The sequence below is a fragment of the Bacillus cereus genome, from assembly GCF_015071065.1.
Lineage (GTDB): Bacteria > Bacillota > Bacilli > Bacillales > Bacillaceae_G > Bacillus_A > Bacillus_A cereus_BA.
This window is the reverse complement of the sequence record NZ_VOVA01000002.1, coordinates 576,712-634,382: the sequence shown is the minus strand read 5'-3', so window position 1 is coordinate 634,382 and position 57,671 is coordinate 576,712. Positions and strand designations below refer to the sequence as shown.

Genomic DNA, 57,671 nt, shown 5'->3' with positions numbered 1-57,671 from the left:
CCAATTTGAAGTAACGTGTTTTTTAACATGAAATAAAGAAATGGAAATAAATGCAGACTCATAATTAAAACCATACCGCCTAAACTAAAAAACGATGATGAAATCGGCTTTAAAGCCGGAAAAAATTGTTCAAAATAGCCGTTAGGTTGCATGAACAAAATCCATCCCATCGATCCGATATAGGGCGGGGTCATAAATGGAATCATAAAAACAATATCTAACTTACTATACTTTCCTACATCTGTTTTGCTCATAATGAACGCCAATGGAAATGCAAATATGGTAGCTCCTATTACAACGAGTACACCTAGCAGCATCGAATTTAGAAAAATCCCAGCTAATCCACCACTCTGCATGACTTCAAAAGGCTTTAAAAAATTCCAACCGCTATTTTCATATACACTAGAAAATAAAATGAGACAAAGCGGAATGACGATTAACATCGCCACAAGTAACAACGCTACCGTCATTCCAACTTGTCTTACTGATACGAATCGATTTACCATGTAATCACCATCTTATTGAAATACTTTCTTAAATTGTTTTCCTATTTCATCTTGTTCTTTCTCAACTGTTTTCCAATCAATATTTAATACTGGAATCTCTTCTACATTTGGTCTATTTTCAGCTTTTATATCTGTTCTACCTGGCAATAAATACGCTTTAGAAACTTGTTTTTGCACATCATCTGATAATAAATATTCAATAAACTCTTTTGCACCTTCTACATTTTTACTATCCTTCATAATGCCTGCCGCACGTGGACTAATGACTGTTCCGCTTTTTGGATATACGATATCAACCGGTTCACCCTTTGCTTTTGCACTGTACGTCATATAATCAACGCCAGCAAGTACCATATCTTTCGCACCTGTTACTACTGGATCTAAAGCTTCTTGGTTTGCTCCCGCTACTGTAACTTCATTTTTCTTAAGTTGTTCAAATAAATTCCATCCATCTTGTCCATTCTTTTTCACATATCCTGTTACAAAGTCTAAAGCTGAACCTGAAAGTGCTGGATCTGGAAGATTCACTTTCCCTTTCCATTCTCCTTTCGTTATATCGCTCCAATCTTCAGGCGCTGTCTTCACGTTTTTTGTATTGTACACAATTCCTAATGCTGAAGCGCTATATCCGAAATAATGTCCTTTATCATCCGACCATTCAGAACGAAGCTTATCAGCTTGTTTTGCTTCTTTATAAGCTAACGTTTTACCATCGTTCTTTAATCCTTCCATCGCTGGTAATGAAGCGAGTACGACAACGTCAACGACTGGATTTTTCTTTTCAGCTTCCATTCTTGCTAAAATCTTACCTGTTGTTCCTTGAAACATTTCCACTTTTATACCGGTTTTCTTTTCAAAATCCTTTTGAATTTTTTCTGCTAATCCTTTTGGTCCTGCACTATATACAACAATTTTCTTTTCATTAGCGTTTTTATTTTTTGCATCTGCACTGCCTGTCTTTGAGCTACAACCTGTTACTACAGCAGAAAACAGTAAAGTACATACAAATAAAGACTTAAGCGAACTGAATTTCTTCATACGATTCTCCCCCTATATGATGAATACATTTTTTTGGTACATATAACGATACCGGTTTACCAACGCTTAGCTTACTATTGTGATAAGCTGTCCATACACCTAAGGCACCCATGTTTACTTTCACTTCATAACGTTCTCCTACATATGTAATGTGCTGAATTTCACCTGTATACATGTCGCACACGTCATTTTTTGTCCAGCTCACGTGCTCTGGACGAATCATTTGTTTATTCTCTACAAGCCAATTTGCTTTGCCAACAAACTTTGCAACAAATTCATGAGACGGTTTCACATAAATGTCTTCTGGTGTTCCTTTTTGTAATACTTCACCCTGTTTCATGACAATAATTTGGTCTGACATTGACATAGCTTCTGTTTGATCATGTGTTACATACAATGCCGTTAAACCAATTGAATGAACGATGTCCATAAGTTCTAATCGCATTTCTTCTCGCAAAATTGCATCAAGTGCACTTAACGGTTCATCGAACAAAATAAAATGAGGTTTTGTTACAATTGCTCTAGCAAATGCGACACGTTGCTGCTGTCCACCTGAGAGTTCATGCGGATACCTTTTCTCCATACCTTGCAAACGAACTCGCTTTATCGCATCTTCTACCTTTTCTCTTAATTGATTCGTTTGCTTTGTAGCCCTTAAACCAAATGCAACATTTTCAAATACAGTCATATGCGGCCATAAAGCAAAATCTTGAAATACCATACCGATATTCCGTTCATGAGGAGATGTTTTTATTTTTTTTGTCGAAGAATACATGCACTTATCTCCAAAATATATTTCACCTTTATCTGGTTCTTCAAGCCCTGCAATCATTCTAAGTAAAGTCGTTTTCCCGCATCCTGAAGGTCCTAAAAGTGTAGTGAATTGTCCTTTTTTCATTACAATCTGTAACGGCTTTAACGCCTGCGTTTTTCCAAATGCCTTTTCTAATCCATGAATTTTAATATCCATCGTTTCACCTCTCTCCCCTCATTCTTAACCTGCTTTCATTCTATCTGGAAGATTTATACTGAATGTTAATGTACTGTAAAGATTAAATTAAAAAATCTCTAATAAACTATTTATTTCTATAGATTTTTTCTATAGTTAGAAGAAAAAGGGGCCCACTTATCATGAATCTCTTAAAATTAGAAGTTGTAGTGCTTATTAAGAAATACAAAAAACTTACGATTGTTGCAGAAAAACTTGGCGTTAAACAACCTACTATTACCTTTCATATAAAAAGCTTAGAAGAAGAACTCGGTGTGTCTTTATTTGAATTACGTTCTGGAAGATATTTTTTAACAGAGGCCGGCGAGGCATTGCATCATTATACTTGCAAAATAGATGCACTTATGAAAGAAGCTAGACGGGTCACACAAGAGTTTAAAGATTTTAATAAAGGCGCTATAACAATTGGTGCTAGTTATGTACCAGCGACTTATCTTTTGCCAGAAGTTGTTCACCAATTTCAATGCGAATTTCCCAATGTAAAAATAACACTCATGGTAAAAACAGCTCCTGAAATTCGAACGATGCTACAAAATCATGAAATTGATCTCGGGATAATTTCTGCTGCACCATTTGATGAACCACTTTTAAAACAAACGAATATAATACCTGATACACTTGTTCTTGCTTTCTCCAAAGAACATCATTTTTCAAAAAAAGAAAATGTATCATTACAAGATATCGAGAAGGAGCGTATACTATTGCATCGTAACCCATCTACAACGAGAGATTTACTTACACAATGGACGTTAGAACATAACATTACATTCCAGTCTGAAATTGAATTAGATTCATTAGAAACGATGAAACAAATTTTAAAATATGGTAATGGTGTCGCCTTTATTTCTAAACTTGCTATTGAACAAGAAGTACAGCGAAATGAGCTATGCTATATACCGATCCCTGATTTTGAATTTCAGCGTAATATTTATACCATTCATCATGAGGACAGGTGGAATTCTAAAATAATTTCTTTTTTACTACATAGCATTACTTCTTTTGCAGAAAAAAATTAAAAGGCTGTCGTTATACACGACAGCCTTTTAAACTATAACTCTATTTATTTTTCTTTTCCTCAATTTTTGCTTGTGCCTCTTCAGCCTTATCTAATGCTTCTGAAACTTTTTTCTCTTTTTCTTTCACTTCATCTATACTATCGACAACTTTAATAAGTTTATCGATTCCTTCTTCTTCTACCTTTCTATGCTTTGCCACTCTTTCATTTACTTTCTCTTCCACATCTTTTGCTTTTTGAAGCATATTTTCTGCATTTGATGTCACAGCTTTTTCAAGTGCATCGTCTTTTTTCTTTTGCAACACTTCATTTGCAATGTCTTTCGTTTCTAAATACTTACCGTCTTTTAATGCTGTCGCACCGTGATCCAATAACTGAGCGACTTCTTTATATGCCTTCGCTTCATTTCCTGATTTCTCTTTTTCCGCTTTTTCAAACCACATAATCGCATCACTATATTTTTCATTTTTCAATGATTGCATACCTGTTTCAATATACGTATCATAATTGCTACATCCAGTCATTACGACTAACAGAAAAAGCATAACAAAACTTAATTTTTTCATGATGTTTTCTCCTTTTCTTTGCCTGCTCACTTTACTTTAACATACATGAAAAAGAGTTTCAAAAACTAAAATACTAATTTGGTCATTTTTATTTTGTTAAAATTTTCTTTTAAGCTGAAACATTCACTTTTCTTTTCGCCATATGCTGCTTTACTCCAACTAATACAACTAACAATAATCCTCCGCCTATTGTCATCATAACAATGCTAGTAGGTAACATATCTAATAATAATCCATATACAATCATACCGAGCGGTGCGATTGCAGTAGCAATTGTTTCAAGTAGGCCGAACACACGCCCTAAATAGCTCGGATCTGTCGTCTTTTGTATATGTACTTGCATCGGAATATTTACAATCATAATTGATATACCAGTTAACATCATAAAAGCAATATAGTAAATAAAACTTGCTACTTTCGGAATGGTAACTAACAATGGGAAGACTGTACATAAACTCAGACCCGCAAATAAAAACAGCCCAATATAAACAGAGCGAAACGGATTATTCACTTCCTTACGTACTGATAAAGCAATCGCACCCATTAACATCCCGACTGCTAACATTCCCTCTACAGTACCGAGTTGCTTTGAAGATAAATGCAATGTTTGGACGATAATGTATGGAAGTGCAACGGTTAGTCCACACGCAAAAAAGTTTACCCACAGTGCTATTTTCATTAAACCATATATTTCATGCTGTCGTTTTACATATGAAAAACCTTCTTTTATACTCGTCAAGAAATGCTCTTTACTCTCAGCCACTTCTTTTTTATATAAATCAAATACGATAAATAACTGCAAAATAACTGCTAAAAAGAACGTAATGCTATTTAACAAAAAGAACGACTTAATTGAAAAGAAACCAAATACAACTCCGCCAATAATCGGCCCTAAAATATTTGATAAAGAAGATGCCGTTTGATTTAAAGCACTCGCTTTTTGAATACGCCCTTCATCTACTAAATTAGGAATAGACGAAGTTAATGCTACAGAATAAAAACTTGCACAAATTGATAATAATGCCGCTGAAACATAAATAAACAGAAGTGATGGCCCAAATATAGTAGCGAGAATAAACATAATAAGCATCGTTAAGCTACTTAATAAATCCGTGCCAATGACAAGCCATTTTCGATTAACACGGTCTGCTACAGCACCTGCAATTGGGCCACAGATCATCCTTGGAAGTGATCCACAAACGAGCGTAGTTGCAAACCCCATCCCTGATCCTGTTGTCTTTAATACGTATAACCCCATTGCAAACGTATAAATACCCGCTCCTAGCAAAGACGTCATCTTTCCAATCATCATTAAAATAATATTCCTCGTTGCAATCTTCATTTTCGAATCATTTGGAACTATACTTACATCCCCCATTATGACACTCTCCCCTTAAAAGTTAAATTGTGTTAAACTTATTATATAATCAACTTTCTCATTTTTACAACAAAAAGTTTAATTGTATTTAACTTTTTAATTATAAAGGAGCAATACTATGGCTACTCTCGGCGAAAAAATTAAAACGTTACGAAAAGAAAAAAAGCTTACTCAAACTGAGCTAGCGGGTTCAGAACTGACAAAAAGTATGTTAAGTCAAATTGAAAATGGAAAAGCTACACCTTCTATGAAAACATTACAATATATCGCTGAAAAACTTGGATGTGAAACGAGTTTTTTATTAGAAGAAGACGATGTGAAAATTGTAGAACTCATTCAAAAAATGGAGGAACTAATAAAGACAAATAAATGCGATGAAGTATATGAAACTTTACTGCCTATCGTTCAAAAGGAGCTACCTCCTACTTTAAATACGGCTCGTATATATAAACAGTTCATAACTGGAGCAGCTATTATGAACGATTATAATATTGAATATTACGTCGAAACCGCTATTTCTATATTTAAAAAATACACTTTATATCGAGAAAGCACTGAAACGAAACTACTGTTTTACTATATGCTCTTCAAGCGTAAAAAATATAAAGAATGTTTACAGATGATTACCACTATTCGTGATGAATATAAAACGAAGAATTTAGAAATGGATCTTATTACACATATACAGTTATACTTAAAAGAAGCAATTATTTTACTCGCATATGGCAATTATGAAAAATGTGAAAGAGTCATTTTAGATGCACTTTCATTTTCAAAAAAACATCAAGTGTATTATAAAACAGATGAATTTTATCGTATTTTATCTTATCAAAAAATCATTACGGCTGATAAAGAACGATATTTATATTACATAAAAAAATCTGAGCAATTTGCTATATTTACAGAAGATACTTTATCCACTGCAAATATAGATATATTAAAAGCTTATTACTACAACACCGTTACGAATGAATATACAATCGCATTAGAACATCTAGAACAATTTCGAGAAAAACTAAAAAACGAGCCGATTTTTCAAGACAATGGACTCTATTATCTTGAAAAAGGAAAATCTTTATATGGTTTAAAACGTTACGAGGAAGCTTTGAAAACATTAAAACGTGCTATCATACCAGATTATATGAGCCATCCACTTGATCAATCATGGTTATTAACAGCTGGATCTTATCGTGCCCTTTGCTATATAGAACTTCAAGATAAAAAATCTGCCCTGAAAGAAGCAAAAGAAGCAGTTCAAGCGATGGATAGCTATCCTGATTCCATCTTCTCTTCATTTATTAAAGAAACATTACAAATAATACAAAAACTTTAAGAATGTCTCGAAATGGTATATTATTCCTCCTTTTTAGCAAAGATAATAATAATGGGAGGAATATAAATGAATATACAACGCGCAAAAGAGCTTTCAGAGTCATCAGAAGAAGCCAATGTCAGTTTTCAAGGCATGCCTGTTATGATTCAACACGTTGACGAAAACAACGAAACCGCCCGCATATATGAAGTAACAAATCCAAGACGCGAATTAACAGTTCCAGTTAATAGCTTAGAGGAAATATAAGCAATGCCACTTTAATTTTCTGAGGTGACATTTTTTTATTTTGAATTACTTATTAGCCCTCGCAAGCAAAAGATACGACAATTTCGAGGACAGCACATACGTGAACAGCCTATGTCTCTGGGAACATTGCATATGAACGGAATACCAATTGAAGCAACAATTATCGATTATAGTACAGGTGAGTGCCAAGTACAAACACACACCCCACTCACGATTGATCAAATGATACAAATCACAGTGAAAGAACGTGGTATTCAAAATAAGAAAGCACAAGTGTGCTGGATTCAAAAAAAAGGTCATAAAATATATGCCAGATTAAAATTTACCGCCTAAAAAGAAAAGAAGCCTCATGCTTCTTTTCTTTTTATTACGTGCTAAAATACAAACTATGAACTGATTTTAAAGGGGGAAAATGTATGGAGAACACTCCACAAAAAACTGGTCCTTATTATGCTGTTATATTTACTTCTAAACTTTCAAATGACACAACAGACTATAGTACCGTTTCCGAAAAGATGGAGGAACTTGCAAAACAGCAACCTGGATTTCTAGGCGTAGAAAGCTCACGTGATTCATCTGGCCTAGGAATTACAATTTCTTATTGGGAATCACTTGAAGCAATTGAAAATTGGAAAACGAACGCCTTACATATAAAAGCGAAAAAAAGAGGGCGTGAGCAATGGTATGAAAACTTCCATCTACGAATTTGCCTTGTAGAGAAAGAATATAAGTTTCAGGGAGAGATTTTGTGACTATGAAGAAAAAATTGGCTCTCGTTGTTGTTCATGAAATATATGGTGTGAATGATCATATGCAGCACGTTATAGACCACTTCACATCATCTAATACAGATGTATTCTGTCCTAACCTTCTACAACTACAAAATTCATTTCATTATAGTGATGAAGAAAAAGCATATCAATATTTTATGAATCACATTGGATTTGATTATGGGAAAGAACAAATTAATGAGGTAATTTCTAGCCTTTCAAATGATTACACGCATATAGGACTTATCGGCTTTAGTGTTGGGGCTACCATCGCTTGGCTCTGTAGTAACAATCCAAAAATAGATTTTATCATCGGATGTTACGGTTCACGTATACGCGACTATTTACAAACAAAACCTACTTGCGCTACATTACTTATTTTCCCTGAAAAAGAAGTGAGTTTCTCAGTATCCTCCTTGATCAAAACATTACATCAACAAGACAATCCGTTATTAGAAATAAAACAACTACATGGTGATCATGGATTTTTGAATCCGTACACTGAAAAATATAACAAGCAATCTACAAAACACGTATACAATATAATAGATTCAATTCTTATGAAAACTATTTTATAAAGAAAGGAGTTCTATATGTCGCTTACACTACTATTACTTATATTCATAATAATTCCCTTTATTTCAGCGTTAGCTCTCATTTTTATGACAGTAAAAAAAGAGACATTTTTAAACCGACCACACTTACAATCATTCATCGTATGTACTCTATTCTTTGCGAATTGGATATTATATTTAACAAATTTTTATTCATTACTACCTGAGAAAGTTAGTCAATTTATCTTCCTACCCATTTGGTTTTTCCTTTGCGTTTTAGGCTTTATCGTTTTCTTACGCGAATGGAAAAACAATCGTGTTTTCTCCGTATCTATCGGTTTTCTTTCCTTTATTAGTTTTCTATTTGGGTTATTGTTGTTAGTTCTTTCGGGGATGTGACTGTTGTAAAGAGGATAAAGCACCCCTTTATAACAGTTTTTTTCGTTCCATGATTAAAGGAATTATTAAATAGAAAGCATAAGCAATAACCATCCAAATGGTAAATGATATGATTTGCTGTGAGGATAATTGTGAGAATATATTAGAAGAGTTATACAAGATGTAAGAATCTAAAGTTAAACCAATTGCTGTGCCACATATACCTAACTTAATAACTGCATATTTCGAAGTGTCCAGTTTTTTATATAGCCACATTACAAAGTATAAAGCTATAGCTGTTCCTAATTCAAGCAACGTCATTTGTAGAAAAAATCTATTTGAGGTGTATTCTAATAAAACTGAAGAACCGAAAATAATGAAGAATGCTGCAGCAAAAAACCAAATCCCAATAGAAAATACAATAGTGAGCCAAATTTTATTATTCACTGTCATTCCCTCCCTTTTGTAGCGCTATAAACTTTTCCAATAGCATGTACAAATCACCATATACTTTGTCGGTAGAAAAAGATGGATTGAATAAGGCTTGTAATGCCAATCCGTCAATTAACGCATTACATAAAATACTCCACGTTTCAGTTGCAATTTGAGATGTAATTACAGCCCCTACTTTTGTATCTAAAACTCCTTTTAACTCTTGGTTTTCATAATGTAATAGTTCACCAATTTTTTCTTTCATTGCATCATTTTGTAGTCCACTAGCTACTAATTGAAAAAACAAATGATGATACATTGAATCTTTCACACATCTACTTTTAGCAGATTGTAAAGCATTTTCTAGCTGTACATCCTTTCCTATCTGTTCCCACGACTCTTTACAAAACGATTCAGTCACTTCAAGCAATAATTGATCCTTCGTTTTAAAATGATAATATACGGTACCTTGTGTAACTTTAGCATTTTCTGCGACTGCTTTTAACGTTAATTTTTCCATTCCATGCTCTGTAATAATTTCTTTTGCTGCTTCTAGTAACTTCTGCTTGTTCACAACATTCGGCTTTGCCATTTATATCACCACCTTTTAAGTTAGTTGAATAACTAACTTAAATTATACAGAAAAATCAGATAAAAAAAGGAAGAAAAGCCAATATTCAACTTTTCTTCCTTCTATTTTTACCTTTAGATTTTATTGTCATAGTTTCACAAGGTGTATAATAAATTTGAGGTGTCGCCTTATCAACAAACATCATAAACGTAATGAAGCCGATAATAAAGAAAATAAATAACGTTAATAAAATTGCTCCTATCGTTAAAAGTATCATAACACCACCCCTATATGTTTCATATTATTACACTGTTCGCTATTATATGAATGGAATCCTTTTTAGAAAAAGAAACGTAACAAAATAATCACAATGACGCCTGTTAATACTGTTCCTAATAGACTACGAGTATATATTGCAACAAGAAATGTTGGAATTGCTGCAATAAGGTAATCCCACTGCACCGTCTCGTGCATAAATAGTACTTGAGCTAAAAGTGCTGCTAATATCGCAATCGGTATGTAATTCAACCATTTCAAACCCCAGTCTGGAATTTGTAGTTTACTAAATACGAGAAGAGGTAAAATACGTGGCACGAGTGTGACAGCTCCTGCTGCTAGTAAAAGTAATAATACGTCTAATCTCATTTCCATTTTTCAATCACCACTCCAATCGTCGCAGCTAATAGTGTTGCAATAATAACTGCTATACTATCTGGCATAAATAAGTGTGAAACGTATGCGATAATAATCGCTACAATTGCAACACTTAGATGAATTGCTAGTTTCGGTTTACTACTTATTAGCTGAAGAATAAATAATCCGATAAACATCGCTGGTAATGCATAATCCATCCCGTACGTATGGGGATCTGGTATCCACTCCCCAAATAGCCCACCAATAATTGTAGCAATAATCCAATTTAAATAGGCAGTTACATTGAGTCCGATCATCCACCTTTCGCCTACATACCCTTTTTGAGCTGCGTGCTGCACTGCAACACCGAAAGTTTCATCTGTAATTTGTGAACCGATGATTAAGTTTTTAAATAGAGGAATTTTCGTAAAGTACGGCGCAAGCGCAGCACTCATTAATAAATGACGTAAATTAACAAAAAATACGGTAAAAATGATTGCAGAAGCAGGAGTACCAGCTGCATACATACCAGCTAATATGAATTGGGCCGAACCTGCATAAATTAAAGTGGACATAAAAGCAATTTCAATGATGGAGAAACCCGCTGTTTTTGCAATAACACCAGCTGCTATACCTATGCTTAAGTACCCTAATACTGTCGGCAAACAATCTTTTACTCCTTGCTGAAATGTATCTTCGCTCTGCATTGTTACATGTGCCTGAGCCTTACTCATCTGTATCCTCCTCCATTCCTTCCATAGTTCGTTTTCCTGTTACTACATGAACTAAATCTATATTTTCACGCCATAACGTATCTAACTTATCAGCTCCAAATTCTTTCGTAATCTCTTCCATCATAATATCGTGCCGAACATACTCTGTAGCAACGAGAACTAGTGCTGGGTCATACGTTGTAACAGCCCATGAAGTACTATCATTTGAGAAGTTAGCAATTAATACTTCTTCTCCATCACGTGCGATAACAGTTAAATGACCACCCATTCGCTTTTCAACAACGTGAGGCATCATATAATTATGATGGAATGTCGCTCCTATTTTCGTTTCCGGAGCGCCAAATAAGATTGAAAATATATGTACCCCTTCTTCTTCTTTTCTATGAATGTATGGCTCAATCTCATGCACTTGATCTTCCCATACAGAAATCCATAACTCTTCCTTTGCTCTATTAATTATATTGCATATTTCTTTCAAAACACGATCATTTGAGCGAATGTGCGAAATTACATCAATCTGTCGTTCTTGTTCTAAACAATTTAATTTCTGGTTTAAAAATTCAAATGATTTCTCGAAATCTTTTCGCATTCGATCCATTAATTCCGTAGCTGGTACTGGTACATATTTCACTGGTTCAGAAGGAACAATATGCACTGCTCCTTTATCCATCAACTTACCCAGTACCTCATAAATCATCGAACGAGGTACTCCTGTTTGTTTACTTACTTCATACCCTGTTGCTGGATAATGTTTTAATAAACCTATATAAGCTTTACATTCATACTGGGAGAACCCTAGCTTTTGTAATTCCTTTATTATTTCATCCAATAGTAATCCCTCACAATCTATATAGCTCTTATTTCATTTTCTAATAGTAGTTATTGTTATACCTACTAATATAGAAAAGAAGTCTCTTGTAGTCAACTGATAATTCTGAATTTTAAATCCAAAACAAAAAAGCCTTTTTTTGAAAGACTTTTTGTACATAATGTCCTAATTATTTCAACTGTAGAGCATTTGATATATTCCCCTCTAAATGCTCGCGTAAAGTTGAACCTGTATACTCTTCCCTAAATACACCTGCTTTCACAAATAAAGGAATGACCTCACTAAAGAAAAGATCCAATGATTTCGGAGGTCCTCCTGGAATTGCGATAAAACCATCTAGTGCTCCTGCTTCAAACCTTTCTATAATTTGCTGGAATATGTCTTGTGGTGTACCAATCGCAACCCAATGAGCCGAACCAACAACTTCTGGTCGTTCTAGTATTTGTTCAACAGTCGGTTCATTTTTAATAATAAAGTTCCGTAATAATTCAGCATGTGTTTTACTACGTACAATTTGATCCCTACTTGGCAGCATATCTTCTGTGATCTTACTCTCTAATGGAATCCCTCTAACGTCTAATCCGAGAACCATTTCGAGTAAAGCATACCTCTTCTCTTTTGTGAGATGTTGATGAGCTTGCCTGTGCATTTCTAACGCTTCTTCATATGTATCACCAATAAAGAAATATAAACCAGGCAATACACGTATATCATCTTGCTTTCGGTCATGCTTTTCTGCTCTTCTTCTTAAATCTTGACGAAGTTCAATTCCTGACTCTACATCTGGCATTGCGGCAAAAATTGCATCAGCAACAGAAGCAGCGAAATTCCGACCAGACTCTGAAGCACCCGCTTGAAATAATGGCATTTCTCCAGAAATATGCTGAGGGACATTAAGTGGACCTTTCACCTCAAAATGCTCGCCACGATGCTCAATTGGCTGTACCATTTCTCTAATTACATCTGCGTTATCTACTTTCAAAACTTCATAAGGATGACTCCTCCAAAGTTTTCTTACTAACTCTGTACATTCTGCCGCTTTCGCGTATCGTTCCTCAGATGGTGGCATCCCTGCCACACCAAAGTTTTCTGCACCGTCAATGGATGTGACAATGTTCCATCCTACTCGGCCGTTACTAATCCAGTTTAAAGATTGTAATTGCCTCGCTAGTATATATGGTGGATAAAATGATGTTGAAGCGGTCGTAACGACTCCAATTTTTTCTGTCGCATACGCAATAGCGGTAAAAAGTAATGTTGGATCTAAAATTACATTCCCCTTATTACGAGCAATTAAATCTGGGTGTGCCACTAAATAATCTGCTTTAAAAACAAAATCTAACTTAGCCTTTTCTGCCTGTAGTGCTAACTCTACTTGCTCATCAATTCCTGAATCAAACTCACTCTCTTGTTCTTTCTTTCTAGAAATCAAACATAATCCAATGCAAAGTTGTTTTTTTGTAGACATATGTACACACCTTCCCCTTATTTTTAATTCACCTAGTTAAACAAGTGATACGATCATCACAACTTCCATTATTTTTAAGTATGAAATGACATTGATAATCATTATCATTTTATGACGTTACTGAAATAAAAGCAAGAATTAAAAAAGACTCCCACTAATGGAAGTCCTTTATCTCAATATTTCATTCGCTTCTTTTTCATAAATTTTATCAAATGAAGTCATAACACGTTGTGACGCTTGAATCATTTTTTGACTCGTCATAAGATCAGCCATCTCTTTCGTCATATCAACATTTGAATTTTCTAGCATATGATTTTTCACTGTACCTGTACCGTTCGGTAAATCAACAATATTTCCTTCTGCTAGTGTAAAGCTTTTGTTGTCACGTTGCACGAGGCGAGCGTTTGTATCTGCGTCTACTTTCTTCGTTTGCAACTGTGCAATTACTATTCTCTTAATATCTGGTTTTTGCAAAGTTCCATCGTTAACTTCTCTGTAAATTTCTCCATTATTAGATACAAAGAATTCAACATTTTCAGGAATACGAATGCGTTCATTATTTACATCCATAACATAAGCACCAGACGCTGTTTGTAAATAACGATCACTATTTAATGTAAAACTACCGTCTCTCGTTAAAAACGTTTCATCGTTTTTAGATGTAACGAAAAATGATGATGTTCCGGCCGCACCATCATCTAAAAAGAAATCTGTAGCACTATTTGTCATTTGTATATTTCCTTGCACTAAGTTCACATGCGTCGCAGCTGGTACTACGGCGTAATCGACCGAACCGATATTGGTCGTAGCTCCGTCCCCGCGGCGATATGTGTCTTGTACATCAAATACTTTAGAAGTCATATTTTCTGCTTTAAATCCTGTCGTTTGGGCATTTGCAACGTTATTCGAATGAACATTAATATGTTGCATGTAATTCATCATACCCATAGAACCTATATAAAGACCGTTCATACCCGTTTGAATAAGGCAAGCGCCTTATTCTTCACCTCTTTTCTTACGATGTTTGTAACATTTGTTTTGCTAAATGTTCAGCTGTAGCGATATGTATATGTTGCTTCACGTCTTGTCCATCTGTCATTAATACAATTGGAGCTGATGATACAGCTGGAATTTTCAACAATTCACCACTGCTCGCTGTTTCATCAAATTTCGTAAACACGATACCATCAATATGAATATCTTTAAAGTTCGTAATGATTTCAATCATGTCTTTACTTTTCATAGAAGCTGATAACGTTAAACAAATATAATCTGGCTCTACTTGCCCCATCGTCTCAATCATTTCTTCAACCGTTTCTGACGTACGATAATTTTTTCCGGCTGTATCTATTAAAATATAATCGACGCGCGCTTCTTCTTTAAAATAAGTAAGCGCCCGTGCCATTGCGGCTTCATCTCGCACAGCGATAACTTCTGCTCCAATTGTTTTTACGTAATCTTGCAGTTGCTGTACTGTCCCGATGCGAGAGTGATCTGTCGTAATAAAACCAACCGTTTTTTTCTTACCGTGAAACTGCCATGCCATTTTCGCAAGTGTCGTCGTTTTTCCAACGCCAGTTGGGCCGATTAATGCAATTGTTTGTACCTCTTTTTCAAATACGTTTTCAGTATTGAAATGAGATCTCATATCTTCCAATATGTATCCGATGACTTCTTCTTCAGTAATCATCGTTGCATTCTCAAACTTCACTTTTAATTTTTCAGCATATGCATGAATGAAATATTGTTCCACATCATTTTGTTCTAACATCCGAATTACTTTTTGAATAATAAACGGTACAGATTCCTGTTTTTCTTCTCTTATAACTACTTCTTCTTTCTTTACAGGAATAGCTTGTTTCACAGTAGGCTGTTTTTTCGTTACTTTCGTCGCCTCCGTATGTTTCACAACGACGATTCCTTTTTCAAACAGTTGTAATAGTTTCTCTTTTTTTCTTGCCCATTCTTCACTATTCCCTGTTTGCATCGCTGCGTATGACATAGAAGTCGTTACGTTTTCTAAATTGTGCAAGACCGATTGAATTCCATTCGCCTTCACGATTTCTTCTGAAGGTTCACCTACAACATCCATTAATTGTTCATGAAATTGAGTTGTTCCTTCGCTATTTTCATCCTGTTTACCTTCAGGAAAAGCGACTAACATTTCATAATTCTTTTTCCAAAAAAACGGGATATTTCGTTTTACACTTTCATCGACAACGTAGTAATAATCTGTACCATATTGGTCAAATAACTTTCGATACAATTCATTTTTTGAAGCTGCTTTTATTCGCATTAACGCTTCTTTTTTTTCTGTACTTTCCATTACTTCACCCCCTACTATTCAATATAAGCAATTTGATCTACAACAATTTCTGGTGCCAATTCACTAATACATAATACTTTAGCTTCTATTTGATAACGTTCAAGAAGTCTCACAATAGCAAATCTGAAATCTTTTCTACGCGTTAATAATACTGGCTCTCTTCCCATTAAACGAGCTTGTTTGAAGACGCGCTGTACTTGTTCTACTACACGCGTTTCTAAATCTAAATCCCAGTTTAATAAATAACCTTGGTATGAATTATTAACAACATCTGCATCTAACTCCAGCGAATCAGCGAAGAGCGCCGCATAAATTTTCCCGTCAGGATTTTTCGCACTCTCACAAATAACTTTTGAAATACATTCACGAACAAATGCCGTTACACCATCAACATGGTTTTGATAAACTTCTTTCCCGTCAATAATACCTTCAATAATTGTCGGTAAATCACGGATTGAAATTCCTTCTTTCAGAAGCTGCTTAATAACATTTTGAACAAGTGATAAATCGATTTCTTTCTTCTTAATCTCTTCTAATAAAACGCCATTATCAGTTTCAAGCGAGTGAATCAAGTCTTTCACATGCTGACGCTGAATTAACTCATGAAGGTTGCGTCTAACGACTACATCTAGATGCGTAATTAATATGCTAAGCGGTTCTAACACTTGATAGCCCTTCATTTGTGCATCTTGTACCATATGCTCCAAGATCCAATATCCATCTTCGCCGAAAATTGGATCTTTCGCTGGTTCTGCATCTAAATCAGCCATTACGTTCGGTGTTTTCAGTGCTAATAAATAACCTGATTTTAAAACACCTTCAGCAGCTTTCGCACCTTTAATACGAATAATGTAACGTCCGCGCGGTCTGAAACTCGTATTATCTTTAAAGTTAATTCCAGGAACGTTAATACCGAGGTCGGTAATAATCGACTTCCTCATAAGAACAACTTTATCTCGGGCTGTTTCCCCTTTAATCTTCTGCTTTACAAGTGCCGCTAAATCTAAACCGAGCTCTACAATAATTGGGTATTTATCTGTAAAGACGCCGAATGAATCTTCCACTTGTTGCAGTTGCTCTTCATCGCCTTGAATCATTTCTAGTTCTTTTTGAAGCTCGTCTTCTTTTTCTTTCTTTATTCGCTTTTTATTACGAACTCCTAAGAAAATAATCGTGCCTCCAACGAGAGCAAATGGTAGAAATGGTAGCGGAGTAAAAATACCCATTGCGATAAATAACCCACCGAGCGCGTATACAACAACTTCATGCGCTAATAACTCTTTAAAGATTCCTTCCGTTACTGTATCAGATGAACCGTCAAATACACGCGTTACGATAATACCTGTTGAAATCGCAAGCATTAGCGAACCGATTTGGTTTACAATTCCGTCACCGACAGTTAACTGTGTATAGTGAATAGCCGCATCTGCAAAGCTCATTCCTTGCTGCATCATACCAACAATTAAACCGAAAATAATGTTTACGAATAAAATGACAATCCCGAAAATAACGTCCCCTTTAATGAACTTTCCGGCACCATCCATCGCTCCGTAAAACTCTGTTTCCATATTTAATTTTTTTCGTTTCGCCTGTGCATCTTTTTCTGTAATAAGACGCTGATTCAAGTCAGCATCGATAGACATTTGTTTCCCTGGTAAAGAATCAAGTGTAAAACGAGCTGCTACTTCAGCTGTACGAGACGCACCGTTTGCAACGATAAACTGGAATATGATTAATACTATAAAAATAACGATACCAATTAATAAGTTCCCGCCAATTACGAACTGGCCGAACTCTTCAATAACATGACCCGCATTTCCGTCTGTTAAAATCGCTCGCGTCGTCGAAACGTTAATCGATACGCGGAAAATCCCGATTAATAACAACATCGTCGGAAATGACTTTAATTCATCCCACTCATTAATACTTGTAGCTCGCATATAAATAAGCACTGACATACTTAGTAGAAAAACGATAACGATATCAAGTATAAATGGTGGAAGTGGAATTAAGAGCGCCACAACGAATGACGCTGCTAAAAAGATAGAAAAATAGGTTCTTGCAGAATCCATCTTAAACAAAGAGATCCCCTCCAAACGCGCTATTATACTTCAAGTTCGTTCGTTTGAATTAAATAGCGCATAACTTCAATTACAGCTACATATAAATCTTCTGGAATCGTCTCGTCTTCCTCGACTTGATAATATAAAGAACGAGCAAGCGGACGATTTTCCACCATTGGTATTTCTTGTTCACGGGCAAGCGTTCGTATATATAATGCGAGCTCATCTTCCCCTTTTGCAACGACAATTGGCGCCGCATCAACTTGTTTATTGTAACGAAGCACAACCGAAATGTGCGTCGGATTATTCACAATAAACGTTGCACCATCCATCTTCTTCGCAATTGTCCCTTGCAAGATGGCATGCATAAAGTTTTTTCGTTTCCCCTTTACTTGTGGGTCCCCTTCATTATCTTTATGCTCCCTTTTCACTTCTTCTTTTTTCATCTTAATATCTTGTTCGTACTCCCATTTTTGATAAATGAAATCAATAATAGAAAGAACGATTAAAATAATTAAAATGGCTAAAAAGATAAATTTAATTTGGCTAATAATTTCAGTAAGTGACGCTGTCCAGTTAAATCCAATCATACTAACAATCTTCTCTAAATTCTTTTTAAAGAGAACGTACGAAACGTAACCGATTAATCCCATATAAAACAGTGATTTCAAAATATCTACTAAACTTTTACGACTAAACAATCTCGTAAAATAGTTTTTCGGATTAATACGTGATGCTTTCGGCTTAAGTACTTTAGAAGAAAATAAGAAACCAACTTGAATCATATAATTGAACAAATGAAAAGCATATACAAGTATTAATATAGGAGCCGATACTTTCAGAAGTAATATGCCCATTAAATAAAAATACTCGGTCGAATCTGTATTTTTTCCAATTTGATCAAACAGTACCGCTACGGAATGTGCGATCTCATAACCGAGCCAATCTCCGAAAAAGTAAACGACAACTGCTAATACAAGAATGGAAAATAAATTATTTAAATCTTTACTCCGGGCGATATTCCCTTCTTCACGCGATTTTTTACGCTTCTGCGGGGTGGCCTTTTCTGTTTTATTATCCTTTGCCATGCGTGTCCCCCTACTTCGTTAAGAAAAAGTTAAATAGTTTCGTATACTCTTCCAGTAATACGTCTGTCATATTTTTAAACACATAACCGAGCATCGGTACACTCATCGCAATAAACAAAATACCACACGTTATTTTAATTACGTACGCATTCATAAAAACGTTTAATTGCGGTGCATTTTTTGCGATTAAAATAAGAACGAAGTTAATGATGAATAGACTGCCCATAAGTGGCAAAGCAATTTCAACCGCTGATGTAATTGCAAATAATAACGTTGCGAGTAGACTATCTAAAAAACTAGTCGTCAACAATTTTGAAATCGCCTCTGTATATTGAAACGACTTTAAAATCGTGGCAACGAAATAGTTAATGCCGCCCAGTGAAATAAAAATAATAAGAAAAAATATATCAAAAATTGTTGATAGCAAAGTGGACTGTGACCCTGCATTTACATCAAATAAACTCGCCTGTGATAAACCGATATCAAAGTCTAAAATATGCCCTGCCATTTTCGGAATGTTCCACAGCATCTCTACAATTTTTGAAAGTGATAATCCAATTACAATTTGCGTTCCTGCATAAGCTGCTACATCCCAAACTGTCTTTATGTGAGAGACATCCACTTGATCTGCCACTGTAATCGAAAGAGCGAGTCCAAATGTAACCTTTGCCATCGCCGGAATTGATCGGCCTGAGAAAAACGGTAGAAAATATAAAAATGAAGTAATGCGACAAAACGCAAAAAACGTCGCCGCCCATAATTCCATATTCATTTCAGTTCACCTATCTTAGTACGAACGCAATAGCGATGGGATTTTATCAAATAAATCTAAAATAAGCATCGTTAACTCTTGAAACATCCACGGACCTAAAATGATAATAACGAGCACAATACTCGCCATTTTCGGTAAAAACGTCAGCGTTTGCTCTTGAATTTGCATCATCGCCATAATAACGGCGATAATAATAACGACAATCATACTTACAACGGCAATCGGCATTAAAATCATAACCCCTTTATAAAAAAAGGTTTGGAAAATATCTATAATTGGTGACGTATTCATTTATATGACTCCTATCACATAGCATCAAACGCTTCAGGCGACCGTTTTAAACATAATATCGACGATTTTTGTATATCCACCTAAATATACGAAAACAAGTATTTTAAATGGTAAACTTAAAATCATCGGCGGTACCATCATCATCCCAAGGTACATTAAAAGTGTACTAATAATTAAATCAATAAAGACAAACGCTAAATAAATGAACATCCCTGTAAGTAAACCTTTTTGAATTTGCGTTAACGTAAAGGATGGCACAAGCGTAAACAATGAAAGATCCTTTAAATCTTTCGGCAACTCTTCTCCACGCACTTTCAGCATCATTTTCAAATCATGCTTATACGTATGCTTCGACATATAATCTTTCATAATCGGAGCTGTCGTCTCCGCAGCTTGACTTACTGTTATTTTTTCTTTCGTCATCGGGTCCCACACATCACTCTTTAATTGACCAAGCACTGGCTGCATTGTAAACAGCGATAAAAATAATGCGAGTCCAACAAGCACTTGGTTCGGTGGTAAATTCATAACCCCAAGCCCTTGACGAGTAATCCCAAGAACAATCATAAAATAAGTAAAATGCGTAAATAAAAGAACGATAGAAGAAGATAATGATAGAAGGGTAACGAGCGCGAATAGTTGTACACTTGAATTACTCGTAAACTCTTTTCCATTTTCGAAATTAATAAAGCCGTTCGGGGCTGCATACGCTGGATTTACAAAAACAAATGAAAAAATAATAGAAAATGCGAAAATAACGGCAAATAACGATAACTGTTTCTTTATTCTCATGATGGATCCTCTACTTTTTTCGTTTCACTCTTCACCGCGTCTTCTAGCGCTTGTTGAAACTGATTTCCTGTCCCTGTTAACTGCACAGATTGTACACCGTTATTACTAATAACAGTGAACACTTGCTTTCCGTCCACTTCAAACAAAAAGGCGCTCGTTTGATGATTTAAATACACGCCGTCTTTCACTTGAATGTGTCCGTTTTCACCTTGCTTAAAAAACTGCTGTTTGCGCGTCTTTTTCGTCATATAATATGCACCATAGCCGAGCGCACCAAACAGTAAAACGACTTGAAATAAGGTCGTCATATACGACATATGACTCCTCCTCTACTCTTTATCTTGCATTTGATTTTGCGCCTTCATAAGCGCCGCGTGTTTCTTGTCAGCTTCAATTTCAGAAATAATAATGCCAAACTTCTCGTCCATTACTATAGCTTCACCAATACCGACCTTCATATCACTTAAATATACATCTACTTTATGACCTAAATTTTTCTCTACTTCAAGAACATCGCCAACTTTTAATTGTTTCACATCGCCAAGCTGAATCGATGACTTCCCAAGCTTTACACCAAGTTCAATCGAAATATCCGAAACGGTATCAATATGCGCTTTACCTGCTTCATTTCGCTTCCCTGCAAATTCTTCTAATCCCATTAATGACACAGGAGATACTTCATGCTTCATATGGATCCTCCTACTCTATAAAACTTTTAAATAGGAGCGCCTTACGCGTTCCATCTTTCCCGATAAAACAATTAAATTTATGTTTTCCATCTACATAACCACGTAGTTGGTCTGAAACCTTTGTATGAAGCGGAATAATATCGCCTTCTTCAATTTTCTCAATCTCACCAATCGTCATCTTTTGCTCACCAATCGCAACGTGAACAGGTTTGTACACTTGATTTACTTTCACTTCTACTTCAGACGTATACTTTTTACGCTTATCCGAAGAATGTTCGACAATATTTTCAGACGTCAACTTATCCATAATTTCTTCAACAGATAAGAACGGAATACCGATACGAACTGTCGTATTCCAAAACTCTGTTTTCATATTTACATTCAGTAATGAAATAATATCGCTTGGCGTTGTAATCTTCAGCGCATTCGGATCTGTCTCCGTCGTTACAAACTTCGGTTCAATCGCAACAACGCTTTCAAATGATTGCTCTAAATTTTTACAAAGAAGCAAGAATATATTATCAAGCGTTAAAAATTCAAACGCCGTTAGCGGTCTACGCATCGTAAAGTTACGCTTACTATCTCCGCCAAGCCAGCATTCATGAATATAAATGACGAACGCTAAATCAATCTCAATAACAATTTCTCCAAGCTCTGGTAAACCTAGATCTATCACGCAATATAAATAATAATCTTTCGGCATTTTCTCTACATACTCACTCGTAAATGGAACTTGCTCAACAGTAGAAGGCTCGAGTTCAATTGGAATACGCATACGAGCTGACAACGTCTGTGACGTCTGCTTTCCAAATGTAGACGCAATCGCCTGCAAACTACGTAAATGTTCAACACCAAACTTCTCTGGTCTATTAAAATCATACTCTTGAAATTTATCTTGCTTCCCTGCTTCTTGTGCGAAAGCTGGCATTTCCTCGCCTTCATTTACCGCCTTCAGCAGGGCATCAATTTGCTCTTGGCTTAATTTTTCGCCACTCATGACAATCCCCTTCCCTACCTTTTCAATTCAACGATTTCAACGTACATTTTCCCATTCTTCGTCAAAATCTTTCCGGTTCCAATCTCTTCATTTTCAAGCATAAGACGCACCGTATTTTTCGTTGAATTTTCAAGACGATACAATGTACCTTTCGTAATATGAAGCAGATCTTCAATTTTCTTTTTCGTATTTCCGATTTCAAAATAAATTGTTAACGGAATATCATCTTGTAATTTCAAATCTAGCCAACTCCCATATCATGTTCACGAAAATTTCATGTTCTCTCTATATATGAAATTTCTTATTTTGAAACGTCGATATTTAATATTTTTTTAATATATCCTTGCGTTTCTTTAAATGGCGGTACGCCTCCGTACTTTCTCACATTACCAGGGCCAGCATTATAAGAAGCAAGCGCCAATACGAGATCACCGTTATTTTTCTTTAAATAACCGCTTAACTCTTTCACGCCGCCTTCAATACTTTCAGCTGGTGAAAATGGATTTTTTATACCCATCTCTTTCACATTTGCTGGCATAAGCTGCATTAACCCCATCGCCCCTGCATGTGACACCGTTTTTGGATTAAAATTAGACTCTACTTCAATCATTTTTTGAATTAACGTTTTCGGAATTCCATATGTATGACTAGCGCGATCAATAATATCCCCATACTTACCTTCATTGGAAGAACGTATTTTTTGAATATTATACTTCTTCGTTAATTCCCACGTATCAGCAGCCTCATTTTTCGTTTCTGGGAAACGTCGTTCAAACTCTTTTTGTGCGACTTGCACTTCATCTACTTTCTTCGTTTCAGCTTTCTCCGTCTCCTCAGGCTTACTCGCTTCCTCTACTTTATTAATAGATTCTTCCGGTTTATTAACAACCGTTTCTATTTTCGTAGATTGTACCGGCTGACTCATATCTTCTATTTTTGCCAGCTCTTTAGCAACTTTCGTCTCCTTCGCAGGTTCACTCTGCAATTGATCTTGAAAACGACTACTAACGAACGCCTGCGGACTACTTAATTTTTGCTGAATCTGTCCTTTTTTATATGCAAGAACTTCTTTTACTATATTTCCAACTACCATAATATCACCTTTTCGGTAAACAAAGATAATCTAATATTAGAGTTTTTTAAACAAGTTTGCAATAATCCTTTTAATAATATTTTAATAAAAAAATGGATATATTGTTAAACTGTTATTTTTTTATATTTATTAATTCGAATTTTTAGTTGACACCCGTTATAGCAAGGCTTACAATAAATCTCGAAATCGATTTTTTCGCATATTACCGTTTTTCGATTTGCAGAAAAGTCAATATAAAAAAATGGGGGTTCTTAACATGAGAATTAATACAAACATTAATAGCATGCGTACTCAAGAGTACATGCGCCAAAACCAAGCGAAAATGAGCAACTCTATGGACCGTTTATCAAGCGGTAAACGTATCAACAACGCTTCTGACGATGCAGCAGGTCTTGCAATCGCAACTCGTATGCGTGCACGTGAAAGCGGATTAGGTGTTGCAGCTAACAACACACAAGACGGTATGTCATTAATCCGTACAGCTGATTCAGCAATGAATTCAATTTCAAACATTTTACTTCGTATGCGTGACCTTGCTAACCAATCTGCGAACGGTACTAATACTGATAAAAATAACGCAGCTATGCAAAAAGAATTTAGTCAATTGACAGATCAAATCAAGTACATTACAGACAATACTCAATTTAATGATCAAAATTTATTAGATGCTGGAGCAACTCCAAAATCAATTAAAATTCAAACACTTGACTCAAAAACACCTGGTACTCAAATTGACATCGAAATCGCTGGAACTAGTCTTACAGCATTAGGGCTAAACAACGTTCGAATTGGAGCAGAAGAAGTATCTACTGAAGATCTTGCTAATGCCCTTACTGCTATGACTAGACTAGATACAGCTGTTACTACTGATACTGAACGTAATTTCAATGTTCAAATTGCCCAAGAAGCTTTTAATAAAATTAAAGGCCACTTTCCAGATCCTGCTGTAGCTGAGGGTATTCAAGTAAAATTCACAGAATATGCATCAGCAATTGCAAAACCTGGTGCTACCGATGATCAAAAAAATGCTGCTGCTAAAGCGATTTTTGATGCATATGATGCTGCTGGCACTGCTAATACCCTTCCTACTGCCGGCACTGCTGGAGCAGTAAATGCACATACAGCAATTGATAAAATTGATGAAGCACTTAAAAATATCGCTGACAATCGCGCAACTCTAGGTGCTACATTAAACCGTCTTGACTTTAATGTAAACAACCTTAAGAGCCAACAATCAGCTATGGCATCTTCTGCTTCTCAAATCGAAGACGCTGACATGGCGAAAGAAATGTCTGAAATGACTAAGTTCAAAATCTTGAACGAAGCTGGTATCAGCATGCTTTCTCAAGCAAACCAAACTCCACAAATGGTTTCTAAATTATTACAATAAGCCATTTGAGTTAGTTTCATGAATAAACCTCTCTGCTTGCGGAGAGGTTTATTTTTTCTATATAAATAGATTAAAGGCTTTCTTTTTAGCCTGGAGAGAAGCTCCAGCCATGTTCGGAAGCGGTCAGAGCTTATTCGGGCCTCGTCCCGTGTATTAAAACAAAAAGATAAAGTGAGCATAAGCCCCTTTTTCTTTTCATAACCGTTATTAGCTTTAAGACCATATATTAACTTATAAGGAATGTCCATTATGCGTATTGGTACGAATGTTTTAAGTATGAATGGCTAGACAGTCGTTGTGTGGGATGAATGTTACGATGGAGCATTTAGTTGCATTTAATATACAGTTTCACAAGCAAATCAAATTCCCCAAATGGTTTCTAAATTACTACAATCGTAAATATAACCTTTAAAACTATTGAAATAACTCCATAAAAAATAAAAAGTGGGATACATACGTGCTATGCATCCCACTTTTCTATCAACCTATCCGTTATAAATTAGATCCTCCGCTAAAGAAGTAAACATCTCCCCAACGAGTGAATCTTCATCATATACACATGAGCCTTTATTTTCTTCACGTTTTGCAAACGGTATTTGGGCAATTACTTCAGTTTGCAGTTGTTCTGCTAGCATCTCGCCCCCACCTTTGCCGAAGAGATAGTTTCTTGAGCCATCTTGTTCTTCGTAATATGCCATGTTTTCAACGATACCTAAAATATCGTGTTTCGTATGTTTTGCCATTACTCCTACTCTAGAGGCGACAAATGAAGCAACGTTATGAGGCGTTGTAATGATTATTTCCTTCGCTTGTGGAATCATCGCAGCGACATCTATCGCAACGTCTCCTGTTCCAGGCGGCAAATCAAGAAGAAGATAGTCTAGTTCTCCCCAGTGTGTGTTCGCAAGGAAGTTTTGTATCCATTTGTTTAACATCGGTCCGCGCCACATGACTGGGTTGTTTCCTTCTGTGAAGAACCCCATCGACATAATTTTAACACCGTGACTAACGACTGGAATTGCTGTTTGATCGATCATTGTTGGTTTTTCATTCGTTTCCATCATAGCTGGGATACTAAATCCGTATATATCTGCATCCAAAATTCCAACCTTTTTCCCCATACGTGCTAAAGCAGTAGCAAGGTTAATCGTCACAGTTGATTTTCCAACTCCGCCTTTTCCGCTTGTTATAGTAATAAAGCGTACACCTGAATCAGGTCGGAGCATACTAGGCATACCTGTTTCTGTTCTAGCCTCTTTTTTTAAAGACGCTGTTAATACCGCACGTTCTTCTGGTGTCATTGAGCCAAATGTTAAGGAAACTTTCGATGCTCCAATGTTTCGAAGTGAGTCTTCAATATCTTGTTGTATTTTTGCTTTCAGCGGACAACCTTGAATTGTTAAAACTACTTCTAGCCCAACTTCTGTACCATTTATTTTTATATTTCTAACCATGTTTAATTCCACAATACTTTTGTGTAACTCTGGATCTTCTACGTGGCTTAAAGCGTTCATAATCTGTTCGTGAGTAATCATCATACACATTCCTTCCATTGTAATTATTTTACCTTGTGAAAAAAGTCTCCGCTTTTCCCACCCGTTTTTTGAACTAAATATGTTTCTTTCATAACCATCGTTTTATCAACAGCTTTACACATATCGTAAAAAGTAAGGGCGGCGATTGATACAGCCGTTAATGCTTCCATTTCTACTCCTGTTTTTCCGCTGCATTTTACTGTCGCTCGTATGATTAATTCATAGCCATCAGTTTTCTTTTCATAATGAAACGTAAAGTCTGTTCCTTGGATTAATATCGGGTGACACATCGGGATTATATCCGCTGTTTTTTTAGCACCTATTATGCCAGCAACTTGTGCTACTTGAAGCGGGTCTCCTTTTTTCAACCCACCACTTTGAATTGCTTCAAATAATTCATTTGATAAAGAAATTGTACTTTGCGCAACAGCTGTGCGTGTTGAAATGTCCTTTTGAGAAATATCAACCATTTTAGCTCTTCCCTCTTCATTCCAATGCGAAAATTCAATCATAATGATCCTCCTTATGCGATATTCAAATAGAAAGAATTAACCTCCACTTACAGGCGGGATAAACGCGATAGTATCTCCAGCTCTTACAATATCTTCGTACGTTACAAATTCTTCATTAATTGCCACCATAACTTTATCTAGCGTCTGTAAGTGATAGTTTTCTTTCAGCCATTTTTTCAATTGATGAACGTTCATCTCTCGTTTTTCTATTATTACTAATCTCTCTGAGCCGACTTCTTCTCGTAAATTTGCGAACAGTAAAATTGTAATCATTCTCTCATTCTTCTTTCTTTGGTTTTCCTTCTAGATACGGAGTATTTTCGAGCTGATCTCCTATCCACTCCGTTCCATCTTCCCAAAATTCTTTTTTCCAAATCGGGACAATTCTCTTTATACGTTCAATTGCGTATTCATTCGCTTCATAAGCTACTTTACGATGCGGCGACGATACTGCAATGACAACGGCAATATCCATTATTTCTAGTCGTCCTACTCGGTGCGTGATTGCTATTTTTGTATCCGGCCACTGTTTCTTAATTTCTGCTCCAATTTCAGTAAGCTTTTTTACCGCCATCGGTTTATATGCTTCATACTCAAGATGTAACGTTCGTTTCCCTTTCGTTACTTCTCTAACCGTTCCAATAAAAGTTGTAATTGCTCCTGCTTCTCTTCTTGCTACTTTATCCGTTACTTCTTCCACTACAATCGGCGTATCTACAATTTCAAATCGTGCTTTTCCCATCAAAACCTCTCCCCACTTTACGTAATGTCCAAGGCCATTCACTACCTTCGTTATCTTCTAATAAAAGAATGTCTACAAACATTCCTTTCTTATATCCTCTCGTTCCGCCTAGTAGTACGATAAAAATATTTGATTCCGCTAATGAGGAAACGGAACTAGATTTATCAAATCCTGATGGATAAGCGATTAGTTGTCCTTCGTTATATTTCAGCTTCGCTCGTACAAATCTTGTAAATGGATTCGGTTTTAGAAAATCTTCTCCGAGCATTGCTTTTTCTCGTTTTACATGTGGTGTTTCACTAAACATATACGTCCGTATGCTAGATTTTACAAATAGCTCAAAACCTACGTAACAAGCAGACGGATTACCTGATAATCCAAATAATAATTTTCCATTTAATTGTGCTACAGTCGTGACGCTTCCCGGCCGCATAGCTACTTTATTAAAAAGAACTGATGCGCCTAATTTTTCATATATCGCTGGCAAATAATCGTAATCTCCTACCGAAACACCACCAGTTGTGATTAACATATCAACTTCGCTTAACGCTTTTTTCACTGCTTCGTAGCACGTATTAGAATCGTCGCTAAACTTCCCGAAGTATTTTACTCTTCCACCAGCTCTTCGAATTTGAGACGATATCATATACGTATTACTATTTCGAATTTTCCCAGGTTGTAGTTCTTCATTTACATCGAGAAGCTCACTTCCAGTCGCTAATAGTCCAATGATAGGCTTTTTCGCTACTGGCACTTCGCTATAACCGAATGTAGCAAGAAGAGCTGAAATACCTGGATTAATGTAACAACCTCTTTTTGCGAGAACAGTTCCTTTACGCGCATCTTCACCTTGAAAGGAAATATTGTCCCCTTCTTTAAATGAGCGCCTCACTTCCATATAGCTTTTTCCGATATTCTCATATTGACGATGACGAGTCAGTTCTAGCATGACGACCGCGTTACATCCTTTCGGAATTTGTGCCCCTGTCATAATTCGAACTGCTTGAAACGCTTCTACTTCTTTATGGAATACAGAGCCTGCTCCAATTTCACCGATTACTTCAAATACAATTGGATTCTCACGACTTGCCCGCAAAGTATCTTCTGTCCTAATAGCAAATCCATCATATGGCGAGCGATCGAAAGAAGGGACATCGTGATCCGCTACTAAATCGTCTGCCAATGTACGTCCGTATGCTAATTCCAGTGGTACTAGTTCTTTTACACCACAATTAGCAAATCCCATTACTTTACGAACAGCCTCTTCAACTGTAATCGGCACTCTTCTTTCCATCATTACCAATCCCTTTCTATTAGCCTAATAACCGATAGTATAGTTGTTTTGCTTTTTGAATTTCATTCGTGCCGTGAATAAACACGCGACCATCTTGAAAAATGACGATGCGATACTCTTCGAATTGGAAAGAGAGCAAATAAGGATTTCGATCTACTTTCCCGTGTTTTTTTAATACTTTTTCTAAATCGTCAAAGTTGTAATGATTATTATGCGCCGGTCTAATTTGAACTGTATTTCTTCCGCATAAAACAGCTGTCTTCGTTTGATTTTCGTATGATAAATAAGGATAAGTTCTATTTGTTCCGCACGAAGGACAGCCTTCCGTTTTGATTTTTTCTAGTTTGATAGAATGATATTGATTACTCCATATATCAAACATTAAAAACGTTTTTCTAATTGCTGCGTAATCTTCTACTAAAATTTTGAATGCTTCTGCCACTTGATAGGCAGCGACAATTTGAACAGCTGGACTAATAATTCCAACTGTGTCACACGTCGCTCCTGTAACAGGAACACTTTTCAACACACAATGTAAACATGGTGTTTTCTTCGGAATAATTGTATAGCTCATGCCATACGATCCGACACAAGAACCGTAAATCCAAGGGATATTGTGTTTTTGTGATGTATCATTGATTACAAATCGAATATCAAAATTATCTGTTGCATCAATAATGACATCGACACCGTCCAATAAAGCTTCCATATTATCTACTCTTACATCCATTACAAGAGCTTGAATTTGTACTTCTGAATTAATTTGTTTGAGACGTTTCTGTGCCGCTATTACTTTTGGTAACTTTTCTATCGCATCTTGTTCAGCATAAAGCTGCTGCCGCTGTAAATTACTCCATTCTACGTAATCACGATCAATAATCGTTAATTTCCCGATACCTGCGCGTACGAAGCTTTCAGCACTTGCACTTCCTAATGCACCTGCCCCCACTATCAGCACATGCTTATTTCTAATCTTCTCTTGTCCTTCTCTTCCAATAGGAGTGAACAACTGTTGCCGTGAATACCGCTCTATCATGAGATAGCCTTCCTTTCATATAAAAATCCGCTTCAAATACTGTTATTTTTTCAAGACATCTTTTTCGGTAGCACTTTGTTTCTGATAACAAGAAAAATAAGCGAACCCAACAAAGCCAGCTCCACCAATTACATTTCCAATAAAGACAGGCACAAAGTTTTTCGCAAGATCCATCCACGTAAGATGACCAGCAAAAATAACTGCTGAAATGACAAACATATTTGCTACTACTTGCTGAAATCCAATTACGACAAATGCCATAATCGGAATCCATATTCCAACAATCTTCCCAATTAAATCATTCGTTCCATATGCTAACCAAATTGCAAGGCAAACGAGCCAGTTACAACCAATTGCTAAAATTAACGTTCTCCCGAAAGATTCATGTAATTTATCTTGAGCTATCGCTATCGTTTTATTTAAATACGCCCCCTCTGTAAGCCCGCCAAGATGACCGAAACAATACGCTACGAAAAGCGCACCGACGAAATTAGTTAAAGTAATCCAGGTCCAATTGTGTAACACATGTTTCAATGAAATTTTCCGCGCATACAGTGCCATGGCCATTGACATCATATTTCCTGTAATTAATTCTCCTCCCGCCAAAACAACGAGCATAAGTCCGATTGGAAAAACCGCTCCTCCTATAAAATTGACTAACCTTCCCCATTGCTCCGGTACATTACCGAGAACTCGAATATTAAGCAAAAATCCTAACGAAATAAATGCTCCTCCTAAAAAGCCGAGGATAAGCATTGCGGATAGCGGTTGCCTTACCTTTTGAAAACCGGATTCAATCACAAGCGCAGCGATTTGTTCCGGTTTATGAAATGCCATAACCAATTCCTCCATTTTTCTAATCAAAAAAGCAGCACCAAAAAACCTTAACATCGTAAGGATTTTTGAATGCTGCTTAATCTCTCTGCATATCTCTTACAGAAATATCAATCATCATTTTTACTATACTTATAGAAAGTGTGCAAAACTTGCACATTTCCCACTATTTACGTTAACAAAGAGAATCCATATTCATAGTAGTTTCTCAGCCACCGATATGCGACATTTCAATTTTCGGCATTGTTTTTTTATTCGTATCGCTTAATCGTTCATCTGAATAACGGTCTGAACGATTATTCCAAATGTCACGAATAATATTAGTAATTTCCTCATCCGTATATCCAAAGCGAAGTAATTCTTTAAGATCGTTTCCTTTAGAAGCAAACAAACATGTATACAATTTTCCTTCTGCGGAAATACGTGCTCTTGTACATGATGAACAGAACGAATCTGTTACAGATGAAATAATTCCTATTTCTTCATCACTACCGATATAGCGATAACGTGTCGCAACTTCACCAGGATAGTTCGCTTCAATACGTTCAAGCGGCATAACTTTATGAATCATCTCTACTATTTCTTGCTTAGAAACTACTTCGCCTAATTCCCAGCCGTTAAAATTTCCGACATCCATATATTCAATGAATCGAAGGATATGCTTATTCTCTTTAAAGTACTCTGCCATCTGAACGATGTCTTGTTCATTTTTCCCTTTTTGAACAACCATGTTCATTTTAATTTTCATTCCGGCTTCCGCTGCAGCCTGTATTCCTGAAAGAACTGTTTTCACTTTACTTCTATTTCCATTTAAATAAGAGAAACGTTCTTCATTTAAAGAATCTAAACTAACTGTCACACGAGATAAACCCGCCTTATATAAATCAGGAGCAAATTTTTTAAGTAATGATCCATTTGTCGTTAAACCAATATCCTCTACTCCGTCAATTTCGTTTAACCGTTGTATGAGTTCAGGTAGGTCTTTTCGAAGTAACGGCTCTCCCCCAGTAATACGTAACTTTCTTACACCTAAAGAAACGAAAATACGTGTAATCCTTTCAATTTCATCAAAAGATAAAATTTTATCATTAGACAAAAAAGAATAATCACGACCAAATATTTCCTCCGGCATACAATATCGACAGCGAAAATTACAACGATCGGTAACAGAAATACGCAAGTCCTTTAAAGGACGATCCAATTTGTCTAATGTAACAGATTTCATATTTATTGCCTCGTTTCTACTTATTTTATATTTACAATCCGCTCTGGATGCGTATATACATTTAAAGATTTATTACGAATGAAGCCTATTGTAGTAATCCCTAACTGCTCTGCTAGCTCTAATGCTAATTCAGTTGGAGCTGACTTTGACAATATTATTTCACAGCCAATTTTCGCAACTTTTAATAGAATTTCAGAAGAGATACGTCCGCTAAAAACAATAATTTTATCACCAATCGAAATGTTATTTTTTAAACAATAGCCGTAAATTTTATCTAAAGCGTTATGCCTTCCTATATCCATCCGGCTTAAAATAATTCCATTCACATCACATAAAGTTGCGTTATGAACACCGCCTGTATGTTGAAACGTAGACGCAGATTGCTGCATATCATTCATTAACCGAAAACAATCCTCTGCAGAGATCTTTACGCGAATATCATTCATTTCTTTCGCCACCAGCGCATCGTTTGCGAAAACAAATCCTTGCCTACTCATTCCACAGCAAGAAGTAATATAACGTTTGTTTTGCATGTCACGATAATAAGGGTTGATTTTCGTCGTTTTCACATGTACATAGCCTTCTTTTTCTTGCACCCATATTTCATCAATATCTTCATACTTTCGGATAATGCCTTCCGAAGCTAAAAAGCCAATTACCATATCTTCAATATACTCTGGAGTACTAACCATTGTAACAAATTCCTGGCCGTTAATTTTAACCGTAACAGGAAACTCTGTTACAATGCTGTCCTCTATAAGTTTAAATTCCCCTTGCTCATATTTAAAAATTTCCCGTTCCACCTGAATCGATTTCACGATGAGCATCCTTCTCTCACGTTATATTTTTATCAAAGACAAAAACTGAAACTGCAATATCTTCTTCCACTTTCATATCTGAAAACAGATGAACTAATTTCGCTCCAACAAGTTCCTCTAAATGTTCACGAGAATTAACAGCATACACTTCTTGAATCATTTTCGTTCGAGCCATATGAACCATTTCCGCACCATCCATAGTTCCCGAAATGAATTTCTCAGTAGGCGTCAAATTTCCATAAAGTGTGGCAATCGCCATATTCTCAGCGAACACAGTATGAATTCGTTCCGGCCCTTTTCCGAACAAATCTTTTCGAAGCTTTCGTATCATATCATTAAATTCATGTACCATTTTTGACATACTCTCATTCCTTTCCAGTTATTCCTTACTATCTTCTCAAATATTATTCCATCACAACTATTTTAACAAAATGACCATTTCGTCTAAACTATTTAATAAGGAGACGAAATGGATCATCTTTTACAATTATCTCAAGTACGCAAATAACATATGAAATACTATTATTGTTGCTTATCTATTCTTCTTTTAACCCTTTACCCATACCTTTTAAGAAATGAAGACCAAATCCGATAGCACGATTAATATCTGGGTCTTTCAATACTTTCATAAGGTCTAATATCCCTACTTTTTTATTGCTTTGCAAATGCTGATTTCCTTCATCCATACCCGTCAATACACTACCTACAAGCTTTTTCGTAAGTTCCGGATCAAGTTCTGTTAAAGCTCCTGCAGCGCCCATCATATTATTAATTAAATTTGTAACTGGTTCACGAGTGACTTGGCCTAGAACGATTTTTGCGATTGGTTCTTTCGCTTTCAGCATAGAATTTGCAGCTTCCAGCATCCCGATGTCATTTAGTTCACCTACTATATTAAACATTTGATTTAAAGCATCTTCATTATTAGCTAGCAGTTCTTTTAAGTCTTCGAGTTTTTGTTGTTTAATTTCTTCCTCGGTTAGCTCCTGCTTCTGGATCGCTTGAATAGGTGCTGCCATATTCTTTTCTCCCCCTTAGTTATCCGTTAAGTGTACGTATCCTGGACGAGTCCACTTGCGATTTACCTCAATGCCGTTTTGAGGATGACGCTTTTTATTACGCGGGTTCGTTTTTGGCATCGGATTTTCACCTTCTACTTGTAACACTTCCATACGCACTTTCGTTTGTTTATATGCAGGCGTATTCGTACGTTGATCGACCGCCGGACCAGTTAAGAAATTAATCGCCGTTTCGTTATCTGTCGAATTCATCGGTAAATAAAGTTCATTCGCTTTTACACGATCCGTTACAAGTGCACGTAATTTAAGTGCTCCAAAAGGAGAAACAAGGCGTACTAACGAACCAGTTTTCACTCCACGTTCCCTTGCAAGTTTTGGAGAAACTTCAACGAAAACACCCGGAACTTTCGATTGAATACCATTTGATTTATTCGTCATGTTCCCTTCATGGAAATGTTCAAGCATACGACCGTTATTAATGTGAAGATCGTATTCTGCTGGGAATTCAGCAGGACGTACCCAATCAGCTATCGCAAAACGAGCCTTTTTGTCCGGGAAGTTAAATCCATCTTTGAATAGAAGCGGCGTATTCGTTCCATCAAAACTTCCCCAGTGGAAACTGTTCCACCCTTCAAGCACTTCATAATTTGCGTGTGCGAATAGTGGTGATAAACTCGCCATTTCAGCAAAGATTTCACTTGGATGACTATAGTTCCAGTTTGCACCTAACTTATTAGCAATTGCCTGCACAATCCACCAGTCTGGTTTCGCATCTCCTAGCGCTGGAAGTACTTGATATAACCTTTGTACACGACGCTCTGTATTTGTAAAAGTACCTTCTTTCTCAAGAGATGGCGCTGCTGGTAATACGACATCAGCGTATTGAGCTGTTTTAGAAAGGAACACATCTTGAACGACAAAGAATTCAAGACTTGATAACACTTCATGTACGTGATTTGCGTTAGAATCTACAAGAGCCATATCCTCACCTACAAGATACATAGCTTTCATTTTCCCTTCATCAATTGCGTGAAGCATTTCAATGTTATTAAGACCTGGTTTGTTATCAATTTTTACTCCGTACGCTATTTCAAATTTCGCACGTTCTACGTCGTCAGTAACGTGTTGATATCCTGGAAGCCAACCTGGGAGAGTTCCCATATCACAAGCACCTTGTACGTTATTATGGCCTCGAAGTGGGTATGCACCAGCACCTGGACGACGATAATTCCCTGTTGCAAGTAGTAAGTTTGAAATTGCAGCAGAAGTATCTGAACCACCCGTATTTTGCGTAACACCCATGCCCCAAAGAATACAAGTACCATCTGCATCACGAATCATCTCGGCCATTTGAACGAGAGTTTCTTTTGAAATACCTGTAATCTCTTCTGCATATTCAAGCGTATATTCTTTAAGGCTATCTTTGAAATCTTCAAAGAAGTTTACATTCTCGTCGATAAACTGCTCATCATGCCAACCTTGATCAATCATATATTTCGTAACAGCCATTAACCATACTTGGTCCGTTCCTTGCTTTGGACTAATAAAGATATCTGAACGCTCCGCCATTTCAGTTTTACGAAGATCTGCAACAATTAGTTTTTGACCGTGCAGTTTATGTGCACGTTTCACACGAGTCGCTAATACTGGATGACCTTCTGTCGGATTACAACCGACAATAATAACAAGGCCTGATTGTGCAATATCTTTAATCGTCCCTGCATCTCCGCCCATACCAATTGTACGGAACAATCCATCCGTCGCTGGTGATTGACAATAACGTGAGCAGTTATCAATATTGTTCGTTTCAAACACTTGTCGTGCTAATTTTTGAATAACATAGTTGTCTTCATTCGTAATTTTAGAAGAAGAAATAAAGCCGATAGAACCTTTACCGTACTCTTCTTTAATAGAGCCTAATTTATTCGCTACTACATGAAGCGCTTCTTCCCAACTTGATTCAACGAATACTCCATTTTTACGAATTAAAGGTTTCGTAAGTCGTTTTTCAGAATTAACGAAATCCCAACCGAATTTTCCTTTTACACAAGTCGAAATCGCATTAACAGGTGCCTCAGAAGTTGGTTGTACTTTAAGAATTTCACGGCCCTTCGTCCATACTTCAAATGAACAACCTACACCACAAAACGTACATACTGTTTTCGTCTTTTTCGTACGAGTGTCGCGCATTGCAGCTTCTACTTCTGACACAGCAAAAATACCACTATACCCAGGTTCAACCTCTTTAATAAGATCAACCATAGGCCCCATAATATCCGGTTTTAACCCTGTCATAAATCCAGCTTCACCAAGCATCGATTTCTCCATTAAAGCATTACAAGGACAAATCGTTACACATTGACCGCAGCTTACACATGAAGAATCGTTAATATCTACTCCTTCATCCCAAATAACACGAGGACGCTCTGCCTCCCAATCAATAGATAACGTTTCATTTACTTGTAAGTTTTGACACACCTCTACACATTGACCGCACGCGATACATTGATTCGGATCATAGCGATAAAATGGATGAGACATATCAACTTCGCTTGCATCAACTTTTGGCTCGTAAGGATATTTTTGATGCTCAATTTCCATTAATTCTGCCGTATTATGCAATTTACAATTCCCGTTATTGTTGTCACATACCGTACAGTACAGTAAATGATTTTCTAGTAAACGGTCCATCGCCTCATGTTGTGCTGCCTTCGCACTAATAGAGGATAATTCAATATTCATACCGTCCGTCACTACTGTAGAACATGATCGCACTAGCTTTCCATTCACTTCTACAATACAAGTATCACACGTTTGAATCGGATCCACTTCCGGCACGTAACAAATTTGTGGATGTTCAATTCCGTTTTCATTAATGATGCCTAGTACCGTTGAACCAGGCTCAGCACTATATTCTTTGCCTTCAATTGTAATATGAACCATGCTGTCGTTCATGGTTACTCCCCCTTTTTGAGAATAAAAAAAACTCCACCACGAAAATATACGCACCACATTTTTGGCACGTTATCATCATGGTGGAGTAGTTTATTAGCACATCTTGCTAAAATACCAATCCATTTATTCATAAATAAAATGATAGATTCATAACAGGTCGTATCACGATTCCATCTTTAACACTGTAATTATAGCGTTAAATCGAAAAATACACAATATAAATATCATTACAAAGGACAAAGCACATAATGCTCTGACCTTTGTATTACATTTTAGGATTATTCTGAGATGACTTACTTCCCGGTGCAAACCAACCAATTAGTGCAATAGCAACTAAAACTCCATAGAAGATTAAAGTCCAAGTTGTACTGTGCGGGAAATCATGGTCTAAGATACCAATATCCTCATGAGCCAGTGTAATTACAGCGAGTTTTACACCGACCCAGGCAACAATTGCATATGCTGTTGTTTCCAATGCTGGACGTTTCTCAAGTAATTGTACAAACCAAGTTGCCGCAAATTTAATTAATATAAGCCCGGCAATCCCTCCGAGAAGTACAACTATGAACTGGCCTCCATCCATACCACCGAAATCTTCTAGCGGTGAATCTGGAAGACCAAGGGCAAGAGCAACTGCGGCTAATATTGAATCGATCGCGAAAGCGAGGTCAGCTAATGCAATCTTCCCTACTGTAAACCAGTAGCTTTTACCTGCCGCTTCCTTTTCTTCTTCCTCATGAATATTTTGATTTTTTTTTCCGAATTGCGCCTGAATGACATGCTTTAATCCTAAATAAAGAAGATAGGCCGCTCCTATCGCCTGTATTTGCCAAACATTTGCAATAAATGAAATGGCAAATAGGGCTGCAAATCGAAAAACAAAGGCCATAATGATTCCGTAATTTATAGCTCTTTTCTTCTCTTCTTCGGGTAAATGTTTCGCAATAACCGCTAGGACAAGGGCATTGTCAGCCGATAACAATCCTTCTAATCCGATTAAAATGAGTAATGCCCAGGCATATTCTAGCCATATTGAATCCATCCGCTTCTCTCCTTTCTAAAACTAAAATCAGATAAGGTCTTTGCTCAATAGAATTTCCTATTAAGCGAAATTAAATGCTAAAACTTATGGATAAAACATTTGAACGGTTACTTTGCTGTCCTCTATTTGTTATAATTTCAACAAAAAACAAATCTAGATTGTGGTTTTCTTAGAAAAGGTGACGCGACATTGTGCTTAAAAACTTGATGAATTCATCTTCACTTACAGGTTTACTGTAGTAATAGCCCTGAATTAGATAACATGCATTACGTTGTAACACTGTTAATTGTTCCTTCGTTTCTACCCCTTCTGCGATCACTTTCATGTTTAAAGTATGCGCTAGTGAAATAATGGTATGAATAATTTCATTTCCATCAGTAGAATTTCCGATCCTATTAACAAATTCTCTTGGAATTTTTAAGGTATCAATTGGATACAAAGGGAGATATGCTAATGAAGAATACCCTGTGCCAAAATCGTCAATTGATAAATGTACACCATATGATTTTAATGCTTTTAACTTCGCTAACGTTTCTTTTTCATCTACCATTGCTATCCGCTCCGTTAATTCTAAATCGATCGAACTAGCAGGTACCCCTACTTCTTCTATAGTAGATATGATTGTTTGAACAAAGTCCTTCTGTTCAAACTCTATAGCTGATAAATTTATCCCCATTTTTAGATTTGAATAGCCCGCAGAATGCCATTCTTTCAGTTGTCGACACGCTTCCTGTAACGTCCATTTCCCAATTGAAATAATCTGCGATGTTTCTTCCGCGATAGGTATAAACTCAAAAGGTGAAATCAGCCCCAGCTCTGGATGTTGCCAACGTATTAAAGCCTCTGCACCAATAACCATACCAGCCTTACTATCAACTTGTGGTTGATATAATAGAAACAACTCATTATTTTCTAATGCATTAGGTAAATCCTGTTCTAATCGTAATCGTCTTGTTATTTTTTTTGATAATGTCTCGTCATACATGCAAACAGCATTATTACCTTTTTCCTTTGCACTATACATAGCAATATCAGCATGTTGTAAAAGTGTAGTAGTATTTATTCCTCCAAACGGATACACTGCTATTCCTATACTAAGAGATAAGTAAAAGCTATGCTGATTTACTACAAATGCTTCTTCAGTTATACGAAATAGAGTTTCACACAAATCCAATAGCTGTTGCTCTGTATGGTTATGGACTATGATTGCAAACTCATCTCCCCCTATTCTCGCTAGAGGCATAGCCGGTAACAGACATGTCCTAAAACGTTTAGCAACTTCTTTTAAAACACTGTCACCAATTGAATGTCCCAGTGTATCATTAATAGTCTTAAAACGATTTAAATCTATATACAAGAGTCCAAATTCATCCTGCGTTTTTTGTGCACGCTCAATGGATTTTTCTAATTCTTGTTGGAAGAATATTCGATTTCCAATCCCCGTCACTGTATCATGGAATGCTAGATAGTTTATCTCATCTTGTTGTTGCTTCATTCTCGTAATGTCTTTTACCATTACATAACTCCCAAAAGTTTGCCCTTCTATCATAATAGGAACAATGGTGACGTACCAAAAATGAATGTCCTTCTCATTATTATTTTTCACACGTAATTGTAACGAAGCCGAACTGCATCGTTTCCCTTCCTGTAGAGCCGCTTCCAATTCAGATCTATCTTCATCTAAAAAAATTGATAAGCACTCTTTACCTATTAATTCATCACTGTTTTTTCCTAATAACATACTTCCAGCCTGGTTTATATTTAACACAGTACCATTTGAATCAATTGTTAATATAGGATCTGGATGATACTCATATAATGACTTAAATCTCTCTTGATTTTTGACCAAGTCATTGGATTTGTTTATTAAATCTTCTGTTCTTTGAGATACTTTTTGTTCTAATTGATTATTAAACACTTTTAACATCTCGGTTAAATCTCTGTTTTGCATTCGTACGATTGTATGACGAATCAGCACAAATACAAATGCAATACAATTTCCAGTAATAAGTGTAGCCGAGGAAGTTTGCTCTTTAAGAGTAAAACCAATTAAGACTGCAACTGCAAGATAAGGAAATATGACAAGAAGTTTCTTTCCGAATGTCGGATCAATAATAAAATAATTTCTTCTAGAAGAAGCATTCTTCGGTATAGCAGCAGCAATAGCAATTAATAATAGGAAAACTCTATACAAACACCTTAATAATATAAGTGAACGATCTGACAAATCATCTTGTAAGTAAAAATACAAGTAGTCCGTAATAGCCAATCCAGTTAATACGAGAATAAAAATAAATAATTTACTTTTCGCATTAAAAATAGCTGGCCGAAAGATCAGGCTAATTCCTAGTAAAAGAAGCAATAAATCTATAATCGGAAAAATAAATGAAAGAAAAACATCTCCAATTGAGAAGAATAAGATATTTGCAGAAGGTTTATTAAATAGGTACCACTCTAATGTAAAAATAGCAGTAACAACAATACATAAATCACAAAGTAAATACGCCTTTTCCCACTTGTTACATTCCATAATGATTTTATAAAAGAATGCAAAGAGAAAGAAGAATAAGAAAAACAACAAAAACACATCAGAGATATTAAAATTTTGTATTGGTAATTCTACATTAAGTACTTGAAAAGCGGATATGAAATTCCCTATCAAGAAACACCCTATTGCAATAGTAATGCAAACCCAGAATACTCCTAACTTAATTTTTCTGGATAATATAGAATAAAGTAATGAGATAAATACTGTAGTTTCAACAACTAAGGATGATAGTCGGATATTAAAATCTGATACGAAATAATGATTCGGAAAAACAAATAAAAATATATAGCAAAAGCTTATATAAAATATTAGAGCTATTGTTAATACGATAAATTGCAAATGTGAATGTTTAAACAATATATTCACCTTCTTAAGTCTTTCATCATTTTTTAAAATTTGTTTCTAATTATTATTCATATTATGACCATTTCAAAAGATTTCTTTCAAAATAAAGCACCCTTATATTACACCTGCAGATATTTAAAAATTCCATAACAGGAATTACAAAAAATATCTGCAGCTATGTCCTTAACAATATCAATTATTGTTATACGAACTATTTATGTAACAAGTAGATTTAATAGCTAATTAGTTCAAAGAATGTTTTCTTTGAACTAATTATATACTGCCCATCTGAATCATAAAGCTTAACGACCTTCAAGTTAAAATTTCACGTAAAAATAATGAATGTAGATGTATGTCTCTATCTATTTTTTGTGATGTTAAACAAAGAAAAAAATCCTAAACTATTTAGACATGAAAGTACCTACAACATTTCTAATAGTAACTATTTATCGTTTTTTGTTCATAACTTTCTATAGTATTCATTAAGGATGCTAATTAAAACACCGACTTATTTATAATCCTTAATAAGTCGGCACCAGTATACACTATAAAACTACAACACATTACAAATAACAAAACTATACTTTAGCAATTTATAAATTTCATATTCCTAGAATTACTAAACTTTCTTTTACCTATTACAATCTATATTCAGATACATTATTTCCTTTCCATTCATAATAATCTAAAATCCCTTCATAAATGGCTTCTGCTGCAATCTGTCTGCCGTTTGCCGTAGATAGTTTACTGTAATCGATACCATTATCTATAAAAGCCAGTTCCGTTAACACAGCTGGCATGTCGTTTTCTCTTATAACATGAAGATCTCCATGTTTAACGCCTCTATCACGTGTTTGAAGAGCCTCTACTAAACGTGTTTGAATTTTTTCCGCTAACACACGACTTTCTTCCACATGAGGATTTGTTTTTTCGGATTCAGAAGATTTATAGTAGTACGTTTCTGTCCCTTTTGCATTACCATTAAAAGCATTTGCATGAATGCTTTTAAAGATATCCCCCTCATTTTGCTTAGCAAATTTAACACGTTCCTGTAAAGAGCTTTTTTGGTCATGTCCAGGCCTAGTATCAGATTCACGAGTTAGTAAAACTGTAAATGGTGTATGTTTTTCGAGCAATTGTTGTAGGCGTAAGGAAGTGTCTAATACGATTTTACTTTCAGGCAATCCTTTTGTGGGCTTTCCGGGATCTGCACCACCATGTCCAGGATCAATAATGATTGTTTTACTTTCTAAAGGGTTTTTCGGACTGTATTGAAGGGTATCTGTTTTGGCAGTAAGTTGTGCGGCTTCTGCACGTGTTATGAATTTATTTGGTTGCCAACCATTATCAGTACCAACTGAAATTTTTAAATCAATTAAAATATTGGCGAACTTTTCACCCCAATGTCCTTTTAAATCTTCAAATTTACTTTGTCCATTGCTAGGGTTTATATTTTGTAGTTTATATGCATTCACTAGCATTGTAGCCATAGCAGCACGAGTAACTTTTCCAGAAGGATTAAATATTCCATTTCCTTCACCTTTAATTATTCCTGCTTTTTCAGCTGCGGCAATATACGGCGTTCCCCAGTGGTTTTGTGAATCTGTAAAAGATGGTTTTGCATTTAAGTCAATATGTATACCAAGGGCCTTTGTCATAATTGTTGCCGCAGAAGCCCTATCTAATGTATCACTTGAACCAAAAGTTCCATCTGGATAACCACTCAATACTTTTTTATCAACTAAATAATTAACGGATTTGTCAGCCCATGCAGGAACATCTGGGAATTTATGAGTATTTGCAAATGCACTAGATGAATAGGATAGTAGACTTCCAGCAAGAATTCCTGTAGCAATTAATTTGTATTTCAAAATGTAACACCTCTAAAAAATTATTACAACTTGGTAAATATATCATTTATAGTTAATCTTTAAATAACACGACTTAGAATAAAGAATAGATTAAATCCGCATTATCCCTATATTAAAGATAATAAATAAAAATCGAACTATTATTCCGAAAATAATCCTGAGACATACACTTATAGATAGAGACTATTAAATATATTCACCAACGTCGTGTAACCAGTATAGTTACTTATATGTACGAGTGTCAATTGAAAAAACCTTACATTTTTGTAAGATAACCATGTTAATTATGTAGTAAGTAATTATTATATAATGTGAATAATTACTCGATATAATAAAATATAACTTATAACAACCACCTTTTGGGTGATGATTTTGAATCCTACTTTACTCTTCAATTCTCCGTTGCATCCACTGTAAATACTCCTGTTATCTAGTCAATTGCTGCTATGATTACTAAAGCTTTCAATGTCATATCCCATACGCCTAACCAGATTTTCTTTTTATTAAGTTCCATTGCAATTTCTATAGCTTTATTTAGCATATATTTTCCAATTCCATGTTTTTGAAATGTGCTCTTTATATAAATCCTCTCAACCTCAAGTGATTCCTCACCCATTTCTTCAGATTGAGCATCATTCGTATTGAGCTTTAAATATCCCGCGACTTCATTATTAAAATAAACAAAAAAGAATTGCGAAGAAGTATCGGATAATTCACTTTCTAATTGTTCTAAGTTAAATGCCTTTTCTAAATACGCATTCATATTTTCGGGTGAATTATGATGTTTAAATGTCTCATTGTATGTTTGACAACTTATTTCTTGAAGTTTTCGTACATCTTCCAGGGTACATTTTTTTATATTTGCAGTCATTTAACTATTCCTCTCGTTTATATACTCAATACTCTCTCTTGTTTCCCTTTTTTACAAATTCCCAGTATTTTTCGGATCACGATACTACACAGTAAGGCATGGCTCCTTCCTTTTGTAAAGATTTTTGATTTACTAAAATTAATTGTAACTTTTCAGTAGAAACTTTTCCTCTGTCCGAAACAATTCCATACAAAATAAAAGGGAAATACATATACACTATGTATCTCCCTTTTATTTTGTACCCAAATTTTTTATTGCGTTACGGTCATAACTTGTCCACTACGGTCAACCATAATTTTCATTTTTCCGTCTTGAGCGTTATATAACCCTAGCTTATGTAGATCTTGTTTGCATTCTTTTACGAAGTAAGGCAATGTACGAATTTGATCGATATCAGAACTCGTAATAAAATGAATTAAATGATGCGTCATCTCTTTAATATCATGAACGAGTTCTTCCTTCTCTCGTTTTAACCTTTCATTTTCAGCTCGTAATGAATGTAATTCACCTTCAAGACCACGTGCGTTCTTTTCATCTTTCGAACGCTCGGCAGCCATGCTAGAAAGCTTATAAATCCCCGCCATGAACTGATGCAATTCGTGTTCTCTCTTTTCACTACATTGACTAATTGTTTCAAAGTTATCCACGATGCCAGATATAACTGTTACGAGGCTTTTTTCATCATCTTCATTTCGAACGTCTTCTATTACTTCCTGCTTACTTTCTTGTTTTGTCTCAACAATTGTCTCTTTTACAGGTGCATATTTACGTTTTCGCCCCGGTTTTTGTTTTTCAATATTTTCAAACGGCATCTCTTGTTTTTTTAATTTATAATACGTATTTTGTAATTGGCTTTCCGTTTTCGGAAAAAGATTCAATTCATTTTTACTAACATATTTTGAAATATTTGCGATGTTTAAGCCTTGACGCTGACAAAATTGATATACTTCATACAGTAGTTCTAGTTCAGACTTCAACCATGTAATCCCTGATTTTTCATATACTCGCATACCGCCATTTTTTTCTATATCTATTTGAAATAATACCATTCTATTATATAAATCGATAAGCTCTTCATACTTTATTCGGAATTGTTTCTCTATTTTTTTAAATTCCGCCTCTAATTTCATATCGTTCGTTTTATTATTTGACATGTTTTGTAAAAGACTTAATACGTTGATTGCTGTGTGGTGATACATAATATGTGTCACTCCCCCTCATCCTTTCACAATTCTCATCTGACTCCCATGTCTTTTAAGAAAATAGAAATTCCACATATCCATATTATAACATTTCGAAATTATCTGTCAAATAATTAACATATAAAAAGGTATAAAAAGTATCGAAATAAAAAATGATTTTTAACAAAAATTAAAAAATAAAAAATAGCTAAGTAAAATATTATATCAGAAAAATTCTATTTAATTATATTATATGGTATTTCTAATATATTTTCACCGAAAAAGTTTGCGTCACCACGAAATCTTATAGATGAAATAATTGAACATCATGTAAGAAAACCCTCACCTTTATAGTAAAGGTGAGGGTTTTACACACATGGCTGGCTCCTCTCTTCCAACTAAAAGAAGCTTTATAGTACTAACTTATCAACTAGCCCGATTAATTCTTGGATATCTGGCTTACTTACTTGAGCATTCGCTCCTACCGCTTCACCTTTATGGAATAATTCATTTGTAATTAATGAAGAGAAAATAATGACTGGCAATTGATTCATTACTTCACTATCTTTAATTACTTTCGTTAAATGGTGTCCATCCATTTTCGGCATTTCAATATCGGTAATAAGTAGGTGAATATGCTCATACATTCTTTCACCTTGCTCTTTTGCTAATTTTTCAATTTGAGCTAATGCTTCAGCGCCATTACTGAAGAAGTTCATTTTCGTATATCCAGCTGATGATAATGTTTCTTCTAGTATTTGACGAAGCATCGCTGAATCTTCTGCAATATAAATAACTTTTTCAGCTCGATCTGTTTTTTGCTCTAATCCTGAAAGTGATTTATTGTCATAACCAGTGTTACTAATTTCGCAAACAATTTTTTCATAATCTAATAGTAAAATGATTTTTCCATCTAGCTTTACAATACCAGATGTCGTTTCTTCTAGTCCCATAGATAATGAAGCTGGTTCATCAATTTGTTCCCATGAAATACGTTGAATACGATGCACTTCATCAACACGGAAAATAACTTTCATTTGGTTTAATTCTGAAATGATAAATTTCGTTTGATCAAGTGGTTTTATAGATTTTAAATTAAGAGCCGTTGCTAAGTTAATAACAGGTAAAATTTCACCACGTACTTGAACAACACCTTCAACTGCATGATGAGATTCTGGCACAGTTGTAACAGGGAATGGATTAATAATTTCACGCACTTTCATTACATTAATACTAAATAAATTTTCACCAACAGTGTACGTTACGATTTCTAATTCGTTTGTTCCGCTTTCTAATAAAATACTTTGTGCTTGTGACATAAAGGTGTCGCTCCCCTTCCATTAATTCCGTATATTTAATTATTAAGCTTTATTAAAATCAAAAAGTCAACTACCTATATGAAAAATATAGATAGTTGAGTGATCCTCACAGTTTTAAAGTAGAAATACTACCGGTAAAACTTAATCTTGTATAAACGAAGCAAGTGCCTCTAGTAACACTTCTTGTGCTCCTACAATTTCTGTCGGCATCGCTTCCCATTTTTTTGAAAGCTCTGTTTCCACTCTCATTCTTAGCTCTAGACCCATTTCTCCTAGCACATATTCTTTCGTCGCTATATCAACATCGATAAGCGAAAGAGCGTATAGTTCAGGATCATTTATTTTCTCAAATAATTTCTTCAGTACACTAGGCGCCATATGCTTTAATTTTTCAATGTGAATTTCCTTATCAGAAAATAGTAACTCATATTGAATATACGTAACATTTTCTTTAATAACTTTAAAATAGCAATTATTTTTTTTATCATTTACAAAATAACCGTTCGGATCTGCAATAATACTCTCTACTTGACGTATTAAATTAGGTAAACTACTCGCCGCCATTACAGTACGTTGCTCAACCTCACTTGGCGAAATGAATGTAACGCGATACTTATTCTGCGCCATCCTCCTCACCTCTCCTTTTATATAAACTTAGTCTAATTGTACAATATAGCACAACTATCTTAAATTAATCTAACTCTATTTCAAATCATTGCTCCTAGAATCAGAGAAATCCTCTCTCCAAAAAGTGAAGAGGCACCACCTAAACACTTGGATTACAGCCTCTCCAACTACCTTAGAACTACTCCATATCTCTACAACATGCGAGCCACTCATAAGCACTGTCGCTACTACAATCCGCGGTGAGCCTACCAATCTCATTCATGGCTCCCAGCCTCTTCAACTAACCTAGAACCACTCCATATCTCTGGTATTACAACATGCGAGACACTCCATATGCACTGACCGCTACTAAACATCGCTGGGCCCTCTCTCAAAACCTAAAAGAAAGCTTTTAAGAACTTTTACGCCCCTTTCAACAGCTCAATGTTATTGAACCAAAAAGCAAGCTGTTGATCCGCAATATCCGGCAACGTAACAAAAAACTCACGACACTTCATCTCATCCTTAAACAGTTGATACTTCCAAACGCCATCACTACCAACACTTACGAAATAAAACTCATGAATACGGCCAATGATTGCCTGTTTTTCACCAAATGAATATGGAGGCACTTGCTTAATTTCAAATTGATCCGGTAAATATACATGCTCTTCTCGTTCCATTTTTAACACTTGCTCAGCAAGTTCACGTTTCTCTTCGAAAAAAGGCAATTGTAAAATTCGCTCTTGTCTTGTCATACGAATAAAAAACCCTTTCTACTACGTTACAATTTTTTCTTTACGTTTTATTATCGAATTAAGTTTACAACTTCATTTAATACTTCATCTGAAATTTTAATTACTTTCGCATTTCCTTGGAAGCCACGTTGATATAGCATTAAATCAACGAATTCTACAGATAAATCTACGTTTGCACCTTCTTGTGCACTACCGCGTACTTTCCCTGCACCATTTTGGCCAGATACGCCCATTGCTAAAATACCAGTTGTATTTGTCGCTGTGTAGTTACCATTACCATTTTTCATTAAGCCGCCTTCGTTCGGGAACATCGCAACAGCTAATTGACCCGCAGCTTTCATACTTCCATCAGAATATTTTACCATCACATATCCACCGTCAGCAATAAAGCAATCTTTAACAGTCGCTGCTGCTCTACCATCTACGTCTGTTACTGCTAATGTTTTCTCTGTCGGATGGTTTGTTAATTTACTAAAATCTAAATTTACTGTTCCGCCATTAAATGGAATAGACGCTCCAGGGTTTTGCTGATTTGGCTTTCCTACCGCATCGAATGTTACATCACCGCCTGCGCCTTGAACCTCTTTAAACTCTGTTTCTTTTTTCGAGTCGTTACGCATATGTACTGTATATTTATAATTATGTTCACTAGTTTGTGTAAATTCTACACGCATTGTCCATGTATTACCGGCATCATCGTATGCAGGCAATTCTTGCGTAATCTGTTTTGCATCGGCTGGAATATTCCCTCCAACGACTCCTTTTGACGTTCGAATACCACCGATTGCTGATCCCATTGGAATTTGCAACGGTCCTGGAATACCAGATAAATCAACTTCACCAGTTGCTGCATTTGCAGGATATGCAAATACATATTGTCCTTCTGTATTCGTAATATAGTAATCTGAAGATATTCCAAATGTACCTTTACGCGTAAATTCCGTGTTGCCGCCTTTTGAATCGCCAACCACGAAGAAACCATTACCTTCCATTGCTGCTTGTGTTTTACCACCAGTTAGCGTAATTGTACCATCGCTATAATCCGTAACTGTTCCGCTCATTTTCACACCGTTACCGATACTTTTCGGGTTCGTCCCTGCGTATTTATCGTCGCCTTTTGAACCAATTGAATTGTTATACAGTAAATCATCAAACATTGCTTTTTGTTTTTTATAACCAACTGTTTGTGCATTGGCAATATTATTTGAAGTTACACTTAATGCATTTTGTGTTGCATTCATCCCTGTAATACTTGTATATAACGCTTTAATCATAACGTATGTACACTCCTTATGAATTTGTAGTTTTTACTTCTTCAGTTACTTTTTGATCGTCTTTCTTTGCATCTTCTGGATTCGTTTCTCCAATCGGTTTATCAGACACCCTCTCAACAAAGCGAAGAGATACAATCTTATTATCAATAACGAGCTGTACATCATTATTTTCCGCAAGGCGAACTGTCTCTACTTGACCAGTTACTTTTTTACCGTCACCGTCGATCCCTCTTACGTATTTCCCTAAAAACTTCATTCCGCCATCAAGCGCTGTCGAATACATCGTCGTTCTTAAAGAATCAACTGCTTTTGTCATATTTTGCACTTGTTCCATAAGAGATAACTGCGCTGTCTGATTCATCATTTGATTCATATCCATCGCATTGAATGGATCTTGGTGCTGGAAACTTGATAAAAATAATTTTAGAAAATCATCTTTCCCCATTACACCAGGAGTCTTTTGCTCTCCTGCTGAAACTCCATTTGTTTGTTGAACTGGCGATTGTACACCGTTAACAGGTGTGTTACTTTTTTGCGCTCCTGCTTGTAACGGAATATGATTTGTACTCGTTGTATTTAATCCAACTGTTGGCACGCTTTATTCCTCCAATAATCCAGCAAATTCTTTTGACTGTTGTTTCTCATGTTTCGTACTTGCTAGTTTTTGCTTTTGTCTTTGCTCTTGTTCTCGTTGTTCTTTACGATTTTCATCTTTGTCTGAATAACTTATTTGAATATTAATTTCTTTTTCTTTTAATTTTAGCTTCAATTCGTCAAAAATTATTTCAACACGCTTTTTCGCATCGTGTTTTTCCATTTCTACATGGACTTCAATTTGATCTCCATGCTTTTTCATAAATACAGTTAATGAACCAAGTTTCTCTGGATTTAGCTGGAATAAAACACGTTCTTGTTTCACTACAAACTTTTGCAGAGCCTCTACTTGTGCTTCCATTTTCTTGCCTAAGTCAGGTAATGTAACCTTCTCAGCTCCACTATTTTGTTTTCCTATTTGGTCAGTACCCGTTGCTTTATTTAATAACTCAGCTCCGGCCGAACTTGAGTCATTTAACTGATCGACTTTTGGTAACTCTACCTTCACATCATCGCTCTCTGCTTTCGGGAGTTCTACTTCCTTAGACTCCTCTTGTTTCTTTGCAATATTACAAGTTTCTGATTCTACGACTTTTAATACTTGCAACGTCTGCTCTGGCATCGTCACCTTGTCTAGCGCCATTTGCATTGTATCTTCTAAACATATGGCATTTTTAATATTCATGTTAGAAAAAAGCTCTTGTAATTGCTGTAATTCAGCTGCGGGCAATTCGTTCAGTTTAATATTTCCGTATTCTTTATATAACGCCTGTATTTTTTGTATGTATTGATATAACAATTCTGGCTGCACACGCAATTGCTCAATTGCAACCATCTGCTCAGATACAGCTAACAATAACTGTTCTGTCTCTTTCTTTTCTTCTTTCTTTACAATCGGCTCTTCTTTCGTTACCGTTTTTTTTGCGAGAATATATTCTTTCTTCTCTTCTTCTGGTGCTTCTTCTCGTTTCGTTTTCTCCGTTTTCGGCTGTTTTTTATTTTCAATTCTCATTGTATTATCGAATGAAGAATTTTCATTTTTCGATTGTACTTCTAGCCCTTTTTCTTTTTGCGGAGGTAAACTTTGCTGCACCGGTAATACAAACTGTATCACTACATCCACCTCATCCGTTCATACACATTTTTAAATCAAGAAGCATTTTTTCTTCCAGCTTTTCTTTTACTTTCGCAAGCTTCTTACAATCTTCTTCATACATTTCATCAATGACACGTTCTTTTTCTTTTATTTGCTCTAAAAAGCTTTCATTTTTTTGAATAAAACCTTCTGTTTTTTTAATTTTTCGATTCCATTCTTCTATTCTTTCAGGTGAAAATGTATGTGATGAAAGCATACCAGCCATAATACGTTGTCCCGTTTGTACAACCTTATTGCGTGATTTCACAACATATAGATCATATTCTTTTTTTTGTTCTATTTTTCTTTTTTCAGCTGTTAGTTCGTACACTTCTTTCAAGATATGTTCTTTCTCTTGATTAATCTGCAATTTAATCGTGTCGTACTGCTGCTTATCCACCCGTTTTCATAGCCCCTTCCTATTATAACGTTACCTTTTTCTATTATATAGTTTTTTTACAAAAAAATCTGTGAAATATTAAAATCAAAAAAATAAGACCTCAAAGGGCGAGGTCCTATACAATATGGTGCATCGCTTGGACAACATCTTCAAACTGAAAACTATCCGTTCGACCTTGTTTTAAAAACGTATTTATAGCTTCTACTTTATTTTTACATTCAAAAATATAAGCATTTTCTTCATTCTCTTGAATTGTTCCAAGTTTAAAATACAATTCATTCTCTTTATAAATAGATAGAATTTTTCTCATTTCATTTGCAAGTTGCCACTGATTCGGCGATACGATTTCTTCCATAATCCTACTTACCGAATCTAATACCGAAATGGCAGGGTAATGACTAAGAGTTGCGAGCTCACGTTTTAATACAATATGTCCATCTAAAATACCACGAGCTAAATCTGGTACAGGACCATTTAAATCATCACCATCAACTAACACTGTATAAATACCTGTTATTGACCCTTTTTGCGTTTTTCCTGATCGTTCTAATAACTTTTTCATATAACTTTCCATTAACAGTGTTTTACCACCGATCGGTAATTCCTTTACCGCAATATCAACACTTCGGCGTGCATCAGCAAAACGAGTAACAGAATCCATCATAAGTAGTACGTTATTACCTTGGTCACGGAAATATTCAGCAATAGATGTTGCAAGCTTAGCCGCACGAAGTTGCATAAGGTGACTTTCATCTGACGTTGCTACAACAACGACACTTTTTTTCATACCTTCTTCGCCTAATTCTTTTCGAATAAAGTCTTTTACTTCTCGGCCACGTTCTCCTACTAAACTAATAACGTTAATATCAGCTTTTGCGTTTTTCGCAATCATTCCAAGCAAGGTAGATTTACCAACACCCGATCCTGCGAAAATACCAATCTTTTGACCAATCCCAATCGTTAACATGGAATCAATCGATTTAATTCCCGTTTCAAATACATCTGTAATTTCTTCACGCTCAAATGCATGAATCGGCGGTGCATCTAATTTTATTTTTTGTAGTGGAATGTTTTCAGTGTTCTCATTTAACACTTCACCATTCGCACTTAACACTTTCCCAAGTAAATGATTACCACGAGGTACAACAACATCTTCTTCAATTAATGTAACTGCATCTCCGTAACATACTTTTTCTGTCTGTCCAAATGGAAGTAGCATATTATTTTCTTTTTCAATCGCAATTACTTCACATAAGACACTATGTTCTCCAACGAGACAAACATCTCCAATCTTTGCTTTCGGACCTTTCGCTACAAAAAACTGCTCTTGTACACTATGAACTTTGCCAACTTTCGTATAAAACGGTGTTTCAATAAATGTATTCCATTTATTATGTTCATTCATTAGCTCGTTGTTCATACATTTTGCTCCTCAAACAACTTCTCTTCTTCCCACTTATGACGAAGCTTCGCAAATATAGGCGCAAATTTAAACTCAAAAAACTCTTTCTCTTCTTCCAGAACAAATTCGCCAAACTGTAAAGAAAAATCATACTTCCATTCTACTAATTGTAGTAGCCAATACTCTTTCGTATTTTCTTTCTCTTCTTGTATACGTTCAAATGTTTCTGGATGAACCGTTATAATTAATTTTTCAAATGAAGTAGGCAATGTTTGCACGATGCCTGTTAAAATCGGCAAAACGTCTAATAAGCGCGAATCTACCGCTTGATTCACTACTTTTTCTGCTAACTGAAAAGATTGATTCCATAATAACTCTGTCCATTCGTATGCTGTTTCTTGTTGTTCTTTTTGAAACTGTATACGCGCTGCTTCCATCTGTTCCATTTGTTCATGAATATGCATTTGAAACTGTTCTTTATCTTGCACCAACTGCTGACGCTCTCGTTCTAGCATTTGCTGCTGCTGTCTTAGCTGATTCATTTCAATATGTAATGCATCTTGCTGTGCAAGAAGTTCTGCATGATCCACTTGTATCTCTTCTTCAATGTGAACTGATACTGGTTTCGGAAATTGTAATTCATACGTTTCTTCAGAAAAAGAAACAGAATTCTTCGGAATTCTGTTTTTAAATAAGGACATCATCTTCACCTCTTTGAACGATAATTCTTCCTTCTTTTTCTAACTTTTTCACCGTACCTGTAATCGTTTGTTGTGCTTTTTCAGCATCCGTCATCTTAAGCGGTCCTAAGCCATCTAACTCTTCAAGAATCATCTCTCTACGGTTTGAAGACATACATGTAAATAGTTTCTCTTTAATTTCTTCTTTTGCAATTTTAAGTGCTTTCGCGATAACACCGTTATCTGTAATTTCCTCTAATACACGGCGAAGCGCAAGATCCTCAAGACCAAGTAAGTCTTCAAAGACAAACATATTTTCTTTAATTTTCTCAGATAACGCATAATCGACTTCATCCAGCTTTTGAAAGACTGTTTTTTCAACACCTCGTGAAACATTATTTAAAATGTTCACTATTGTTTTCAATCCATCTGTTTTATTAATAGCACTAAATGCCATATTATTTAATTTTGCTTTTAATAACTCACCAATTTGATTAATTAATTCACCATCTACTTGTTCAAGCTTTGCAATACCCATTACCGTCTCTACACGTTTATGATCTGGTAATCTCTCAATTAATTGAGAAGCAAGTTGCGGCTTAATATAAGAAGCAATAATCGCTATCGTTTGTGGCGATTCATCATTAAGCACTGTAAGAAGTGGCTCTAAATCTGTAAGTGAATTTAAGAATTCAAATGGATTATCTTTGTTATACCAAAGGTCTTCCAATAATTTTTCCAGCTCGTCTTCTGGCATATTTTTAAATATACGACGAATGTATTCTTTATCTGGAGTCACTAAGTTCAATTCTTTTACATTTAGTTCGTACAAAAACTCCCCTAGTACATTTTCTAACGTTTCTGGTTTATATACACGAAACTTCGCGATTTCGCGAAGTAACACTTCTTTTTCCTCAGCCGTCATATATTCAATGACTTTTGCTGCCACCTCTTCGTTTAATGTACGAATGAGGATGGCAGCTTTCTCTTTGGAGGAGATTTCATCTAACATTGTTTTTCCTCCCTTACTGTCCGTTTAACCATTTTTTAATTACTTTTGCAGTACCTTCTACATGCTCTTTCGTAGCTTCCTGCACTTGATCATCTAATGTAGGTTCTGATGGTTCTACCGGTTCTGGCTTTGGCTCTGGTACTATTTTTTCTTCAGGAATTTCCAGGATACTTTCATTACTTGCAGCAATTTCTTCTTCTGCTAAGTATTCTTCATATTCCTCTTCTTCTCTCTTTTTCTTACGTCTTGCTAAGAAGAACCATACTAGGCCAATTAGTGCTAGCAAGCCAGCTGTAATTCCACCGAATAACCACCAGTTCATACCACTTTTTTCTGGCTCTTTCTCTTTTTCAACTTTCGGCTGGTCGAACTGAACAGTTACAACGTTAACTTGACCGTTTGTAAAGTTTCCATTCGGATCAGCTTGAAGCCCAGCTGCTGTGCCAATCGCTTCTTTAAATGTTGTCATATCAATTTTTCGTTTTACTAACGTATCGTTATCTACCCATACAACAACATTTGTTTTTGTTAATTCCGGATGTTTCTTAATTGTTTCAACTGTTTTATCTATTTCATAGTTTTCAATTTTGTTACCATTTTTATTATCGTAGACAACTTTACCGTTTTGATTATTGTTCGTACCGTAGTTCGGCACTTCACCGTTCGCTGTAATACCCGCACCTTGCTTCGTATCTGCTCCTTCTTGCGCAGTAGAGCTTTCCTCCTGCTCTTGTTTACTGCGAAGTACACCTTTATCGCCATATTTTTCTGACTGACGTGTAACTTCATCATAATTTACAGACACTTTCGTATTCACTTTATATTCATTTGATTTAAACATCGTCATTAACGTTGCGTCAATATCTTGCTTTAATTTACCTTCAATTTGATGCTGCATCTCTACTTCTTTTTCATAAGAAGAGGAACTGTTAGAATGCGCTTCATCTGCTCCTTTTGAGATGATACCTTTTTTACTATCAATAACACTTACTTCTTCTGCTTTCACGCCAGGAACTGCCGCACTAATCATTTGCTGTATACCAGCAACTTGATCAGCTGTTAATAATTGTCCACGCTTCACACCAACAGTAATCGCCGCTGTTCCTTTTGCTTTTTCTTCATCAAAAATTGTTTCTTTTTCAGGTAATGTAATTTGCACATTTGCCGTTTCAACTGTCGCGAAGTTTCGTACAATATCTTGCTCCAATTGCTTTTTCGTGCCGACAATCTGCTTCATTTTCTTATCTTGTTCACTTGAACCGAGTGAGCTTTCTAATAGAATTTCCTCACCGCTTTTTGAATTAAACGGCAAGCCCATTCCATTCATTTCTTTTCGAACCCATGGAGCATCGTTCTTTTGCACTCGAATCGAACCATCGGCTGCTAATTGGTAATCAACACCTAGCTTCGATAATTCTGCTGTAATCTCTTGCTTATCTGTATCATTTAAATTTTGATATACAACAACATATTTATCTGGCAAGGTGAAGTATAAAAGTGCTCCTGTTGCAATCGCTAAAAGCGCAGCACCTATCACTAACTTATGCCACGTTTTCAACGATTGGAAAACATTTTTTATCTTTTCCATTTAAATACACCCGTCCATTTTCCTAAATTTGCATATTAATTAGTGACTTATAATTTTCAATAAGATTATCGCGTACGAGAGCAGCTGTTTTCATTTGTGATTCAGCTTTCTTCTGCTGAATTAAAACGTCATGCGTTTCTCCTACCCCTTTTGTCAGTAAATCATATACTGCTGTTTGGGCATTATTTTGCGTTTGATTCATATCTTCCAATAAATCAATAAACTTTTTGCCTTCAACTACAGATGTTTCTGAAGTTTTCTGTGTGCCAATCGGCTGAATCGCTCCAAATGGCTGTGTATTTAACATTGGTTGAATTTTCATATTTCCCCTCTTTCCTCTTATCCTCGGCCGATTTCTAAATCTTTATCGAGCATTTTTTTGTTCGCATTTAATACGCTTGTATTTGCTTCATACATTTTTTGAGCAACCATTACATTCGTCATCTCAGCTGTCACATCAATGTTCGGATAACGTACATATCCTTCTTCATTTGCATGCGGATGCGTCGGATCATACACAAGATTTTCATTTCGATCCGTTTCAATACTTTTTATTTTCACTCCGTTAGTAGGAGCTCCATCTAGCATGCTTGCAAAACTATTATTTGATTCCAACACCACACTTCGGCGGTGATACGGCTCTGCACCCGGTGCTCCCGTCGTATTTGCATTTACGATATTGTTAGAAGTAACTTCCATCCATTTTCTCGCTGTAGTTAGCCCTGAGCCACTTGCATTAATTGCCTGAAACATCGTTGTCTCCCCTTTTACTATTAACGTCCACGTGCTGCTTGGTTAATAGCGTATTGCGTATTAATTGCATTAATTGAAACACCGTATAATTGGTTTGTTTTCATTAAATCTAGCATTTCTGTCGTTACATCAACACTGTTTCCATCTTTATTCGTTTGCATTGATTTCGTTTGAATCTTTGCGTATGTATTTTTCGTATTTGCTGTTGGTAAGTGCATTACATTCGTTTGATATAAATCTGGATTACTCTTTAAATCCGCAGCATTTTTTTTGTATAATGCACTGCTCATATTCATTTGCTCAGCAAATGTTACATCTTGTGCTTTATAGCCAGGTGTATTCGCATTTGCAATATTACTAGAAACGGTATTTCGCTTCGTTACTAAATAGTTCATATAATGACTTACATCACTAACTAAATCTGGCATATTCCACACCCTTCCTTTTCCATCATGCTCGTTTAGCGCATGATCATCCACTGATGGAAGTTTCACTTTATTATTCATTTTCCTATATGTATTTATTTATTAAAATATTATCTATTTTGTACCCTTACATATTTTATTCCATTTTTCCATTGTTGTCTTTAGAAAAATACAAAAATATAAAAAAGAATATAAAAAACTGTATACGCGTAGTAATCCATGTAACATTTTGATATATAAACAATAAAAAAGAGCTTCCATACACTTCTCTCCATAAAATAAAGACATCTTATTTTTCATTGTTTGGATTATTACCATTCTTTTTATTACAGTCATAAAGTGAAACCTCAATCAGCGGAACGCCTTATTCAAACAATGGAATGGATCCCCTTTTAAAAGGGGTATCCATTTCCATACTTTCCTATTAAAATTTACCGTAAAACGAATTCGCTTTCATTCGTCCATCATTTGTCATAATCATTTCTTCCAAAATCTTTTGCTTATCTCGAATATGCTGTGCTGCCTTAATTATTAACGGACTCACTTCCGCCGCAACATCTGCGCGCGTCTCTTCATCCAATGTCATCATCCAGCGATTTAACATTGCACTCTTCTCAGCAAATTCCCCATCTGATACTTGCAATTCTCCGATTTCATTAAAACAGCCGACAAACGCTCGATAAATATCATTGGTCATTTTCAAGTGCTCCGCGGTAACCGTCTATTAAATCTTGTAACACTTGCACAATCGCATCCATATCGTTCGCTTCACGAGTTACTTTCATCGTTTGAATTTGAATGCTAATCCAATCATATAAACCAAATAGACTATCATATAAATCTTTCGTAATCTCAGGATTTAATTGAAGCTTTAATTCTTCAAAAATACGTTCTAGCTTTTCAAGAAGCACATCTCCTTCTTGGAGTTTAAAAGTA

General features: G+C 35.7%; 64 protein-coding genes and 3 pseudogenes (2 of these 67 only partly in view). 8 read left to right on the top strand and 59 right to left on the bottom strand.

Going from position 1 to position 57,671, the window contains the following annotated elements:
* The 3 genes in view from FT637_RS09370 to FT637_RS09360 are tightly spaced (at most 12 nt apart) and all read right to left on the bottom strand, a layout consistent with a single transcriptional unit that may run on beyond the window.
* Window positions 1-506, bottom strand: partial view of an ABC transporter permease gene (locus FT637_RS09370; protein WP_193646009.1) — the start only. Its footprint begins 1,165 nt before the window's first position; the window shows 506 of its 1,671 coding nt (coding positions 1-506); it begins with the start codon at window positions 504-506; its stop codon lies off the left edge, out of view.
* A gap of 12 nt (window positions 507-518) precedes the next feature.
* Window positions 519-1,544 (bottom strand): ABC transporter substrate-binding protein, encoded by a 1,026-nt coding sequence (locus FT637_RS09365; protein WP_193646008.1) that lies wholly within the window; start codon window positions 1,542-1,544, stop codon window positions 519-521.
* On the bottom strand, window positions 1,522-2,514 hold the full coding sequence (locus FT637_RS09360; protein ID WP_193646007.1) for an ABC transporter ATP-binding protein: 993 nt from the start codon (window positions 2,512-2,514) through the stop codon (window positions 1,522-1,524). Before FT637_RS09360 ends, FT637_RS09365 begins: the two co-directional genes overlap by 23 nt.
* A 161-nt stretch (window positions 2,515-2,675) precedes the next feature.
* On the opposite strand from FT637_RS09360, the gene FT637_RS09355 reads away from it, so the two are divergent.
* Window positions 2,676-3,569 carry a LysR substrate-binding domain-containing protein gene (locus FT637_RS09355; protein WP_193646006.1) on the top strand — a complete coding sequence of 298 codons (894 nt, stop codon included), beginning with the start codon at window positions 2,676-2,678 and terminating at the stop codon, window positions 3,567-3,569.
* Window positions 3,570-3,609: 40 nt separating this feature from the next.
* Here FT637_RS09355 and FT637_RS09350 read toward each other — a convergent pair whose 3' ends face one another.
* Together FT637_RS09350 and FT637_RS09345 are read right to left on the bottom strand one after the other, a co-directional pair.
* Window positions 3,610-4,134, bottom strand: coding sequence for a hypothetical protein (locus FT637_RS09350; RefSeq protein WP_193646005.1), 525 nt, complete (start codon window positions 4,132-4,134; stop codon window positions 3,610-3,612).
* Window positions 4,135-4,243: 109 nt separating this feature from the next.
* Window positions 4,244-5,512 carry an MFS transporter gene (locus tag FT637_RS09345; protein ID WP_193646004.1) on the bottom strand — a complete coding sequence of 423 codons (1,269 nt, stop codon included), beginning with the start codon at window positions 5,510-5,512 and terminating at the stop codon, window positions 4,244-4,246.
* Between the two features lie 118 nt (window positions 5,513-5,630).
* On the opposite strand from FT637_RS09345, the gene FT637_RS09340 reads away from it, so the two are divergent.
* The 6 genes and pseudogenes from FT637_RS09340 to FT637_RS09315 all read left to right on the top strand — a co-directional run bounded on the left by FT637_RS09340 (window position 5,631) and on the right by FT637_RS09315 (window position 8,814).
* Entirely contained in the window at window positions 5,631-6,845 is a 1,215-nt protein-coding gene (locus tag FT637_RS09340; RefSeq protein WP_193646003.1) for a helix-turn-helix domain-containing protein, read from the top strand.
* A 66-nt stretch (window positions 6,846-6,911) separates the two neighbouring features.
* Complete coding sequence (locus FT637_RS09335; protein WP_002064678.1) at window positions 6,912-7,091, top strand: H-type small acid-soluble spore protein; 180 nt, start codon at window positions 6,912-6,914, stop codon at window positions 7,089-7,091.
* 69 nt (window positions 7,092-7,160) lie between these two features.
* A pseudogene (locus FT637_RS09330) lies at window positions 7,161-7,424 on the top strand (PilZ domain-containing protein); the annotation flags it as partial.
* Between the two features lie 83 nt (window positions 7,425-7,507).
* Window positions 7,508-7,843, top strand: a complete 336-nt coding sequence (locus FT637_RS09325; RefSeq protein WP_193646002.1) for an antibiotic biosynthesis monooxygenase family protein — start codon at window positions 7,508-7,510, stop codon at window positions 7,841-7,843.
* Window positions 7,844-7,845: 2 nt separating this feature from the next.
* Window positions 7,846-8,439, top strand: coding sequence for a dienelactone hydrolase family protein (locus FT637_RS09320; protein ID WP_193646249.1), 594 nt, complete (start codon window positions 7,846-7,848; stop codon window positions 8,437-8,439).
* A gap of 15 nt (window positions 8,440-8,454) precedes the next feature.
* Window positions 8,455-8,814 carry a hypothetical protein gene (locus FT637_RS09315; protein ID WP_193646001.1) on the top strand — a complete coding sequence of 120 codons (360 nt, stop codon included), beginning with the start codon at window positions 8,455-8,457 and terminating at the stop codon, window positions 8,812-8,814.
* 27 nt (window positions 8,815-8,841) lie between these two features.
* On the opposite strand, the gene FT637_RS09310 is transcribed toward FT637_RS09315, so the two are convergent.
* The 19 genes from FT637_RS09310 to FT637_RS09220 all read right to left on the bottom strand — a co-directional run bounded on the left by FT637_RS09310 (window position 8,842) and on the right by FT637_RS09220 (window position 23,571).
* A complete protein-coding gene (locus FT637_RS09310; protein ID WP_193646248.1) occupies window positions 8,842-9,240 on the bottom strand; it encodes a DUF5367 family protein in 399 nt (132 codons plus the stop codon).
* Entirely contained in the window at window positions 9,233-9,817 is a 585-nt protein-coding gene (locus tag FT637_RS09305) for a TetR/AcrR family transcriptional regulator (protein WP_193646000.1), read from the bottom strand. Before FT637_RS09305 ends, FT637_RS09310 begins: the two co-directional genes overlap by 8 nt.
* 85 nt (window positions 9,818-9,902) lie before the next feature.
* A complete protein-coding gene (locus FT637_RS09300) occupies window positions 9,903-10,073 on the bottom strand; it encodes a DUF3951 domain-containing protein (RefSeq protein ID WP_002011981.1) in 171 nt (56 codons plus the stop codon).
* A gap of 62 nt (window positions 10,074-10,135) precedes the next feature.
* Entirely contained in the window at window positions 10,136-10,447 is a 312-nt protein-coding gene (locus FT637_RS09295; RefSeq protein WP_000425945.1) for an AzlD domain-containing protein, read from the bottom strand.
* Entirely contained in the window at window positions 10,438-11,163 is a 726-nt protein-coding gene (locus FT637_RS09290) for an AzlC family ABC transporter permease (RefSeq protein WP_193645999.1), read from the bottom strand. The genes FT637_RS09295 and FT637_RS09290 overlap by 10 nt, the downstream gene beginning before the upstream one ends.
* Complete coding sequence (locus FT637_RS09285) at window positions 11,156-11,992, bottom strand: TrmB family transcriptional regulator (RefSeq protein WP_193645998.1); 837 nt, start codon at window positions 11,990-11,992, stop codon at window positions 11,156-11,158. The genes FT637_RS09290 and FT637_RS09285 overlap by 8 nt, the downstream gene beginning before the upstream one ends.
* Window positions 11,993-12,161: 169 nt before the next feature.
* Window positions 12,162-13,460, bottom strand: a complete 1,299-nt coding sequence (locus FT637_RS09280; protein ID WP_193645997.1) for an NtaA/DmoA family FMN-dependent monooxygenase — start codon at window positions 13,458-13,460, stop codon at window positions 12,162-12,164.
* Window positions 13,461-13,628: 168 nt separating this feature from the next.
* Complete coding sequence (locus FT637_RS09275) at window positions 13,629-14,432, bottom strand: flagellar basal-body rod protein FlgG (RefSeq protein ID WP_193645996.1); 804 nt, start codon at window positions 14,430-14,432, stop codon at window positions 13,629-13,631.
* Window positions 14,433-14,475: 43 nt separating this feature from the next.
* Window positions 14,476-15,786 (bottom strand): flagellar biosynthesis protein FlhF, encoded by a 1,311-nt coding sequence (gene flhF / locus FT637_RS09270; RefSeq protein WP_193645995.1) that lies wholly within the window; start codon window positions 15,784-15,786, stop codon window positions 14,476-14,478.
* A 14-nt stretch (window positions 15,787-15,800) separates the two neighbouring features.
* On the bottom strand, window positions 15,801-17,867 hold the full coding sequence (gene flhA / locus FT637_RS09265) for a flagellar biosynthesis protein FlhA (RefSeq protein WP_193645994.1): 2,067 nt from the start codon (window positions 17,865-17,867) through the stop codon (window positions 15,801-15,803).
* A gap of 23 nt (window positions 17,868-17,890) precedes the next feature.
* On the bottom strand, window positions 17,891-18,937 hold the full coding sequence (gene flhB / locus FT637_RS09260) for a flagellar type III secretion system protein FlhB (protein WP_088292866.1): 1,047 nt from the start codon (window positions 18,935-18,937) through the stop codon (window positions 17,891-17,893).
* 10 nt (window positions 18,938-18,947) lie between these two features.
* A complete protein-coding gene (locus FT637_RS09255; protein ID WP_001055697.1) occupies window positions 18,948-19,709 on the bottom strand; it encodes a flagellar biosynthetic protein FliR in 762 nt (253 codons plus the stop codon).
* Window positions 19,710-19,724: 15 nt separating this feature from the next.
* On the bottom strand, window positions 19,725-20,000 hold the full coding sequence (locus FT637_RS09250; RefSeq protein ID WP_002011993.1) for a flagellar biosynthetic protein FliQ: 276 nt from the start codon (window positions 19,998-20,000) through the stop codon (window positions 19,725-19,727).
* Window positions 20,001-20,033: 33 nt separating this feature from the next.
* Complete coding sequence (locus FT637_RS09245) at window positions 20,034-20,792, bottom strand: flagellar type III secretion system pore protein FliP (protein WP_002126633.1); 759 nt, start codon at window positions 20,790-20,792, stop codon at window positions 20,034-20,036.
* The gene (locus FT637_RS09240; protein ID WP_000121176.1) at window positions 20,789-21,109 is read right to left on the bottom strand and encodes a hypothetical protein; all 321 of its coding nucleotides are present in this window, start codon (window positions 21,107-21,109) and stop codon (window positions 20,789-20,791) included. Before FT637_RS09240 ends, FT637_RS09245 begins: the two co-directional genes overlap by 4 nt.
* A 12-nt stretch (window positions 21,110-21,121) precedes the next feature.
* Window positions 21,122-21,481 (bottom strand): flagellar motor switch protein FliN, encoded by a 360-nt coding sequence (gene fliN / locus FT637_RS09235; protein WP_002064660.1) that lies wholly within the window; start codon window positions 21,479-21,481, stop codon window positions 21,122-21,124.
* 10 nt (window positions 21,482-21,491) lie between these two features.
* Window positions 21,492-22,478 (bottom strand): flagellar motor switch protein FliM, encoded by a 987-nt coding sequence (fliM, locus tag FT637_RS09230; protein ID WP_002086450.1) that lies wholly within the window; start codon window positions 22,476-22,478, stop codon window positions 21,492-21,494.
* A gap of 14 nt (window positions 22,479-22,492) precedes the next feature.
* Window positions 22,493-22,717 (bottom strand): flagellar motor switch protein FliN, encoded by a 225-nt coding sequence (locus FT637_RS09225; RefSeq protein WP_000775712.1) that lies wholly within the window; start codon window positions 22,715-22,717, stop codon window positions 22,493-22,495.
* A 62-nt stretch (window positions 22,718-22,779) separates the two neighbouring features.
* Window positions 22,780-23,571, bottom strand: coding sequence for a transglycosylase SLT domain-containing protein (locus tag FT637_RS09220; RefSeq protein WP_193645993.1), 792 nt, complete (start codon window positions 23,569-23,571; stop codon window positions 22,780-22,782).
* A gap of 256 nt (window positions 23,572-23,827) precedes the next feature.
* On the opposite strand from FT637_RS09220, the gene FT637_RS09215 reads away from it, so the two are divergent.
* Entirely contained in the window at window positions 23,828-24,961 is a 1,134-nt protein-coding gene (locus FT637_RS09215) for a flagellin (protein ID WP_193645992.1), read from the top strand.
* Between the two features lie 485 nt (window positions 24,962-25,446).
* Here the strand turns inward: FT637_RS09215 and FT637_RS09210 are convergent, their stop codons facing one another.
* The 35 genes and pseudogenes from FT637_RS09210 to fliS form a co-directional block, all read right to left on the bottom strand.
* On the bottom strand, window positions 25,447-26,499 hold the full coding sequence (locus FT637_RS09210; RefSeq protein WP_193645991.1) for a P-loop NTPase: 1,053 nt from the start codon (window positions 26,497-26,499) through the stop codon (window positions 25,447-25,449).
* A 20-nt stretch (window positions 26,500-26,519) separates the two neighbouring features.
* The gene (moaC, locus tag FT637_RS09205) at window positions 26,520-27,008 is read right to left on the bottom strand and encodes a cyclic pyranopterin monophosphate synthase MoaC (RefSeq protein ID WP_193645990.1); all 489 of its coding nucleotides are present in this window, start codon (window positions 27,006-27,008) and stop codon (window positions 26,520-26,522) included.
* Window positions 27,009-27,044: 36 nt separating this feature from the next.
* Window positions 27,045-27,281: a molybdopterin converting factor subunit 1 gene (moaD, locus tag FT637_RS09200; protein ID WP_193645989.1), complete on the bottom strand. Its 237-nt coding sequence runs from the start codon at window positions 27,279-27,281 to the stop codon at window positions 27,045-27,047.
* Window positions 27,282-27,285: 4 nt separating this feature from the next.
* Window positions 27,286-27,750: a molybdenum cofactor biosynthesis protein MoaE gene (locus FT637_RS09195; protein ID WP_193645988.1), complete on the bottom strand. Its 465-nt coding sequence runs from the start codon at window positions 27,748-27,750 to the stop codon at window positions 27,286-27,288.
* Entirely contained in the window at window positions 27,731-29,044 is a 1,314-nt protein-coding gene (gene glp / locus FT637_RS09190; protein ID WP_193646247.1) for a gephyrin-like molybdotransferase Glp, read from the bottom strand. The genes FT637_RS09195 and glp overlap by 20 nt, the downstream gene beginning before the upstream one ends.
* Before the next feature lie 19 nt (window positions 29,045-29,063).
* Window positions 29,064-30,080 carry a molybdopterin-synthase adenylyltransferase MoeB gene (locus tag FT637_RS09185; protein ID WP_193645987.1) on the bottom strand — a complete coding sequence of 339 codons (1,017 nt, stop codon included), beginning with the start codon at window positions 30,078-30,080 and terminating at the stop codon, window positions 29,064-29,066.
* Between the two features lie 42 nt (window positions 30,081-30,122).
* Window positions 30,123-30,917 carry a formate/nitrite transporter family protein gene (locus FT637_RS09180; RefSeq protein ID WP_193645986.1) on the bottom strand — a complete coding sequence of 265 codons (795 nt, stop codon included), beginning with the start codon at window positions 30,915-30,917 and terminating at the stop codon, window positions 30,123-30,125.
* Window positions 30,918-31,122: 205 nt separating this feature from the next.
* Window positions 31,123-32,139 (bottom strand): GTP 3',8-cyclase MoaA, encoded by a 1,017-nt coding sequence (moaA, locus tag FT637_RS09175; protein ID WP_193645985.1) that lies wholly within the window; start codon window positions 32,137-32,139, stop codon window positions 31,123-31,125.
* Window positions 32,140-32,159: 20 nt separating this feature from the next.
* Window positions 32,160-32,957 (bottom strand): formate dehydrogenase accessory sulfurtransferase FdhD, encoded by a 798-nt coding sequence (gene fdhD / locus FT637_RS09170; RefSeq protein ID WP_193645984.1) that lies wholly within the window; start codon window positions 32,955-32,957, stop codon window positions 32,160-32,162.
* Between the two features lie 16 nt (window positions 32,958-32,973).
* Window positions 32,974-33,318 (bottom strand): DUF2294 domain-containing protein, encoded by a 345-nt coding sequence (locus FT637_RS09165; RefSeq protein WP_000041501.1) that lies wholly within the window; start codon window positions 33,316-33,318, stop codon window positions 32,974-32,976.
* 175 nt (window positions 33,319-33,493) lie between these two features.
* A complete protein-coding gene (locus FT637_RS09160) occupies window positions 33,494-33,976 on the bottom strand; it encodes a DUF1641 domain-containing protein (RefSeq protein ID WP_002135409.1) in 483 nt (160 codons plus the stop codon).
* A gap of 15 nt (window positions 33,977-33,991) precedes the next feature.
* Window positions 33,992-36,931 carry a formate dehydrogenase subunit alpha gene (gene fdhF, locus FT637_RS09155; protein ID WP_193645983.1) on the bottom strand — a complete coding sequence of 980 codons (2,940 nt, stop codon included), beginning with the start codon at window positions 36,929-36,931 and terminating at the stop codon, window positions 33,992-33,994.
* 265 nt (window positions 36,932-37,196) lie between these two features.
* Window positions 37,197-37,973: a TerC family protein gene (locus tag FT637_RS09150; RefSeq protein WP_193645982.1), complete on the bottom strand. Its 777-nt coding sequence runs from the start codon at window positions 37,971-37,973 to the stop codon at window positions 37,197-37,199.
* Between the two features lie 169 nt (window positions 37,974-38,142).
* Entirely contained in the window at window positions 38,143-40,878 is a 2,736-nt protein-coding gene (locus FT637_RS09145) for an EAL domain-containing protein (protein WP_193645981.1), read from the bottom strand.
* A gap of 626 nt (window positions 40,879-41,504) precedes the next feature.
* Window positions 41,505-42,737 carry an N-acetylmuramoyl-L-alanine amidase gene (locus FT637_RS09140; protein WP_193645980.1) on the bottom strand — a complete coding sequence of 411 codons (1,233 nt, stop codon included), beginning with the start codon at window positions 42,735-42,737 and terminating at the stop codon, window positions 41,505-41,507.
* A gap of 454 nt (window positions 42,738-43,191) precedes the next feature.
* Window positions 43,192-43,608, bottom strand: a pseudogene (locus FT637_RS09135) (GNAT family N-acetyltransferase); the annotation flags it as partial.
* Between the two features lie 54 nt (window positions 43,609-43,662).
* Window positions 43,663-43,786, bottom strand: a pseudogene (locus tag FT637_RS29835) (Ger(x)C family spore germination protein); the annotation flags it as partial.
* A gap of 73 nt (window positions 43,787-43,859) precedes the next feature.
* Window positions 43,860-44,807, bottom strand: a complete 948-nt coding sequence (locus tag FT637_RS09130) for a DNA-binding domain-containing protein (RefSeq protein WP_193646246.1) — start codon at window positions 44,805-44,807, stop codon at window positions 43,860-43,862.
* Between the two features lie 392 nt (window positions 44,808-45,199).
* Entirely contained in the window at window positions 45,200-46,108 is a 909-nt protein-coding gene (locus tag FT637_RS09125; protein ID WP_193645978.1) for a chemotaxis protein, read from the bottom strand.
* A 141-nt stretch (window positions 46,109-46,249) separates the two neighbouring features.
* Entirely contained in the window at window positions 46,250-46,735 is a 486-nt protein-coding gene (locus FT637_RS09120; RefSeq protein WP_193645977.1) for a LysR family transcriptional regulator, read from the bottom strand.
* Window positions 46,736-46,810: 75 nt separating this feature from the next.
* Window positions 46,811-46,993: a hypothetical protein gene (locus FT637_RS09115; RefSeq protein ID WP_193645976.1), complete on the bottom strand. Its 183-nt coding sequence runs from the start codon at window positions 46,991-46,993 to the stop codon at window positions 46,811-46,813.
* Window positions 46,994-47,136: 143 nt separating this feature from the next.
* Complete coding sequence (locus FT637_RS09110) at window positions 47,137-47,472, bottom strand: DUF3964 family protein (RefSeq protein WP_063217907.1); 336 nt, start codon at window positions 47,470-47,472, stop codon at window positions 47,137-47,139.
* Between the two features lie 50 nt (window positions 47,473-47,522).
* Window positions 47,523-48,746: a flagellar hook protein FlgE gene (locus FT637_RS09105; protein WP_002126594.1), complete on the bottom strand. Its 1,224-nt coding sequence runs from the start codon at window positions 48,744-48,746 to the stop codon at window positions 47,523-47,525.
* 16 nt (window positions 48,747-48,762) lie between these two features.
* Window positions 48,763-49,341 carry a flagellar hook assembly protein FlgD gene (locus FT637_RS09100; RefSeq protein ID WP_193645975.1) on the bottom strand — a complete coding sequence of 193 codons (579 nt, stop codon included), beginning with the start codon at window positions 49,339-49,341 and terminating at the stop codon, window positions 48,763-48,765.
* 3 nt (window positions 49,342-49,344) lie between these two features.
* On the bottom strand, window positions 49,345-50,454 hold the full coding sequence (locus FT637_RS09095) for a flagellar hook-length control protein FliK (protein WP_193645974.1): 1,110 nt from the start codon (window positions 50,452-50,454) through the stop codon (window positions 49,345-49,347).
* Window positions 50,455-50,464: 10 nt separating this feature from the next.
* Complete coding sequence (locus tag FT637_RS09090; protein ID WP_002012036.1) at window positions 50,465-50,875, bottom strand: hypothetical protein; 411 nt, start codon at window positions 50,873-50,875, stop codon at window positions 50,465-50,467.
* 115 nt (window positions 50,876-50,990) lie between these two features.
* Complete coding sequence (gene fliI / locus FT637_RS09085) at window positions 50,991-52,295, bottom strand: flagellar protein export ATPase FliI (protein ID WP_193645973.1); 1,305 nt, start codon at window positions 52,293-52,295, stop codon at window positions 50,991-50,993.
* Window positions 52,292-52,978, bottom strand: coding sequence for a FliH/SctL family protein (locus FT637_RS09080; protein ID WP_042889387.1), 687 nt, complete (start codon window positions 52,976-52,978; stop codon window positions 52,292-52,294). Before FT637_RS09080 ends, fliI begins: the two co-directional genes overlap by 4 nt.
* A complete protein-coding gene (gene fliG / locus FT637_RS09075; protein WP_002030936.1) occupies window positions 52,965-53,969 on the bottom strand; it encodes a flagellar motor switch protein FliG in 1,005 nt (334 codons plus the stop codon). The genes FT637_RS09080 and fliG overlap by 14 nt, the downstream gene beginning before the upstream one ends.
* 13 nt (window positions 53,970-53,982) lie before the next feature.
* The gene (fliF, locus tag FT637_RS09070; RefSeq protein ID WP_193645972.1) at window positions 53,983-55,557 is read right to left on the bottom strand and encodes a flagellar basal-body MS-ring/collar protein FliF; all 1,575 of its coding nucleotides are present in this window, start codon (window positions 55,555-55,557) and stop codon (window positions 53,983-53,985) included.
* Between the two features lie 22 nt (window positions 55,558-55,579).
* Complete coding sequence (fliE, locus tag FT637_RS09065; protein ID WP_002064631.1) at window positions 55,580-55,879, bottom strand: flagellar hook-basal body complex protein FliE; 300 nt, start codon at window positions 55,877-55,879, stop codon at window positions 55,580-55,582.
* A 17-nt stretch (window positions 55,880-55,896) separates the two neighbouring features.
* Window positions 55,897-56,310, bottom strand: a complete 414-nt coding sequence (gene flgC / locus FT637_RS09060; RefSeq protein ID WP_002030933.1) for a flagellar basal body rod protein FlgC — start codon at window positions 56,308-56,310, stop codon at window positions 55,897-55,899.
* A gap of 20 nt (window positions 56,311-56,330) precedes the next feature.
* On the bottom strand, window positions 56,331-56,816 hold the full coding sequence (gene flgB / locus FT637_RS09055) for a flagellar basal body rod protein FlgB (protein WP_002012047.1): 486 nt from the start codon (window positions 56,814-56,816) through the stop codon (window positions 56,331-56,333).
* A gap of 343 nt (window positions 56,817-57,159) precedes the next feature.
* Window positions 57,160-57,432, bottom strand: coding sequence for a flagellar biosynthesis protein FlgG (locus tag FT637_RS09050; RefSeq protein WP_193645971.1), 273 nt, complete (start codon window positions 57,430-57,432; stop codon window positions 57,160-57,162).
* Window positions 57,422-57,671 carry the 3' portion of a flagellar export chaperone FliS gene (fliS, locus tag FT637_RS09045; protein ID WP_193645970.1) on the bottom strand. 119 nt of this gene lie beyond the right edge of the window, so the window shows 250 of its 369 coding nt (coding positions 120-369); its start codon lies off the right edge, out of view; the stop codon is at window positions 57,422-57,424. The genes FT637_RS09050 and fliS overlap by 11 nt, the downstream gene beginning before the upstream one ends.

Coding starts and splice junctions, on each gene's coding strand:
- FT637_RS09365 (WP_193646008.1), bottom strand. CDS start 1,544: ATGAAGAAATTCAGTTCGCTTAAGTCTTTATTTGTATGTACTTTACTG.
- FT637_RS09360 (WP_193646007.1), bottom strand. CDS start 2,514: ATGGATATTAAAATTCATGGATTAGAAAAGGCATTTGGAAAAACGCAG.
- FT637_RS09355 (WP_193646006.1), top strand. CDS start 2,676: ATGAATCTCTTAAAATTAGAAGTTGTAGTGCTTATTAAGAAATACAAA.
- FT637_RS09350 (WP_193646005.1), bottom strand. CDS start 4,134: ATGAAAAAATTAAGTTTTGTTATGCTTTTTCTGTTAGTCGTAATGACT.
- FT637_RS09345 (WP_193646004.1), bottom strand. CDS start 5,512: ATGGGGGATGTAAGTATAGTTCCAAATGATTCGAAAATGAAGATTGCA.
- FT637_RS09340 (WP_193646003.1), top strand. CDS start 5,631: ATGGCTACTCTCGGCGAAAAAATTAAAACGTTACGAAAAGAAAAAAAG.
- FT637_RS09335 (WP_002064678.1), top strand. CDS start 6,912: ATGAATATACAACGCGCAAAAGAGCTTTCAGAGTCATCAGAAGAAGCC.
- FT637_RS09325 (WP_193646002.1), top strand. CDS start 7,508: ATGGAGAACACTCCACAAAAAACTGGTCCTTATTATGCTGTTATATTT.
- FT637_RS09320 (WP_193646249.1), top strand. CDS start 7,846: ATGAAGAAAAAATTGGCTCTCGTTGTTGTTCATGAAATATATGGTGTG.
- FT637_RS09315 (WP_193646001.1), top strand. CDS start 8,455: ATGTCGCTTACACTACTATTACTTATATTCATAATAATTCCCTTTATT.
- FT637_RS09305 (WP_193646000.1), bottom strand. CDS start 9,817: ATGGCAAAGCCGAATGTTGTGAACAAGCAGAAGTTACTAGAAGCAGCA.
- FT637_RS09300 (WP_002011981.1), bottom strand. CDS start 10,073: ATGATACTTTTAACGATAGGAGCAATTTTATTAACGTTATTTATTTTC.
- FT637_RS09295 (WP_000425945.1), bottom strand. CDS start 10,447: ATGGAAATGAGATTAGACGTATTATTACTTTTACTAGCAGCAGGAGCT.
- FT637_RS09290 (WP_193645999.1), bottom strand. CDS start 11,163: ATGAGTAAGGCTCAGGCACATGTAACAATGCAGAGCGAAGATACATTT.
- FT637_RS09280 (WP_193645997.1), bottom strand. CDS start 13,460: ATGTCTACAAAAAAACAACTTTGCATTGGATTATGTTTGATTTCTAGA.
- FT637_RS09275 (WP_193645996.1), bottom strand. CDS start 14,432: ATGAACGGTCTTTATATAGGTTCTATGGGTATGATGAATTACATGCAA.
- flhF (WP_193645995.1), bottom strand. CDS start 15,786: ATGGAAAGTACAGAAAAAAAAGAAGCGTTAATGCGAATAAAAGCAGCT.
- flhB (WP_088292866.1), bottom strand. CDS start 18,937: ATGGCAAAGGATAATAAAACAGAAAAGGCCACCCCGCAGAAGCGTAAA.
- FT637_RS09255 (WP_001055697.1), bottom strand. CDS start 19,709: ATGAATATGGAATTATGGGCGGCGACGTTTTTTGCGTTTTGTCGCATT.
- FT637_RS09250 (WP_002011993.1), bottom strand. CDS start 20,000: ATGAATACGTCACCAATTATAGATATTTTCCAAACCTTTTTTTATAAA.
- FT637_RS09245 (WP_002126633.1), bottom strand. CDS start 20,792: ATGAGAATAAAGAAACAGTTATCGTTATTTGCCGTTATTTTCGCATTT.
- FT637_RS09240 (WP_000121176.1), bottom strand. CDS start 21,109: ATGTCGTATATGACGACCTTATTTCAAGTCGTTTTACTGTTTGGTGCG.
- fliN (WP_002064660.1), bottom strand. CDS start 21,481: ATGAAGCATGAAGTATCTCCTGTGTCATTAATGGGATTAGAAGAATTT.
- fliM (WP_002086450.1), bottom strand. CDS start 22,478: ATGAGTGGCGAAAAATTAAGCCAAGAGCAAATTGATGCCCTGCTGAAG.
- FT637_RS09220 (WP_193645993.1), bottom strand. CDS start 23,571: ATGGTAGTTGGAAATATAGTAAAAGAAGTTCTTGCATATAAAAAAGGA.
- FT637_RS09215 (WP_193645992.1), top strand. CDS start 23,828: ATGAGAATTAATACAAACATTAATAGCATGCGTACTCAAGAGTACATG.
- FT637_RS09210 (WP_193645991.1), bottom strand. CDS start 26,499: ATGATGATTACTCACGAACAGATTATGAACGCTTTAAGCCACGTAGAA.
- moaC (WP_193645990.1), bottom strand. CDS start 27,008: ATGATTGAATTTTCGCATTGGAATGAAGAGGGAAGAGCTAAAATGGTT.
- moaD (WP_193645989.1), bottom strand. CDS start 27,281: ATGATTACAATTTTACTGTTCGCAAATTTACGAGAAGAAGTCGGCTCA.
- FT637_RS09195 (WP_193645988.1), bottom strand. CDS start 27,750: ATGGGAAAAGCACGATTTGAAATTGTAGATACGCCGATTGTAGTGGAA.
- glp (WP_193646247.1), bottom strand. CDS start 29,044: ATGGAAAGAAGAGTGCCGATTACAGTTGAAGAGGCTGTTCGTAAAGTA.
- FT637_RS09185 (WP_193645987.1), bottom strand. CDS start 30,080: ATGATAGAGCGGTATTCACGGCAACAGTTGTTCACTCCTATTGGAAGA.
- FT637_RS09180 (WP_193645986.1), bottom strand. CDS start 30,917: ATGGCATTTCATAAACCGGAACAAATCGCTGCGCTTGTGATTGAATCC.
- moaA (WP_193645985.1), bottom strand. CDS start 32,139: ATGAAATCTGTTACATTAGACAAATTGGATCGTCCTTTAAAGGACTTG.
- FT637_RS09165 (WP_000041501.1), bottom strand. CDS start 33,318: ATGTCAAAAATGGTACATGAATTTAATGATATGATACGAAAGCTTCGA.
- FT637_RS09160 (WP_002135409.1), bottom strand. CDS start 33,976: ATGGCAGCACCTATTCAAGCGATCCAGAAGCAGGAGCTAACCGAGGAA.
- fdhF (WP_193645983.1), bottom strand. CDS start 36,931: ATGAACGACAGCATGGTTCATATTACAATTGAAGGCAAAGAATATAGT.
- FT637_RS09150 (WP_193645982.1), bottom strand. CDS start 37,973: ATGGATTCAATATGGCTAGAATATGCCTGGGCATTACTCATTTTAATC.
- FT637_RS09130 (WP_193646246.1), bottom strand. CDS start 44,807: ATGTATCACCACACAGCAATCAACGTATTAAGTCTTTTACAAAACATG.
- FT637_RS09125 (WP_193645978.1), bottom strand. CDS start 46,108: ATGTCACAAGCACAAAGTATTTTATTAGAAAGCGGAACAAACGAATTA.
- FT637_RS09120 (WP_193645977.1), bottom strand. CDS start 46,735: ATGGCGCAGAATAAGTATCGCGTTACATTCATTTCGCCAAGTGAGGTT.
- FT637_RS09115 (WP_193645976.1), bottom strand. CDS start 46,993: ATGAGATTGGTAGGCTCACCGCGGATTGTAGTAGCGACAGTGCTTATG.
- FT637_RS09110 (WP_063217907.1), bottom strand. CDS start 47,472: ATGACAAGACAAGAGCGAATTTTACAATTGCCTTTTTTCGAAGAGAAA.
- FT637_RS09105 (WP_002126594.1), bottom strand. CDS start 48,746: ATGATTAAAGCGTTATATACAAGTATTACAGGGATGAATGCAACACAA.
- fliI (WP_193645973.1), bottom strand. CDS start 52,295: ATGAACAACGAGCTAATGAATGAACATAATAAATGGAATACATTTATT.
- FT637_RS09080 (WP_042889387.1), bottom strand. CDS start 52,978: ATGTCCTTATTTAAAAACAGAATTCCGAAGAATTCTGTTTCTTTTTCT.
- fliG (WP_002030936.1), bottom strand. CDS start 53,969: ATGTTAGATGAAATCTCCTCCAAAGAGAAAGCTGCCATCCTCATTCGT.
- fliF (WP_193645972.1), bottom strand. CDS start 55,557: ATGGAAAAGATAAAAAATGTTTTCCAATCGTTGAAAACGTGGCATAAG.
- fliE (WP_002064631.1), bottom strand. CDS start 55,879: ATGAAAATTCAACCAATGTTAAATACACAGCCATTTGGAGCGATTCAG.
- flgC (WP_002030933.1), bottom strand. CDS start 56,310: ATGTTTCAGGCAATTAATGCAAGTGGCTCAGGGCTAACTACAGCGAGA.
- flgB (WP_002012047.1), bottom strand. CDS start 56,816: ATGAATAATAAAGTGAAACTTCCATCAGTGGATGATCATGCGCTAAAC.
- FT637_RS09050 (WP_193645971.1), bottom strand. CDS start 57,432: ATGACCAATGATATTTATCGAGCGTTTGTCGGCTGTTTTAATGAAATC.